Annotated in this window: 39 protein-coding genes (1 of these 39 running past the window's edge); 20 read left to right on the top strand and 19 right to left on the bottom strand. The window is 56.4% G+C overall.

Features of this window, described 5'->3' with window-relative positions; genetic code table 11:
- Positions 1-206: 206 nt before the first annotated feature.
- Positions 207-1,547: a 3-keto-disaccharide hydrolase gene (locus RE6C_RS24865; protein ID WP_008661078.1), complete on the bottom strand. Its 1,341-nt coding sequence runs from the start codon at positions 1,545-1,547 to the stop codon at positions 207-209.
- Between the two features lie 153 nt (positions 1,548-1,700).
- Between RE6C_RS24865 and RE6C_RS24870 the strand changes: the two genes are divergently transcribed.
- Both RE6C_RS24870 and RE6C_RS24875 read left to right on the top strand, forming a co-directional pair.
- On the top strand, positions 1,701-2,159 hold the full coding sequence (locus RE6C_RS24870) for a hypothetical protein (RefSeq protein ID WP_008661079.1): 459 nt from the start codon (positions 1,701-1,703) through the stop codon (positions 2,157-2,159).
- A 20-nt stretch (positions 2,160-2,179) separates the two neighbouring features.
- Entirely contained in the window at positions 2,180-3,553 is a 1,374-nt protein-coding gene (locus RE6C_RS24875) for a sulfatase family protein (RefSeq protein ID WP_039963388.1), read from the top strand.
- Positions 3,554-3,739: 186 nt separating this feature from the next.
- Here the strand turns inward: RE6C_RS24875 and RE6C_RS24880 are convergent, their stop codons facing one another.
- The 4 genes from RE6C_RS24880 to RE6C_RS24895 form a co-directional block, all read right to left on the bottom strand.
- Positions 3,740-4,102: a 2Fe-2S iron-sulfur cluster-binding protein gene (locus RE6C_RS24880; RefSeq protein WP_008661084.1), complete on the bottom strand. Its 363-nt coding sequence runs from the start codon at positions 4,100-4,102 to the stop codon at positions 3,740-3,742.
- A 71-nt stretch (positions 4,103-4,173) separates the two neighbouring features.
- Positions 4,174-5,457, bottom strand: coding sequence for a diaminopimelate decarboxylase (locus RE6C_RS24885; protein WP_008661086.1), 1,284 nt, complete (start codon positions 5,455-5,457; stop codon positions 4,174-4,176).
- Between the two features lie 81 nt (positions 5,458-5,538).
- Entirely contained in the window at positions 5,539-7,788 is a 2,250-nt protein-coding gene (locus RE6C_RS24890; protein WP_008661087.1) for a polysaccharide biosynthesis/export family protein, read from the bottom strand.
- Between the two features lie 35 nt (positions 7,789-7,823).
- A complete protein-coding gene (locus RE6C_RS24895) occupies positions 7,824-9,296 on the bottom strand; it encodes a tetratricopeptide repeat protein (RefSeq protein WP_236618510.1) in 1,473 nt (490 codons plus the stop codon).
- A gap of 447 nt (positions 9,297-9,743) precedes the next feature.
- Between RE6C_RS24895 and RE6C_RS24905 the strand changes: the two genes are divergently transcribed.
- The gene (locus RE6C_RS24905) at positions 9,744-10,694 is read left to right on the top strand and encodes a DUF1559 family PulG-like putative transporter (protein ID WP_008661092.1); all 951 of its coding nucleotides are present in this window, start codon (positions 9,744-9,746) and stop codon (positions 10,692-10,694) included.
- Between the two features lie 185 nt (positions 10,695-10,879).
- A complete protein-coding gene (locus RE6C_RS24915) occupies positions 10,880-12,307 on the top strand; it encodes a hypothetical protein (protein ID WP_008661097.1) in 1,428 nt (475 codons plus the stop codon).
- Positions 12,308-12,310: 3 nt separating this feature from the next.
- Here RE6C_RS24915 and wecB read toward each other — a convergent pair whose 3' ends face one another.
- The gene (wecB, locus tag RE6C_RS24920) at positions 12,311-13,453 is read right to left on the bottom strand and encodes a non-hydrolyzing UDP-N-acetylglucosamine 2-epimerase (protein ID WP_008661099.1); all 1,143 of its coding nucleotides are present in this window, start codon (positions 13,451-13,453) and stop codon (positions 12,311-12,313) included.
- Positions 13,454-13,564: 111 nt separating this feature from the next.
- Here wecB and RE6C_RS24925 point away from each other — a divergent pair, with 111 nt between their 5' ends.
- The 3 genes from RE6C_RS24925 (at position 13,565) to RE6C_RS24935 (ending at position 17,341) form a co-directional block, all read left to right on the top strand.
- Positions 13,565-14,557, top strand: a complete 993-nt coding sequence (locus RE6C_RS24925) for an SDR family NAD(P)-dependent oxidoreductase (protein ID WP_008661100.1) — start codon at positions 13,565-13,567, stop codon at positions 14,555-14,557.
- Positions 14,558-14,775: 218 nt separating this feature from the next.
- Complete coding sequence (locus RE6C_RS24930; RefSeq protein WP_008661101.1) at positions 14,776-16,530, top strand: redoxin domain-containing protein; 1,755 nt, start codon at positions 14,776-14,778, stop codon at positions 16,528-16,530.
- Between the two features lie 37 nt (positions 16,531-16,567).
- Positions 16,568-17,341: a M90 metallopeptidase family protein gene (locus RE6C_RS24935; protein WP_008661103.1), complete on the top strand. Its 774-nt coding sequence runs from the start codon at positions 16,568-16,570 to the stop codon at positions 17,339-17,341.
- Positions 17,342-17,581: 240 nt separating this feature from the next.
- Here the strand turns inward: RE6C_RS24935 and RE6C_RS24945 are convergent, their stop codons facing one another.
- The 6 genes from RE6C_RS24945 to RE6C_RS24970 form a co-directional block, all read right to left on the bottom strand.
- Positions 17,582-20,479, bottom strand: coding sequence for an FG-GAP-like repeat-containing protein (locus RE6C_RS24945; RefSeq protein WP_236618511.1), 2,898 nt, complete (start codon positions 20,477-20,479; stop codon positions 17,582-17,584).
- Between the two features lie 653 nt (positions 20,480-21,132).
- Positions 21,133-22,173: a class I SAM-dependent methyltransferase gene (locus RE6C_RS24950; RefSeq protein ID WP_008661110.1), complete on the bottom strand. Its 1,041-nt coding sequence runs from the start codon at positions 22,171-22,173 to the stop codon at positions 21,133-21,135.
- Positions 22,166-23,953, bottom strand: a complete 1,788-nt coding sequence (locus RE6C_RS24955; protein ID WP_008661111.1) for an endo-1,4-beta-xylanase — start codon at positions 23,951-23,953, stop codon at positions 22,166-22,168. The genes RE6C_RS24950 and RE6C_RS24955 overlap by 8 nt, the downstream gene beginning before the upstream one ends.
- A gap of 8 nt (positions 23,954-23,961) precedes the next feature.
- On the bottom strand, positions 23,962-25,260 hold the full coding sequence (gene tyrS / locus RE6C_RS24960) for a tyrosine--tRNA ligase (protein WP_008661113.1): 1,299 nt from the start codon (positions 25,258-25,260) through the stop codon (positions 23,962-23,964).
- The gene (gene ispD, locus RE6C_RS24965) at positions 25,257-25,988 is read right to left on the bottom strand and encodes a 2-C-methyl-D-erythritol 4-phosphate cytidylyltransferase (protein WP_236618512.1); all 732 of its coding nucleotides are present in this window, start codon (positions 25,986-25,988) and stop codon (positions 25,257-25,259) included. Before ispD ends, tyrS begins: the two co-directional genes overlap by 4 nt.
- 16 nt (positions 25,989-26,004) lie before the next feature.
- Entirely contained in the window at positions 26,005-27,282 is a 1,278-nt protein-coding gene (locus RE6C_RS24970; protein ID WP_008661116.1) for a Gfo/Idh/MocA family protein, read from the bottom strand.
- Positions 27,283-27,340: 58 nt separating this feature from the next.
- On the opposite strand from RE6C_RS24970, the gene RE6C_RS24975 reads away from it, so the two are divergent.
- The 3 genes from RE6C_RS24975 (at position 27,341) to RE6C_RS24985 (ending at position 32,527) form a co-directional block, all read left to right on the top strand.
- Positions 27,341-27,991 carry a hypothetical protein gene (locus tag RE6C_RS24975; RefSeq protein WP_008661118.1) on the top strand — a complete coding sequence of 217 codons (651 nt, stop codon included), beginning with the start codon at positions 27,341-27,343 and terminating at the stop codon, positions 27,989-27,991.
- 16 nt (positions 27,992-28,007) lie between these two features.
- Entirely contained in the window at positions 28,008-28,613 is a 606-nt protein-coding gene (locus RE6C_RS24980; protein ID WP_008661120.1) for a DUF2585 family protein, read from the top strand.
- Between the two features lie 122 nt (positions 28,614-28,735).
- Entirely contained in the window at positions 28,736-32,527 is a 3,792-nt protein-coding gene (locus tag RE6C_RS24985) for a DUF7133 domain-containing protein (protein WP_008661121.1), read from the top strand.
- 54 nt (positions 32,528-32,581) lie between these two features.
- Here RE6C_RS24985 and mgtE read toward each other — a convergent pair whose 3' ends face one another.
- On the bottom strand, positions 32,582-33,997 hold the full coding sequence (mgtE, locus tag RE6C_RS24990) for a magnesium transporter (RefSeq protein ID WP_008661123.1): 1,416 nt from the start codon (positions 33,995-33,997) through the stop codon (positions 32,582-32,584).
- Between the two features lie 74 nt (positions 33,998-34,071).
- Here mgtE and RE6C_RS24995 point away from each other — a divergent pair, with 74 nt between their 5' ends.
- Positions 34,072-35,292, top strand: a complete 1,221-nt coding sequence (locus RE6C_RS24995; protein WP_236618513.1) for a M20 family metallopeptidase — start codon at positions 34,072-34,074, stop codon at positions 35,290-35,292.
- Positions 35,293-35,323: 31 nt separating this feature from the next.
- Here the strand turns inward: RE6C_RS24995 and RE6C_RS25000 are convergent, their stop codons facing one another.
- From RE6C_RS25000 to RE6C_RS25010, 3 genes are read right to left on the bottom strand one after another with little or no spacing between them, the layout of a single operon-like run.
- Positions 35,324-35,827, bottom strand: a complete 504-nt coding sequence (locus RE6C_RS25000) for a YraN family protein (RefSeq protein ID WP_008661126.1) — start codon at positions 35,825-35,827, stop codon at positions 35,324-35,326.
- A 9-nt stretch (positions 35,828-35,836) separates the two neighbouring features.
- Complete coding sequence (locus RE6C_RS25005) at positions 35,837-37,393, bottom strand: hypothetical protein (protein WP_008661127.1); 1,557 nt, start codon at positions 37,391-37,393, stop codon at positions 35,837-35,839.
- Complete coding sequence (locus tag RE6C_RS25010; RefSeq protein WP_008661128.1) at positions 37,393-37,965, bottom strand: DJ-1/PfpI family protein; 573 nt, start codon at positions 37,963-37,965, stop codon at positions 37,393-37,395. Before RE6C_RS25010 ends, RE6C_RS25005 begins: the two co-directional genes overlap by 1 nt.
- 257 nt (positions 37,966-38,222) lie before the next feature.
- Here RE6C_RS25010 and RE6C_RS33115 point away from each other — a divergent pair, with 257 nt between their 5' ends.
- From RE6C_RS33115 to RE6C_RS25025, 4 genes are all read left to right on the top strand, one after another.
- Complete coding sequence (locus RE6C_RS33115; RefSeq protein WP_236618514.1) at positions 38,223-39,353, top strand: PQQ-binding-like beta-propeller repeat protein; 1,131 nt, start codon at positions 38,223-38,225, stop codon at positions 39,351-39,353.
- A 5-nt stretch (positions 39,354-39,358) separates the two neighbouring features.
- Positions 39,359-39,817, top strand: coding sequence for a PQQ-like beta-propeller repeat protein (locus tag RE6C_RS33120; RefSeq protein WP_008661131.1), 459 nt, complete (start codon positions 39,359-39,361; stop codon positions 39,815-39,817).
- A gap of 198 nt (positions 39,818-40,015) precedes the next feature.
- Positions 40,016-42,625 carry a DNA gyrase subunit B gene (locus RE6C_RS25020; RefSeq protein WP_008661132.1) on the top strand — a complete coding sequence of 870 codons (2,610 nt, stop codon included), beginning with the start codon at positions 40,016-40,018 and terminating at the stop codon, positions 42,623-42,625.
- Positions 42,626-42,629: 4 nt separating this feature from the next.
- Positions 42,630-43,664: an AAA family ATPase gene (locus RE6C_RS25025; RefSeq protein ID WP_008661133.1), complete on the top strand. Its 1,035-nt coding sequence runs from the start codon at positions 42,630-42,632 to the stop codon at positions 43,662-43,664.
- An 81-nt stretch (positions 43,665-43,745) separates the two neighbouring features.
- Here the strand turns inward: RE6C_RS25025 and pheA are convergent, their stop codons facing one another.
- Positions 43,746-44,837: a prephenate dehydratase gene (gene pheA / locus RE6C_RS25030; protein ID WP_008661134.1), complete on the bottom strand. Its 1,092-nt coding sequence runs from the start codon at positions 44,835-44,837 to the stop codon at positions 43,746-43,748.
- A gap of 339 nt (positions 44,838-45,176) precedes the next feature.
- Between pheA and dnaK the strand changes: the two genes are divergently transcribed.
- The 4 genes from dnaK to RE6C_RS25050 all read left to right on the top strand — a co-directional run bounded on the left by dnaK (position 45,177) and on the right by RE6C_RS25050 (position 51,612).
- Positions 45,177-47,114, top strand: a complete 1,938-nt coding sequence (dnaK, locus tag RE6C_RS25035) for a molecular chaperone DnaK (RefSeq protein ID WP_008661135.1) — start codon at positions 45,177-45,179, stop codon at positions 47,112-47,114.
- A 223-nt stretch (positions 47,115-47,337) separates the two neighbouring features.
- Complete coding sequence (gene clpB / locus RE6C_RS25040) at positions 47,338-49,983, top strand: ATP-dependent chaperone ClpB (RefSeq protein WP_008661136.1); 2,646 nt, start codon at positions 47,338-47,340, stop codon at positions 49,981-49,983.
- Positions 49,984-50,150: 167 nt separating this feature from the next.
- Complete coding sequence (locus tag RE6C_RS25045; protein ID WP_008661137.1) at positions 50,151-50,702, top strand: YceI family protein; 552 nt, start codon at positions 50,151-50,153, stop codon at positions 50,700-50,702.
- A gap of 4 nt (positions 50,703-50,706) precedes the next feature.
- On the top strand, positions 50,707-51,612 hold the full coding sequence (locus RE6C_RS25050) for a hypothetical protein (protein ID WP_008661138.1): 906 nt from the start codon (positions 50,707-50,709) through the stop codon (positions 51,610-51,612).
- A gap of 49 nt (positions 51,613-51,661) precedes the next feature.
- On the opposite strand, the gene RE6C_RS25055 is transcribed toward RE6C_RS25050, so the two are convergent.
- Together RE6C_RS25055 and RE6C_RS25060 are read right to left on the bottom strand one after the other, a co-directional pair.
- Entirely contained in the window at positions 51,662-55,030 is a 3,369-nt protein-coding gene (locus tag RE6C_RS25055) for a UTP--glucose-1-phosphate uridylyltransferase (RefSeq protein ID WP_008661139.1), read from the bottom strand.
- Positions 55,030-55,932: a sugar phosphate nucleotidyltransferase gene (locus tag RE6C_RS25060; protein ID WP_173401830.1), complete on the bottom strand. Its 903-nt coding sequence runs from the start codon at positions 55,930-55,932 to the stop codon at positions 55,030-55,032. The genes RE6C_RS25055 and RE6C_RS25060 overlap by 1 nt, the downstream gene beginning before the upstream one ends.
- A 227-nt stretch (positions 55,933-56,159) precedes the next feature.
- On the opposite strand from RE6C_RS25060, the gene RE6C_RS25065 reads away from it, so the two are divergent.
- A protein-coding gene (locus RE6C_RS25065; RefSeq protein WP_008661141.1) for an arylsulfatase crosses the window boundary here: on the top strand, positions 56,160-57,671 show its 5' portion. The gene runs 318 nt beyond the window's last position; only the first 1,512 of its 1,830 coding nucleotides appear in the window; it begins with the start codon at positions 56,160-56,162; its stop codon lies off the right edge, out of view.

The raw sequence follows: 57,671 nt of genomic DNA on the forward strand, positions 1-57,671 counted from the left end.
TCGGTGGCTGGAACGAGCGACAGGATATCTCATCGCTCATTCGGTTCGGCAACGTAGGCCAGGTCTCACCTGGCATCCGCGCCGATGCTTCGGCAGAAGCGAGGTGTGATCGCCATTCAGGCTTCTTTTGACGGGGCAGATCCAACGGCCAATCACCATCGCCAGGTGGAACCTGGCCTACTTCACCTGTCGTCGTGGACGGAGCTCTACTCTTCGCTGGTTGGGACCAGCATTTCGACTTTGCGGAAGTCGACTTCGAGGTCTTGGTTGCCGTGCAGTTGCAAGGCGATCACTCCGGAGTCAGCCAAGTCTTCCACGACATGGTCGACGGCCAAACAATCGTTCAAGTGAACGACGATGCGTTTGCCATGAACGCTGACGGTCATCATGTTCCAAGGCGTTTCATCGTCGTCCGAGACCACTGGTTTCTTGTCGAGTTGCAAACCTTCACGGGCTTGTTTCCAGTGTCGATTGACGACGGCATGCCGGTCTTTGGGGAATCCCGTTTCGAGGTAATGCAGAGGACGCACCAACCAACCCGCTCCGCCAGTTTGGTACAGGCCGCCAACTTCATCGGAGGTGTCGATCTCGCACTGAACACCTTTGACGAACGGTTTGTTCTCAGTGATCTCGCTGCGAACAAAGAAGCCGCTGTCGCCCTTTTTGAATCGATACTCGATGCGATAGGTTCCATCGGTCATCGGGTGCTTGCTGTACAGCATGCCGTTGGGTTCGTTGGCTTCGCTGCTGGCGCGGCCTTGCAGAATGCCGTCGACCACGGTCCACGTGCCGCCGCCAACGGTTTCCCAACCGTCCAATGACTTGCCGTCGAACAAAGGTTTCCACTCATGGCTGCCCAGGTTGCGGACCTTCAAGTTTCGGAACCGATAGGTCTGGCCTTTTTCACCGTGGTGTTGCAGTCCGACTCGGCCGCTCAGATCAACGGGGTCAAAGTAGTCGGTGGTCGGCACATCGTTGATGAAGAACTGCAAGTGATTGCCGACGCAGCGAATTCGATAGCGGTTCCAGCGATCGCGATCGAACGCCGCTTGGGCCTCGGGTTGTTCCCACAATGGATTGAGCCATTGCCGGCGACCTTCGTCGTACAAACCGCCCGACCATCGACGGTCGGTCGGATCCGCTTCAGCTTGATAACCAAAGACCTTGTTCGGTGAGACTTGGCCACGAGCCATGAAGCCGCTGTTGGACTTGCCTTCGGGGAGTTTGACTTCGCCCTCAAACTCGTAGTCATGAAAGATCTCCTCGGTCACCAGGAAGAACTTTTTGTCGGCGGTCAGATGGATTTCGCCGTCGACCACTTCGGTCTTTCCCCATTCGTAGGGGTTGGTCCAACCGCTGAGCGATTTGCCGTCGAAGAGCGATTGCAGTTCGTTCGCGGGTGTTTGTGATTCCGGACTTGCGGGTTTCGGCGTGTCATCGCCGGTCGCGACAGATCCGGTGCAGATGCCGACGCAGAGGAGCGAGGCAACGGCCCATGATTGGGAACGATTGCGACAGAGGGACGTGAGCCAGGATGGTTTCATCATTCGATGGATTGAGTTTTGTGGGAGGTGGGGAGCTGTTTCAGGTTGGTCGTTGGCGACGCCGAGATGCCAACAACGAATTGCCGGGGCACCTGCAGCGGATTGTCAGTATACTCCAGGAATTGCTTTCCTCCGAGAATCCTGACCAGGGTGGCCATGCCAAACTATTCACGCATTGCACTGAAGATGCTCGCAGCCGCGGTAGAAACTTCGCGTGAAGAGAGCGGGAAAAAGCGTGAACCGGTGGACACTTCCGCTTCGACACCCGAGCGATCGTGGCGGCGAAATGTCATCGGAATCCTCTCGGTCGCCATGCTTGGTCTGGGCGGAGTCTTCTATTTCGCGGGCATCGGCGAAGAAACACTGGGATCGGCGTCGACCCATGCCTTCGTGACCGCGGCGCTGCTGCGTGTCGGATTGGTGCTGGGAGCGTTGTGGTTGGCCTGGGATTCTCTCAAGCGTCCCGCGCGGTGGCTGCCACCTGGATTGGCGGTCGCCGGCGTGATCGGCATCGTCGTGGTCGCCGCTCAACCTCGGCTGATTCTGGCCATTGCACCGGCACTTGGTGGACTGGCAGTTTTGACGGGTGTGATGCGAATCTTTCGAAGCAAGTGATCTCCAACCGAGCGGAACCGATGAGCCCCAATACTGATCCACGCGACACGCAACTCAAGCAAACCTGGCGAGCCATGCTTGCTATCTGGGCCTGTTCCCTGATCTTCGCCGCGACCACCACTTCGGCCCAAGAACCCGGCGAGCAACGATCGAGCGACCGTCCCAACATCGTGCTGATCATGGCCGATGACATGGGGTTTGAATGCATCGGTGCCAACGGTTCGCTCGACTATCAAACGCCCAACATCGACCGGATCGCCAGTGAGGGTTTGCGGTTCGAACATTGTTACTCGCAGCCCATTTGCACGCCGTCGCGAGTCAAGCTGATGACCGGCATGACCAACAAGCGGAATTATGTGAAGTTTGGGATGCTCGACCGCAAGCAAACCACTTTCGCTCATCTGTTGAAGTCCGCCGGGTACCGAACCTGCATCGCGGGTAAATGGCAACTCGGAAACGAACTGGATTCGCCACAGCACTTTGGGTTCGAAGAGTCATTGTTGTGGCAACACACTCGCGGACGAATGGACAACAAGAAACGAGACACCCGCTATCCCAACCCGCGACTCGAACGAAATGGAACGGAAGAGAACTACGACCAAGGCGAGTTCTCGTCCGACCTATTCGCGGACTTCCTCTGCGACTTCATGGAAACGAATCGAGACCAGCCGTTCCTCGCCTACTACCCGATGACGTTGGTTCATTGCCCGTTTTGTCCCACGCCGGATTCGGAAGATTGGGATCCCAATTCACATGGCTCAAAGACTTACAAAGGCCGACCGGAGTACTTCGGCGACATGGTGGCTTACGTGGACAAGATCGTTGGCCGAATCGATCAGAAACTGGGCGAACTCGGCATTCGTGAGAACACGTTGCTGATCTTCACGGGGGACAACGGCACCGACAAACCGATCGTCACCCAGACTCGGTTTGGTGAGGTCGTGGGTGCAAAAGGCGAGATGGTCGACGCGGGTAACCATGTGACCTGCATCGCCAAGTGGCCGGGTGCGGTTCCGCCGGGACGCGTGACATCCCAAATCATCGACTTCAGTGATTTCCTACCGACGATGTGCGACGTCGCAGACGCCGACGTTCCCGCCAAACTGACAATCGATGGTCAGAGCTTTTTGCCGGTGCTGCGTGGCAACGAGGGCCAGGGTCGCGAATCGATCTTCATGTGGTACGAACGAAACGGGCGTCCCAACAAGGCTCGCGAATTTGCTCGCAACCAACGCTACAAACTGTATGGCGACGGATCGTTCTTCGACGTTGAGATGGACCGCAACGAAAAGTCTCCGCTGCAATCCTTGACCGACGATCAAAAAGAAATTCGAAGCAAGCTTCAGGCCAAGATCGACTCGTTTGCAGACATTATTCCACCTCTAGCTCGCTAACGCCTGTGGTACAAGCTTCTAGCTTGTGATCTTGTACCCCACAGGCCTATCGGGCTGTTGATTTAATGAGCCGTACCGCGTTAGCGGCGGTTAGTCAGACGCCAACCGGGGCTAACGCCCATCGGCTAATTGTTGTCATTTGGTATACGACTAAATCAACAGACTGTTATGCCACTTTTGAGTGAACTACTTGGTGGTCCAATCGGGAGCCGGCTGAATCTCATCAGCGACCGCGCCGCCTTGGTCTTTCCGACCACTGCCTTCGAGTCGGCTGATCACACGAACGGTCATGTCGTGGTCGCAGTTGATCTGGCAACTGAGTCGAACGCCGGGCTCGGTCACTTCGCGAACGCGGAGGGTTTCTTTCTCGGCGGCAGTGATCTGCTCCGGTTCGCCTTCCACAAACTCCACTCGGCAAGTCGTGCACTTGGAAACGCCACCGCAGGCGTGCAGTTGATCTGTGCCAGCCTCTTCGACCAACGCTTTGACCAAACGTTTGCCAGCGGGAACTTCAAAGGTACCAACGTTTTCGACGGTGAGCTTAGGCATGGAGACTCGATTGGAAGTGGTGGTGAAGACAACAATCGCCGGGCTCGGGAGCCCGGCGGACGAACGGTTGGTTAGCCAACCGTGGCTGATTGCTTGCGATCGACTTTGACGGAATCGAAGTCGACGGTGCAGAAGTAATCGTCGAAGGTTTCGGCGCGGCGAATCGCTCGGAACTCACCCGCGTCGTTGAACACGATCTCGGCGGAACGAAGACGACCGTTGTACTGGAATCCCATGCTGTGGCCGTGAGCACCAGCATCGTGGATGACAGCGATGTCACCGACTTCTGTCGCGGGCATCTTGCGATCGATCGCGAATTTGTCGTTGTTCTCGCAAAGCGATCCGACGATGTCGACGGTGCGATCCGCGGGCTGGTCCTCTTTCCCCATCACGGTGATGTGGTGGTAGGCTCCGTACATGCCCGGACGCATCAAATTGCTCATGCAAGCGTCCACGCCGACGTAGTCTTTGTAGGACGATTTCTGATTGATGACTTTGGTGATCAAGTAGCCAAACGGTCCGGTCATCGCACGACCGTTTTCCATCAGGATTCGCACCGGAGCGATTCCGGCGGGCACCAAGATTGACTCGTACAGTTTACGAACACCATCGCCAAAGGCGGGCAAGTCAACAGGTTCTTGGCCGGGCTGGTAGGGCACGCCGATTCCGCCACCGAGGTTGATGCACTCGACCGAGATCCCCGTTTCACGATGAATCTCAGCGGCGAGTTCAAACAGCATCTCTGCCGTTTGCAACAACGCTTCGATGTTCAGTTCGTTGCTGACCACCATCGCGTGCAGACCGAATCGCGAAATGCCGAGTTCGGCACAGCGGCGGTAGCCATCGATGAGTTGCTCGCGAGTGCTGCCAAACTTGGCTTCCTTGGGGTCGCCGATGATCACATTGCCTTGGCGTTCTGGGCCCGGATTGAACCGGAACGAAACCATTTCTGGCAACGGGCTCAATTGAGCGATTTGGTCGACATGATGCGGAGTATCGAGGTTGATGATCGCGCCGAGCTTGTTGGCGATCTCGAACTCTTCCATCGTGGTGTTGTTGGACGTGAACATCACATCTTGGCCGGTGATGCCCAATCGTTCGCAGGTGATCAGTTCAGCCACGCTGCTGCAATCCGCCCCGCCACCTTCCTCGGCCATCATCGCGACGATGTGCGGGTTCGGGGTGGCTTTGACAGCGAAGTACTGCTGAAAACCTTCGTTCCAAGCAAACGCATCCGTCAATTCACGAGCCCGCGCACGGATCCCGTCTTCGTGATACAGGACAAACGGCGTGGGGTGATCTTCGATGATTCGGTCGATCAGGTCGCGATCGAACGGCAATGGTTGATAGTGCATCAGTGGGCTCAGGAATCGGTTGAAAGTGTTCCGAGTGGAGTACCCGAAAGAATAGTCGCCGGAGCAACTTTCGAAAACCGATCAGTTGTCGTCACCAAACGAGAACCCAAAGCCGGTGAATGGCACGATTCCGTAGACACCCTCGGTGAAGACCTGGCTGACAAAACGGTCAAACAACCGAATGGGGCTGGGGGGGACGATGACCACGTCGCCGTCCTGCAGCCAGATTTCGTCGACCGGGCGAGAATCCTTGCCCATGATCGCACCACGCAGATCCAGCATCGTGGACAGCAATTCCCAGTTCGGACCGCGACGGAAAATCACGACCTGACGCAGGTTCGCCCCGGGCACATAGCCGCCGCCCAGTGCGATTCCGCCCAGCACGGTTGTCGGTGCGTCGATTTCAAATCGGCCCGGCGTGGTGACTTCGCCCAGAACATACACGTAGTGAGGAGCCTGTTGCTCGAGGACGACCTCCACATCCAAACCCGCTGACATCGAATCGTAACGCAGAATGATTTCGCGTTTGAGTTCGCTCAGTGTCAAACCTTGTGCCGGAACGGCACCAAGTCGAGGAAGTCGAAGCGTGCCCTCGGGCGTGATTGTTTGCACGGTTTGTTGAGGGTTGAAGCCTTCGGAACCGCTGATGGCTTCGCGAATTTGTCGGGCGATGTTTCCGGTTGCGACGGGAGTCACATCGATCGACGGATCAGGGTAGTACTCCTTGTAGCGTTCGTTGAGCAAATCCCGAAGTTGATCGATGGTTTGTCCTGCTGCATGAATCTGACCGATGAATCGCAGCGTGATCGTTCCGTCGGGTTGGATTTCCAAGCCGCGTTCAAGTGTTCCGCGAGTCAGCTTTTCATCCGCTTCGGATTCGATCAGCAGTTCATCACCGACGACCAAACGATAAGCACCGACCGAGCGAACAGTCTTGATCAGGAACGTCAACTGAACTTGGTCGCCGCCACGCAATCGGTATTCGTGCATCGGTGCGCTACGTGCCGGTCCGACGTAGTTGCCCGGGCCGTAGATGTTGAACGGCATGCTTTGAGGACAACGCCAGCACTGGCAGGCCGGGCGAGTGCCGGTGCAAACGCCGAGCGTCTTGCTCAATCGTTCCACCCCGACGCCACTGCGATCCACGCATCCGCCACAAGTCGAGCATGTGACCGAGCTTGGATGGCCTGACAGCGGGCCTCCACCGTGAGACGCGAACGTGGCGGGCAACGGCCAACGCGTGACTTCGTCCTGCATCAAGTCCGGCCACGTAGGCGTGCCCATGTTTTGACTGGAAGCGGATCCACCGCGGTTGGAGTTCGTCGAGTGTTGTCGCGAATCCATCGTTTCGGTGTCGATTACCGATCGCGAACGAGACGCTGATGAATCGTCCTCTGTCTTCTTGGGCTCCGGTTCACGATTTGGTTGATCGTTTTTGTCGGAACGTTTCGCGGGAGGAGTTGGCGGTGCGGTTGGCCGAGTCGAACGGGCTTTCGGTGAAGGCGATGTGCGCGGTGCTTCCAGATCGCTGGCCGACTCGACCGCGGAGTCTTCATCCCTCAACGCATCAAGACGTTTGGATTGTTCGCTCGGTTTGGATGGTTGTGCTCGTTCGCGATTTGGAACCGGTCGAAACTCTGGCAACTCTTGGCTGTTCGTGGCCGGTGCGTTGCCGCCCAAGCGTTGTGGACGCGCGGGTGTTGTTCGGTCCGTTCGCGGTTGGCGAGGCCGAAGCGGTGGTGGCAGTTCCAACAGCTTCTCTTCATCCGCAGCCTTTTCATTGACAGCAGGCTGGGCCGCGCGAGGCGGGGAAGCAGGCGGCGTCAATTTGGGTGGAACCGGCGGCGGAGTGGATGGTTTGGCTGGTGCCGGAGTTGGAATCGATTCGGGCAACGTGTTGTTGCGAGGCGCAGTTGGCTCGGCCGGTGCGGCGTTGGATGGCAGGCCAGGGATCAAGTCGCGAGAACGTGATTCGAAGCGTGCGCGAGCTTCCAGTTTGGCTTGTTCGGCACGCAAGTTGTGCTCTTCCAACCGCTGGCGATAGTTCCGCAGTGAGTTGACCTCAAGCAGTTCGTCTTCGTTGACCGGTGGGTTGTCCGGCAGGTCATCCATGGCGAACGATGGCGCGGGCAACTTGGCCGTGTTGCCACCCAAAACCGTGGGCCGCGCGGTGGTTTCAGGAGTCGCTTGTCCCGGCGCAACCAATTCTTGCGCGTGCACTGACGCCACGGGCAAAACGCCCACGCTGATCATTGGCAGCAACAAACCGGTTGCCAAACAAACGTGACGAAACGCCGATCGAAGACGAGTTGGTTTCATGGGACGATCCATCGAAGACAGTTGGTCGGTGGGGGCGTTGATTTGGATTACCAAAACAGACCGCCGCGGGGCGTTGTCGCACGGGCAGGAGCGGAGGGCATCGACGGATCAACGATTCGTGATTGAGTCGGACGCCCGTTTTGTGCCGGAACGATTAGCTGGCCTTGGTCGATCGAGTTCCGCGGCATTGGACGAGTCGCTGTCTGCGGATATGCGTGCGATGGCGCTTGTCTGGTCGCAACGTTTGGCTGGGTGAAGTTTGGCTGGGCAGCCTGTTGGCTCGGCGCGGCAAACTGCTGATGCGTTTTCGCGAATTGCGCTGGCGACATCACTTGAACCGGCAGTTCGCTGGGTAAGTTTGCCGAGGCGAGTTGTTGTTGACATTCAGCCGCCAATTGATCGTCGCCTGATTGGCTGGCCGCTCGCATCAAATCTTCAACACTTTGTCGCGTTGGTTTCTGCTCCACGCTCAGCAGCAACAACTCCTTCGCGATCGCGGGCATCGATCGGCTGAGCAAGTTGCGTCCCAGCTCGGCCGTGGCTTGGGGGTTGTCCGGTCCGATCTCGACCGCCGCACGCCGATACATCAACGCCAATTCAGATGCGTGCAATCGAGAACGCGATTCGGTCAAATTCGAATTGGATTGTGGCGTCAGGGTGGCTGATTCCAGGTCCGCCAAAATCATGGTGGCTTCGGCTGCGAGCGGTCCACCAATGGTGGCTTCAACCCAACGCTGGCGTGCATAGTTGAGGTAAGCCTCGATCGCACGTTCAGCGGTCAACGAGGATGTGTCCACACCATGAAGCGCCGGTGTTTGGTGCACTTCCACCAACCGGTTCAATGCGGCTTGATCAACCGGGCCATAGCGACCGGTGAAGTCCGTTGATTCCTGAATCGCGGTGATGGCTTCGTTGAGCTGGGAAGTGTGCAGGTTGCCTCCGGTTTGCGAGTCTCGGAGGGAGGCGATGATACGAAGCGTTTGCGTCGCGGATTCTTTTGCCGAATGAAATGCGCCGCGGCGTGCAGCGAAGTGGGCGCTGCGAAGTTGGTCGACCGCTGACTGAGCCAAGTCGGCCGTGCGAGCGTGGTGATTGATCGGATCGGATGCTGGCATCGGACGTGAGAACGTTTGCTGCGACCGTCCGAGCGATGCGGTGGCGCTATCGCTCGAATCCAGCTTGCGCCGCCGCGTGATCGTTGGTGGTTCTTCCGCCGGCACCGGCGTGTTCATGATGATGGTGACCGGAGGGAGAGCCGGGGCAACCAAAGCGGGTTGGGCTGCGGGCGGTTTCCAGGCCGGTGCGGTTTCAGACGTGGGTGGAAGGGCCAGTGGTCGCGGTTGCCAAACTCGGCTGGGTTGCGCACGTGCACTTGTCGGCGAATCACCGGCATGGGCCGATGCGGAGATCGATGCAATCAAGACCGCCAACGAGACACGTCGGACCAGCAAGCCGCGACGAGACCGTTCCTTGGCGGTTCGATCTGTGCGGTCTCGACCAGTCAGATGTCGTGGCTTCATATTGCGATCCATCGCATTCCCAGCGTGTTTCGGAGGGGAGTTCATCCTTGAAGTCCCAGGTCCATGAGGACCATGCTGAAGATTCGCGGGGATATTCGTTCGGCGTCCGATCCGAGCGAAATTCAGGCGACATCGTCCAGCTATCCGGCGTATCGACGAACCCGCAGGAATTTCTGTACACGGAGCCGCCACCGATGGGTGGAATCAAAGCTTCGAACGCGCGTGACCGTTATCCAGGTGCAAATTCGCACAACCGGAATATCCGGACCGCGGGTGCAATGGACATGCATCAATTCGATGCAGATGCCCGCCAAATCGTGGCTCATTCGCACTCAGGATGATTTTTGAAGCCTTTGAACTTGCGCTCGGGTCCTCAAAGCTGTCATTCAATTAGTTGACGAACGACTCACAAACCATCCATTTGATTGAGGTTTGACCGTGAGGACTGTGCAAGACCGAGTGAACCGTCGCGGATTCACATTGGTGGAATTGTTGGTGGTGATCACCATCATTGGCATTCTGATCGCGATGCTTTTGCCGGCGCTCCAGAGCGTTCGTGAGGCGGCTCGTCAGACCAAGTGTCGCAATCGAATTCGACAAATCGCGTTGGCCTGTCAGAACTACGAATCGATGTTTCGCGATCTGCCGGGCTATTCCGGCGAAGTCCCACCGTTCCTGGTCGATTTTGACAGCCGCCGCTCGTACGACGCTCGGTTCAACGGCGGCAACTGGATTGTCCAGGCGATGGCATTGATGGAACAAGCTGACTTGGCACCGCCACTGGCAAAAATCGGAGCTGCTCCCAGCATCGCGCCGACGGACCGCGTGCAACAACACGTTCAGTCGGCTGTCTCCACATTTCATTGCCCAACCCGGCGTGACGCGGATGCCTATCCATTGCTGGAACCCTATCTCAGTCGGTACGGAGCGACCGGCGGACGGACGGATTACGCGATGTGCGGTGGTCCTGCGTCGGTCAACGAAGCGGACCACCGAGTCATCGAAAGCGAGTACGACGGGGTTTGGAGACTCGGCGGCCGAACGACCTTGTCGCGTGTGTTCGACGGTTTGAGCCACACGTATTTGGTCGGCGAAAAGGCGATGGATTCCCTGAAATACACCACCGGAGACTGCTTTGGCGACCGTGCTCCACTGGCCGGTTACACGGGAATCGGGACCACCACGCACTCGTATGTCCGGTTCGCGGCTCGGCAACCGGCGCTGGACACCCCCGACAATTGTTTGTCGTGTCACGACTTTGGAAGTGCCCACCCGCATGGTTGGAATGCGGCGATGGTGGATGGATCGGTGAAAATGTTGACGTACACTCAAGACATCAACATTCACCGCGCGGCCGCCTCCATCGATGGTCGCGAAATTCCAACTTACGAACACTGATCTCAGTTTGACTCAATCGAAACTCCCCAAAAAGTCGATTTGCAAATGGGACAAATCCACTCTTGCAGATGCTTTGCCGTTGCTAGCCGAACAAGTTCAATCGGCAGAATTCATCTGTCGAAAGTGCGGCCGGGTGGCGGCGGAGAAACGGTTGCTGTGCAAAGCAGCTCGAATGGATTCACTGAGTGAAAAGAAAGCGTGACGGTTTGATTCAACAGTTCGCGAAATGGATCTTTGCGTGCGGCATCGTCGCGGGAGTCTCTGCATGGACCACCGGATGCTCGCCTTCGTCGTCCACGACGGAAGAAGCCGCGACGACACCGCAGCAGTTTGTGATCGCACGGGGCGAGCCTCGCGACCGACTACGACAAATCTTCGCTCGCTATCGCGGCAGTTCGTACTACCAAGACACCAGCGAAGTCGTGCTGCGAGTGGTCCCGATGGCGGACGCATCATCGGAGTTGTTCTCGGGCGGCAAGCAAGAACAGCGAGCCCCGTTTCGAGTGCGCTGGACTGGCCGACAACTCGACGTCCAAGCCTACGTGGTGCGACTGCGAGCCAGTTCCTCGCCACAATCCAACCAAGTCGAATTGAATGCCTGGTTCGATGAACCTGAAACTCGACACTTCGATTCTCAGATGCTGGTTGATGTATGGCAAAAACCGGAGAACCAACGATTGGACCTCGATCGCGTGCTCGCGGATGAAGTCCTGCGGTCCAAGTTGTCCGCCGGGCTGGCTGGTCCGCCACCGCAATTGGAATGGTTGTTCGCGGGCGACCCCATGTCGGGCATCTTCGAACCCACTGCGAAACTGAAGTGGTTGCCCGACGCGAATTTTGCCGGGCAAAAGATGCGACGCATCGCGGCGGAAACCGAAGGCAAGTCTTATGTTTTTTGGATCGATCCCACGGTCAGTGTGATTCGTCGAGTTGAGTTGCCGCTTCCACTGATCGAAGGTTTGGATACCAAGCAAAGTTCGCTGACGCTTGAATTTCGACGCGCTGAGTTTGCACCCCAGTCCGGTGATGAGGACTCGACTCGATTTGATTTCCAACCGCCTTTCACACCGCAACGTGTTTCGCGTTTTGTCCCCGTTCCACCGCCACCACCATCCAGCATTCTGGGGCGACGATTGCCCAACGATGCGATGCGGACGATTCGTGCAGATAGCAATCCGACCGAAGTGGTTTTGTTTCGTCTGTCAGAAGAAGAGGACGTCTCGGCGACGGAGCCTCGTTGGATCGCGGCAGCAATCACTCAATCACGACAATCCAACTTGTCTCACGTTCATTGGGTCGTCGCGACCGAAGAGGATGGATTCCGTCGCGAGTTGTCGGCGGCCTGGTCGGGCGCGGTCACGGTACTCGATTCATCATCGCTCGATGATGTATTTGGTTTGCTGCGTTTGAAACCTGGTAGCGCAGCGGTGATCGATGCGGATCAAACTGTGCTCTTGACGGAGCAACAAATCAATACAAGCTCAGTCGGTAACGTGCTCGCGGCGCTGGCCGATGACGCCGCAGGGGTGGATGTGCCCGCGAAGATTCAAGCGGACTACAAACAACTCAATCGGGCTTATGAGTCCGAACTTTCGAAGGCACTTCAGCAATAGTCTTCAGCAATAGTGCTGTGCGATCGCGTCCAAGATTTTTTCCGATGCGGTGCCGTCGCCATAAGGATTGGAAGCTCTCGCCATCTTGTCATAGGCTTCGCGGTCGCTGAGCAATTCACTGACGCCGTCCACGATGTTCTTGCGAACTGGGCCGACCAAGCGAACGGTGCCCGCGTCCACGCCTTCGGGACGTTCAGTCGTGTCACGCATCACCAGCACAGGCTTGCCCAATCCGGGAGCCTCTTCTTGCACGCCGCCTGAATCGGTCAGCACCAATTCACAAGCCTGCATGAGCGCCACAAACGGACGATACGACTGCGGCGGCAACAGCAACACGTTATCGAATTGGCCCAATGCCTTTTGAACAGGTCCGGACACATTCGGGTTCAAGTGCACCGGGTACACAAATCGAACGTCCGGGAATCGCTCAGCCAGTTCCGAGATGGCACCGCAGATCTCATCAAAGCCACCGCCAAAGTTTTCACGGCGGTGCCCCGTGATCAAAACAAAACGTCGCTCTCGCCAATCGCTTGGAAGAACCGACCCGAGTTCTTCGTCGATCTTCGCTGCCACCGCGGGATCGGATTGTTGCTGGACCTCCAAGTGCAAGGCATCGATCACGGTGTTACCCGTGACGAAGACCTTGGCCGGATCGATGCGTTCGTTCAACAGGTTCGTTTGGCTGACCGAGGTCGGTGCAAAGTGCAGTGTGCTGATGGGACTGGCCAACACCCGATTGGCTTCTTCGGGAAAGGGACTGGCCAGATTCCCCGTCCGCAGACCCGCCTCAATGTGACCGGTCGGAATGCGGCGATAGAAACATGCCAGCGAGGCCATCAGAACCGTCGTCGTGTCGCCTTGAACGAGAGCGAAATCAGGTTGTTCGGCTTCGAGAATTTGATCGATCGACGCGATCAGTTTGGAAGAAAGGCCTGCTAGGGTTTGCCCCGGCGTCATCACGCCCAAATCGTGATGCACCGGCAAATCGAAGATGTCGATCACTTGATCCAGCATTTCGCGGTGCTGTCCCGTCGAAACCGACAGCAATTCGAATCGGTCGTCCGTGGCAAGTCGCTTGATCACGGGGGCGACCTTGATGGCCTCGGGACGGGTTCCGAAGAAGACGGCTATTTTGGGACGTTTCATTGACTAGACTGCGTGGCAAAATCGGAGGGTGCAACTGGCGGCCCACTATAGTTTGAACCTCGTCAAACCCCAGTGCATCTTCTTAAACCCCGAATCAAGAGTCCCGAACCGATGCCCGATTCGTCGTCCAAAACGTACCTGGTCACAGGCTGCGCTGGTTTCATCGCCAATGAAGTCGCCTCGCAATTGCTGGCGGCGGGTCATCGCGTGGTCGGAATCGACAACGTCAACGACTACTACGATGTGCGGCTGAAAGAACATCGTTTGGAGAAACTGACCTCCCAGGGTGAGGCGTTCACGTTCGTTCGAGGCGACATCGAAGACTCATCGACGCTGCAAAAAATCTTCGATGAAAATTCATTCGATGCGGTGCTGAACTTGGCCGCTCGTGCAGGGGTGCGATACAGCATGGAAAACCCGCACGTCTACATGACAACCAACGTGATGGGCAGCCTCAACCTGCTCGACCAAATGCGACGTGTCGGCGTGAAAAAGTACGTGCTCGCGTCGACCTCGTCTTTGTACGCCGGCCAACCGATGCCGTTTGTGGAAACGCTGTCCGTCAACACGCCGATCTCACCATACGCGGCCAGCAAGAAAGCCGCCGAGGCAATGGCGTACTCGTATCATCATCTGTACGACATCGACGTCTCGGTTTGCCGTTACTTCACCGTGTACGGTCCCGCGGGACGTCCCGACATGTGCATCTTCCGATTCATCAAATGGATTGATGAAGGCACGCCGATCGAATTGTTCGGCGACGGCGAACAAGCTCGTGATTTCACGTATGTGTCTGACATCGCTGCGGGAACCATCGCGGCGCTGCAGCCCGTTGGATACGAAGTCATCAACTTGGGCGGCGGCGGAACCCCGGTCTCCTTGAACGACATCATTGGTCGACTCGAAAACTTGCTGGGCAAAAAAGCCAAGGTCGAACACAAGACGTTCCACAAAGCGGATATTAAAATTACTTCGGCTGACATTAGCAAAGCCAACGACTTGATCGGCTGGACGCCCGAGATCGACCTAGACCAAGGATTGGCGGCGTCGGTGGACTGGTATCGCGACAACCAACCTTGGTCCGGCGAACTCGAACTGCCATAGAATTCCGCTGCGTCTTGAGCATTGGGTTGTGCAATACCCGTCGCCGGACTCGCCCGAATTCGTATCCCAGGGAGTTCCACCCGAAGGCATCCAAACCGGCCTTTTCGGCAGGACGATGAATCGCCGCGTACAATTCGACACGGAACTGCGGGTGACACGGCCCTCGCATTTCAGCGAAACTGATGTTTCCCGTTGATTCTCTTCGCCCGAGGCCTCTGATGCATCGTCGTTTGGTTTGCTTGGCAGTCGCATGCTTGATTCTTGGAAACACGTGGATCCCGGCCAACGCCGCGACGGGCATCCAGTCCGAAGGTGCAGAAACTTCTCCGGTCGGAGAACAGATTGCGACGTTCACGTTGCCCAACGCCTACGGCAAACCCGTATCGCTGAGTGATTTCAAGGGCAAGAAGTGCGCGGCGATCGTCTTTTTGGGGACCGAGTGCCCACTGGCAAAGTTGTATGGCCCACGGCTGAATGATCTGCAGGAGAAATTTGGAGATCGCGGTCTCCAGGTCATCGGGATCAACTCCAACAAACAAGACAGCTTGACCGAAGTGGCCGCCTACGTGCATCGTCACGACATCGCCTTTCCGATGCTGAAGGACAAAGGCAATGTTGTCGCCGATGCGATGAAAGCCGAACGAACGCCCGAGGTGTTCCTAATCGATGCCGATCGCGTCATCCGTTACCACGGCCGCATCGATGACCAATACGGAGTTGGCTACGCTCGCGACAAGAAAACTCGTTCCGATCTGGCCATCGCGGTCGAAGAACTGCAGGCCGGAAAATCGATCTCCCAACCGAAAACGGAGGCCGTTGGTTGCCACATCGGACGCACCAAAGAAGTCGCTGAACTCGGCGAGATCACCTACACCAAACACATCGCTCCGATTTTCAATTCACGATGCGTGACTTGCCATCGCGAAGGCGAGATCGCGCCGTTTACGCTGATCAGCTACGAAGACACGCAGGGATGGGAGGACACGATCCTCGAAGTGATCGGCAACAACCGTATGCCGCCTTGGTCAGCCAACCCGGCACACGGCGAGTTCGCCAATGACGCCAGGCTGTCTGAGGAAGAAAAGGAATTGATTGAACAGTGGGTCGATGGCGGGATGCCCGAGGGCGATCCGTCGGAACTGCCCGAGCCGCCCGTGTTCACGACCGGATGGCAGATCGACGAACCTGATCAAGTCATCCAGATGAGAGACAAACCGTTTGATGTGCCCGCCGAAGGTGTGGTCGACTACCAACGTTTTGTGATCGATCCGGGTTGGGACGAAGACAAGTACGTCGTCGCCTGCGAAGCACGTCCTCAGAACCGAGCCGTCGTTCACCACATCTTGGTCTATGTGATCCCACCGGGCGGCAGAAATGCCGATCTCCGGAAGGTGTTGGTCGGCTACGCTCCCGGCAGCACCCCGGTCGATCTGGATGACGGTGTCGCGATTCATGCGGAAGCCGGCAGCAAACTGTTGTTCGAGATGCACTACACACCCAACGGCACCGCCCAAAGCGATCTGTCGTACATCGGGGTCAAATTCACTGACAAAGCCAACGTTGAGAAAGAGCTGGAAGGTGCGATCGCGGTCAACACGAAATTCAGGATCCCGCCCGGCGAAGCCAATCATGTGGTGACGGCGAAGCACACCATCCGAAAGGACATCGAGCTGCTCGGCATGACCCCGCACATGCACCTGCGTGGCAAAGCGTTCCGCTACACGGCTGAGTTCCCCAGTGGCGAAGAAGAAATCTTGCTGGATGTTCCCGCCTACGATTTCAACTGGCAGATGAAGTATATCCTGAAGGAACCTCGGAAATTGCCTCGGGGGACCGTCGTCCACTGCCGTGCGGTCTTTGACAACTCGGAATACAATCTGAGCAACCCTGATCCTTCCAAGACTGTTGGATGGGGCGACCAAAGTTGGAACGAAATGATGATCGGCTTCATGGACGTGGTGAAGGCCGACTGACTTTCGCAGTCAAACCTCTCCATGCGACCCAGAGCCGATGATGAACCAAGCCCAGCGGATGATTTCCCCCGGAAGACTACTTGGTCTTTCGTTCCTTTGGCTGGCGTTCCTGACTCCCTCATTGGCAAACGACAAACCAGCCAAATCGGTCCCGCGATTCGATCCGGTGGTCCGTGAGATCGAAGGCTGGAAGGTGCACATCGAACCTGTTCTTCTGGGTGAAGCCGTGTCGGGCGACGGCGTTTCCGAGAGCGATCACCGCTCGCTGACGTTGCTTGCCAATCATCTCCAGCGCATCCAGATTTTGATCCCATCCGAAACACTTGCGAAGCTGCAACAAGTCGAGATTTGGATCGAAGAAGAACATCCGAGCCTGGGAACGATGCAGTATCATCCCAGCCGCGGTTGGTTGCTGGCCAACGGTCACGATGAGCGACTGACGAAGAAGGTTCACCTTCCACGAGCGAACCAGTTGCTATCGAAGGAGCAGATGCTCAAGCATCCCGCCATGATTCTGCATGAACTGGCGCATGCCTACCACGATCAGTTCTTGAGCTTTGATCAACCGGAAATCATCGCCGCGTTTGAAGAAGCGAAGACGGGCAAGCGGTACGAAAACGTGTTGCTGTACACCGGCCAAACCGTCCGCCACTACGGGCTGAGCAACCACAAGGAGTACTTCGCTGAAGGCACCGAAGCTTACTTCTATCGCAACGACTTCTTCCCATTCGTGCGAGCCGAACTCAAGCAACACGACCCAACGCTGCACAACCTCCTCGGCCGCCTATGGGGCGAACGTCCACGCAAGTAGTTCGGACTAAGCAAAACGCAGGCCCTGTAAACCGCTGCCTCCGTTTGCTGATGCGTCGTGGCGATCTGCCACCGAAAAAACAGAACCCACTGATAGCAAGGTGGAGTTTAACCGCGATCGCAAGAACGACTCAAAGACTTCTCCGTACTCTCGGTGGCGAGCAAAATCGATTGGAACGAGGGGTGTGGCAACGCTGATGTTGAGGGAGTCATGATCTTTGTCACGACGCGATGATGGCAATCATTGTTGCCTTTGGATCTCGAAGGCCGCGGGTTCTGATTCGAGGAACATCCAGGACGTATCGATGCCCACGTCGTTCCAACGTTGGAGGTCTCCGTTTGGCCATCTAACTTCGACATCGACATTGTCTTGTTGGTCGCCCAAACCGATCGTCATTTCCGGTTGGTCACGGCAAAGGAAGCCGTCACCAGCGGTCACACGGTGCGTGTAGACGCGATCCTCTCCGATCACCTTGATAGCCGCACCGATGGCGTTCCGAGTTGATGTCTTGCCGACCAAAGAAACGCGAATCCAATGGTGAGCGGTCTCTGTACGGTTGAGCAGGATCGCGGAATTCTCGTTCAAGTTGGTGATGGCAACGTCGTCGCGGCCGTCTCCATCGAAGTCCAACCGAGCCATCGCCCGACCCACATGTGGTCTCGCCCAATAGCCGCTGGGATCTGCCACCGATTGAAGCTGATATTTCTTGTTGTGTCGTACAAGCAACTGCATCGGTTGCTCATACGACGGAGTCTGCTCGGCTGGATCATCGATGTATCCGTTGGTCACCATCAAATCAGGCAGACCATTGAGGTCAAAGTCCAACGCCGCGGTGCCAAAGCCCAGCACATTGAAACTATGCCGATGAAGTCCGCTCCCAATGGAGTGATCCCGAAATCCAGAACGACAGCCATAGAAAAGAGAAGCCGGTTCGTCTTGGAAATTGGTGATGTGCAAATCCTCCTGCCCATCCTGATTGAAATCAGCGGCCGCGATTCCCATTGATGCCGAGGGATTTCCAAAGCTGCCGAACGCACAACCATGAACCATCGCCGTTTCGTCCCATCCGTGTTTGGCGTCGCCGGAGTGCGTCCACAGACGATCGTTTTGCTGGTCGTTGCCAATGAAGATCGAGTTGGTTTGAGCGTCCGTGGCATTCTTCTCAGCAGCCATTTTTCCGACTTCCAATCCGACAATGATGCCCAAAGAAGTGTCCGTTACAGTTTCTTCGGACGCACGGATTTCATCAAAACCATCTTCCCAACCAGTTGCTGTCCCCTGTAGTGCGAGGTTGGCCGCTCCAGCAAAACTAGCCGGTCCGATCAAATAAGTTGGCCGTCCGTCCTCGTTGACTGGTGGCTTCCTCCAAATATCTTCGCTATCGGCGTACGCCAAGGCGATCAGATCTTGCATGCCGTCCGCGTTGACATCCGAGATGACGATCGATGAAGGTAGCCAAGTGGTTGGCTTTTGAAGCAGGACATCCCTTTGAAATGTGCCATCGCCACAGTTGGTTAATAGGACAACGGATCCGAATTGGTTCACAGCTAGGTCGTCGAACCCATCCTGATTCCAGTCGCCCGCCGTGACACCTAGCGTGTACATGGTTTCGCCAGTTCCCGCCCATTGACTGACGTCTTTCACTTTCTTGTCAATGTTTCGGTACAGCGGATTGGGCTCGTCCGATTCGAAGGCAGGCGGGTCTGCGGCTCCTTGCGCGCAATAGAGATCACAGCGGCCATCCAGGTCAAAATCGATCGCCGCAATACCACCGCCGAGCGATTGGTAGATCGCAAACGCTTTGGACTGTGGCTCCTTTGCAACACGAAATTGGTGATCCAGACCGACATCCGCGGCGATGTTCTGCCACACCGCAGTTTCAGGCGGTGGGGGCCAGTCGTGTGATCGAGAGCCTGATGCGATCCGTGGCCGATCGGATCGATTGGGTGGCGTAACGGAGTCCGGCAACACGACGTTCCGCTTTGCCTCTGGAAGTGTTGATGGCGGGAAGGCGTTGTCTGATTTGGCGATGCTGGAGAATTGATCCACCAACGAACGTACTTGGTCAGCCGAATCGTTTTGGCGACTCGCCGCGATGGTCCTCCACAAAACGGCTTCCAACGGTCGGTCCAGTGAGTCCAACGCATCCGCTAGTTCCTGCATTGTGTCCTCGGACGGACTCTCGGCGATTTGGTTGCTCAGCCGAATGGTCTTGAGTACCCGACGGAACTGTTGATGATGTTGGTCAGCTAACTGAATGTCGCCCGACGTTCGGTAGGCCTGGCTGAGTCTCTGGATGGAACTGGCGTCGGTAGGGTCGATCGTGATGGCATTGGAGAATGCTGAGATGGCAGCATCGATGTCCTTTCGCCGAAGCGAATGAATGCCCAACGCGGCCCAGTAGTCCGAATAGGCTTGTTGGTCGACGCGACCCTGAGCCAGTCGCTCCGCCACCGTTTTGTCTTGTTGAAGCTCGGCCATCATACGAGTGTGAAAGGCCTCCACATCCGGTGTCTGATATTCCGTTTGCGGACGGGATGCCAGTTGATCTGCTGCACCTTGATAGTCATGTTCCTTGGCCAGTTGACGTGCTTTGGCAACCGGACCGATCGGTCGACTGCTGTCGACCTGAGAGATCGAGATCAAGGCGGCGAGTTCCGGTCGCCGAACATCACCGCTTCGGCACAGCTGCCTCAAGGAGGCTTGGGCGAGTTGTGGACGGCCCATTCGAATCATCAGACCTGCTAGGCGACGGTGAATCATCACTGCATCGGGGGCAACGCGAAGCATTTGCCGGTAGCAGTCCGCGGCTTCTTCTGGACGTCCAAGTTGGACGAGCCAATCGGCCGTTGTCCCCAAGGCTGGCAATGCCGCATCGGATTCTTGGATGGCCGGATTTCTGAGTGTTTTGATGGCTGTTTCGAGGTCGTCTGACGCCGCATGGAGTTGAGCCAGTGTGAACAGGGCAACCGGATCGTTCGGGCTGGCAACCAAATACGGATGCAAAATCTGTTCGGCACCGCGGAGGTCACCCGCCTGGATCAACGACTGAACCTGTTCGGCCGGAAACGGTGTTGCCCCCGGGCTTGAGCTCGGATCCTGGCGCTGTTTCTTGGGCAAGTTGGCCGCAACAGGCATTGGTTCCGAATCAGCGGGCCCCGATTCCGAATCCACTTTTGCGTGTTCCGATAGCGTGCTTGAAGAGTCCCGCGTGCTCGCCTGTCGCCTTTCACTTCGTGTAGAAGAAGATCGATCTGGATTGCAGCCGAACAACAACGGCAAAATCATCAACGTCGTAAGAACCTTCCGTCCAGTCCATCTTGAATCAATCAATCGTCCATTCCACGGTCGAGGCAGGTGGTTATTTTGATGTTGGGTCAAATGCTCTCGACTCATTTACAGACCTTTGATGCAGGCTGATAAAAGACGGTTTCGCGTTGCGGCAAAGCAGTTATGTTTTCGCCGCTGCAAATGAACGAAACCATGAAGTAGCAACACAAAGTGTCAGTCGTATGGAGCTTCCCGGTAAATGCGAACTCTGAGCGTTTTGCATTTTGGTGAGCGATTGTCGCTATGTCGCCGCTCGCAATGGTACCTGGGCGGCGAACGTATCGGGATCGTGATCCGAAAATCGGAAAGGTCATGGCGGAGGGAAAGTTTCAGAAAAAAATCCACCCAAGCCAAGAAAGGCCTATTTGGTGAGCCTCGCCGGCTGGTGTTCACGGCGGACTGAAGTGTCAGTGGTCGGCGATAGAGATGTGCCGCAACTCACTTCGTGCGGCCTGCTGCTGTCACTCGCGGGTGAAACGCAGCAGGTCGTAGGACTGGGCGGTCTTTCGATCGGTCATTTCCAGCGGCCACCAGTCGTATTCGAGGTAGCGATCGGTTTGCTTGGTGATGACATAAGCCTCTCCGCCCGACCGCAGTTTCTTCGCGGCGGTGACCATGAAATGCTCGGCGATTCGGAAGTCGCCGTAGTAGGGCGGGTTGAGCAACGCGATGTCGCAAGCTGGCACGTTCGGTAGCTCTCCATCGTGATTCACGATGGCGGTGAGGTTCTTGATCTGGTTTCGAGCCGCCGCTCGCTCGGTGCACTGGACGGCTCGCGAATTGCAATCGACAGCGTATGCGTGACCGGTTTGTGATCGCACGGCGGCCGCCATCGCGACGGCTCCATTTCCGCACCCCAGTTCCAGGACCGTGGAGCCTTCGGGAATGGGCGCGTGCCGGATCATTGCCGCGGCGGCTCGGTCGACCGACCGATGAGAGAACACCGATGGACGAGAATGCACGGTCAGGATGCGATCGTCGACTCGGTGAGTGAATTCGGCGTCGAAGGTTTTGGGTTTGAATGTCTCGGATGATTTTCGCACGACATAAACTCGCCCGGCCGGATCGTCGTGGCATCGGACTTTGGGACCGAGAGCCTGCAATTGATTCAGCAGCCACGTGTCTTTGGGAGCGTTGACCGCGGCGATCAGTTCACCACCGATCGTAAGGCGCTGCCATGATTGATGAATCAGGTCCCGATTCATCTCCGCTTCGCCGGTTTTCAAGATCGGCAACAAAGCGAGATCCCACGAGGTGTCAGGAAGATCGGGTTGGCAGATCACATGAACGTCTTCGGAGGTCACCTCGCGCGCACGTTCGGCGCGGTGCAAATCCACGAACCAGCTTGTGACCTTGCTGTTTGGAAATGCGGCAATCAGTGCATTGGCGGCTTGTCCACGGCCCGGTGACATCACGATCGCGGAGGCGAGCGATGAACGCGTGGAAGAAGCCAGGTGATCGATCAGCAATTGTTCCGACGGAAGCGGTGGCAGGTCACTCACCGCCAACTCCAATTTGCAAGGTGATGGTTTCATCCTCGAGTAGATTCACGGTTCGAATCCGTGCCCAATCCTGGGCTTCGGCTTGAACGCGATGGATGCCACGAAAGGCTCGGACGGTGGCAATGCCTTCGGCATCCGTTTGAACGGTTTGGTCGGTCCACCAGTCTTGGAAGATCAGCTCTTCCCAGACTTGGCCGTTGGGTTTGGTCGACCAATCTTCGCGAATCATGGCGCCGTGGGGACGCCACATGTCGCCTTCCCAAAAACCCCAGGTCGTGAAACCGGTGGTCGCGGGATGGGCGAACACCAGCGTGAGAAAATCGCGAGTGAATTGGGCTTGGGTGGCTTCGTCACGTGTGTCGACGTCAAACTCGGTGATTTCGACCGGCAACTGGAATCGTGACAGCTCGTTGAGGACTTTCCAGGCTTCCGGCATCGTGATCAGGTTGGCTTGGAAGTGCCCTTGGATGCCGATGCCTTCGACGGCCCCGCCGCTTTCCAAGATTTGTTCGATCTGCTGGATGTAAGTCGTGAGATGTTTTGAGCGTTCGCTGCCGCCGGTCATCAATCCGTATTCGTTGATGAACCAACGAGCATTTGGTTGTGAACGTTGGCCGCGGTTGAACACGTCGGCGTAGTAGTCACGTCCCAGGACGTCGCCGACCAGTGATACATCGCGAAGTTCGTTGATCGCATCCCAGACCGCGATTGGCATGTCACGTGTTCGCTCCAGAGCGGCGTCCATGGCCGTTTCGATTTCGGTTTGGAACCGCGACGGTTGATCGGCCAATTGTTTGACTCGATCGGGAATGAACTGCGGGTACAGCAGCAAGTGGTTCTTGATTTCGAATCCCGCGTCGATGGCCCATTCGGCGGTCGCATCGGCTTTAACGACACCGGCTGGACGATCCGTTCCCCAGTCCGCCCAGTAGCGAGGCAGGGTGACACGGTTGAACCAACGCTTGGTTTGTTCGCGAAATTTGGCCGCGTTTTCGCCGGCGTGGATCGGCGTGTTGCCGACGAATGTTCCGAATGCGTAGTCGTGCTTTTGTTGCTGAACTTGAACCGTTGCACCAGCCAGCGGTTGACCAGCGGCATCGACGACTCGGATGGTGAGGTTGCGTTTACGATGGCGATCGATGCTGCGCTGAGCTTCCGCTCGCCAGGCATCGTTGTCCGCGCCTGGGTAGAACAACCGCGTGAACGGGAGGCTCGCGTCGGGAACGTTTCCCAACCCGATCAATTTCAGATCGCGAATTTCGAGTCGTTGCTTTTTCTCGGCGCACTGGATCGAGGCGTAGACACGATTGGCGTCGTAGTCCTGCTTGGCACGAAAGCAGATTCGAAACGGATGCCACTGATTGGGAACGTCGAAGGAGCGAAACCCGTTGGGTTCTTCGATTGGTTCCCAGGGATCGTTGGTCGCCATCGAGACATGAATGCTTCCCAGTCCATCCGTGCTGGATGCGATGGCTCGTGCATCGAAGGAGACGCAGAACACGTCGGATGTCGACACCGAGTTTGAGATCGGCTCGCACTGAACCTGCAGCGCCCAGGCTTCTTCTTGCGGGGCAGGGCAGTTGACCGTGATCAGGTTGTTTTGTCGGTCGATCGAACCGGTGCCGGGGCGGGCATCGAGTCGAAATTCGGCGGTGGGAACGAGCGTGGTTCCCTCCGCCGAAGTTTGCGATTCTTGTGCGAACGCATGGATGAGCGTGGCCGGTGCTCCGAGTGAACTCAGGAGCAAAGCGATTGCCAAAGAGGCCTGCCACCGACGCATGATCGAGCTCAATCTTGGATCTTGAGCAGGGCGTATTTGCGTTTGCCGCGGCGAAGCACCAAGACAGATCGGCCGTCTAAGTCATCGACGGTCAGGCGTTTTTGAACGTCTTCCACGCGAGTGTTGTTGACGTACACGCCGCCTTCGGACAAAGCCCGTCGAGCGTCGCCGCCGCTGTTGCACAGTTTCGCGGTTTGCAATGCTTCGACGATCCACAGGCCTTCGCCTTCAAGAGCCGATTTTGGAACGTCGCACGAAGGAACGTCGGCAAAGATCTCACGCAGTTGTGAATCCGTGGTGTCACCGAGTTCACCACCGAACAGAATCTGTGTGGCTCGTTGAGCCGATTGGACTCCGGCTTCGCCGTGAACCAATTCGGTCAGCCACTGGGCCAGTCGTTTCTGTGCGGTGCGTTGTCCGGGATCGTTCTTGGTCTTGTCTTCGAGTTCGTCGTATTCGGCTCGCTCGATTTCGGTCAGGTACGCCAAGCATCGCATCACGTCTTCATCGGCGACGTTGATCCAGTACTGGTAAAACGCGTACGGGCTGGTTCGCTCGGGATCCAGCCACACGGCGCCCGATTCGGTCTTGCCCATTTTGCGACCGTCGCTGGTTGTCAGCAGCGGCGCGGTGATGCCGAACAATTGCTTGCCCAGCATGCGACGACCCAGGTCGATTCCAGCGGTGATGTTGCCCCACTGGTCACTGCCTCCGGCTTGGATGCGACAATCATGAGTCTTGGCGAGGTTCACGAAGTCGTAAGCCTGCAACAGCATGTAGCTGAATTCGGTGTAGCTCAGGCCGGCTTCGCTTTCCAATCGACTGCGGACAGATTCTTTGCCCATCATCGCACCGACGGGAAAGTTCTTGCCGACGTCGCGAAGGAATTCGAGGTAGGAGTAATCCTTCATCCAGTCGAAGTTGTTCAGCAGCTTGGCTGCGTTTTCACCTTCGAAGTCGAGGAAGTGACGCATTTGAGCCGCGACGCCATCGACATTCTTTTGCAGTTGATCCGCTGACAACAGATTGCGTTCTTCGCTTTTGCCGCTGGGGTCTCCGATCATCCCGGTGGCACCGCCGACCAAGGCAATCGGATTGTGACCGGCGCGTTGGAAGCGACGCAGCATCATCAACTGCATCATGCCGCCGACGTGCAGCGAGGTCGCCGTTGGGTCAAACCCGATGTAGATCGTTTGAGGACCGGAGTTGAGAAGCTCAGCGATTCCGTTTTCGTCGGTGGTTTGATTCAGCAAACCACGCCAACGGAGATCTTCGATCAGTGAATTGGTGGCGTTGGAAGTGGTCATACGAATTCGCTTCGGCACTCGTTCAGGATCGCCTCCGCGATGCGGAGATCTTCGGGGAAGGTGATTTTCAGATTGTCAGCGGAACCAGGGACAAGCAGAACCGGGTGAGAGGTTCGCTCCACCAGTTGAGCGTCGTCGGTGGCCAGTCGGCCTCGATCGCGTGCGTAAGCTTGACAAATGACGTCGATCGCGAACACCTGGGGAGTCAACGCGACAAAAGCGTTGCGGCGATCGACGGTTTCCGATCCGTTGCCCGTGGTTCGTTTCAGGGTTCCGGAAACGGGAGCGGCCAGGATGGCGGCGCCGGTTTCAGCGGCCTTGGCGAAGACTCGGTCCAGGTCAGCTTGCCGGACCAAGGGGCGTGCGGCGTCGTGGATCGCGACCAGCGTTTGCGCGGATGCATTGGCGACAGTGGATTCGGCTGCGAATTTCTTGACCGCGTCCAATGCCGCGCCAACGCTTTCGCTGCGAGTCGCGCCGCCGCGAACGAGGTGAATCGGAGCGGCGGAGGAGATGGCCGCGATTTGTTCACGAAACGTGGACTCGTCTTCTTCGGAAACCGCCAGCACGATTTGCCGGACGTCGCCGCGATGTTGGAATCGATCGACGGTGTGTTGCCACAGCGGTTTGCCATCCAAGATCGCAAACAGCTTGTTGGACTGGCTGCCAAAGCGTTGCCCGCTGCCAGCAGCGGGCATGATCACGGAAACAGAAGCAGCGCGGTTCATAAAGCGGGAACGCCGATCAAACGCGAGCGACGGGGTGCTTCAGTGGCAACCAAGCGGCATTGTCTTGGCTGCTGGCGACGCACTGTTGGATGAAGTACATGCCTTCGACGCCGTCATGAACGCTTGGGTAGAGCGACTTCTCGCGATCGATGGTGGTTCCTTCGGCGCGTTTGGCCATGTCGTCGAACGCGGCGGCGTAGACGTTTGCGAAGGCTTCGAAGAAGGCTTCGGGGTGACCCGATGGCAAACGGCACGATGCCGCGGCGGTTTCGTGCATGTAAGGCGCGTTGGGATCACGTGTGTAGATTTGGTGAGCCTTGCCGTTTTGACGGTAGTGCAATTCGTTCGGGTTTTCTTGACGCCATTTCAGCGAACCCTTGGTGCCATCGATTTCGATTTCCACATCGTTTTCGCGGCCGTGGCTGATTTGCGATGCGGTGACGGTTCCCAGAGCACCGTTTTCGTAGCGGATCACGGCGGTGCCGTAATCGTCCAGCTTGCGGCCTTCGACGAATGATTTCAGGCTGCAACTGACCGTTTCGGGCAACACGCCCGTCATGAAGCGGCCCAGGTTGTAGGCGTGCGTGGCGATGTCGCCGAAAGCACCTGCGGCACCGCTCTTGGACGGGTCGGTTCGCCAGGAGGCTTGCTTTTGGTCGTCGTCTTCCAGTTTGTCGCGAAGCCAGCCTTGGATGTACTGCGAACGGATCGCGTTGATCTCGCCGAGTTCACCACTCAGGATCATTTCGCGAGCTTGGCGAACGAGCGGATAGCCGGTGTAGTTGTGTGTCAGAGCGAAGACGACGTCGGAGTTTTCGACCGTTTTCAGCAATTGTTCGGCTTGATCCAAATCGAACGTCATCGGTTTGTCACAGACGACGTTGAAGCCGGCTTCGACCGCAGCTTTGGCGATTTCGAAGTGCGTGTGGTTGGGCGTGGTGACGCTGACGAAGTCGATCCGTTGGTCTTCTGGCAACCGCGATTCGGCGTCCAGCATGGCTTCGTAACTGCCGTACGCTCGTGATTCGTCGACGCCGTATCCGGGGGCGGAGTTGCGGCTGCGTTCGGGATTGCTGGAGAAGGCTCCGGCGACCAATTCGCTGCGATTGTCCAATCCGGCGGCGACGGTGTGGACGCGACCGATGAACGATCCCAGACCACCGCCAACGATTCCCATGCGGAGTTTTCTGTTCAGGGGAGCATTGAGCGACATGATGATTTTCGCGAGAAACGTGGAAAGAGGCGGTCCAGGACACGAGATTCCAATCGTAAAGTTCTCAGCCGATGCGTACAATCACAGGCTGAATCAACTCCATTGTTCCCTTCCTCTGCCGCTAGCTGAGAAACGATTCATGAAAGACTTTGCTGATCCCGCTCAATTGCCAGTCGTTCCAACCGAATCAACGCGATGCTGTGGGAATCGCGGATGGATGGTCGGTTTAGTCGGTGTGACGGCTGCAGCCATTGGGGCGGCCATCTACTTCGCAGGTGTCGCCTCCGAAGCCCGTCGTTCTGCAGAAACTGCCGCCGTGGGTGCGAACCCATCCGCACTGGCCAATTGGCAGAACCTGCCGATCGCCAACGCGACCGCCGCGGTAAGCAGCGAAACGTTTTCGCTCGCGACGGGTGCCGTCAGTGATCAAGCGGACGGATTGTTCGTCCTGGATCACAATTCGGGTTTGCTTCAGTGTTCCGTGATGTACCCACGAGTCAATCGTTTTGCGGCCACGTTCACCGTCAACATCTCCGATGCGTTGGGGACCGATGGCAAAGGTGGGTCGTACATCATGGCGACCGGGCAAGCTGATTTCCCTCGTAGTAGCAGCAACCCGGTTGGGCGTTCGGTCATTTATGTCTTGGATACCGCAACTGGCAACTACGCTTGCTATGGCGTTCCCTTCAATGCTCAAGCGATGAATGCCAACCGTCCACAACAAGGTTTGTTGGTGTTGATCGGACAAGGAACCGCGAACCCGGTGATCGATCGCGATAACTTGCGTTGATCCAGAAACGGTTCAGTTGAACGCGAGTTCGTCCGAAAAGCTTGAAGTCACCGACGATCGATTCCAAAAGGATCGGTCGTGGACGACTGCGTGGATCGCGGGTTTGATTGTCGTCGGCATGGTCTTGGTGCTGGCGGGGATGGGCCGTCGATTCTGGTGCGACTGCGGGTCGTGGGTGCCATGGTCTTGGGACATTTGGACCGCCCATAATTCTCAGCACCTGATCGATCCCTATTTCTTTTCGCACGTTTTGCACGGCGTGCTGTTTTTCTGGGTACTCCGCTGGGTGCCTCGCCTGAATCGGACGCAATGCCTGTTGATCGCGTTGGGGCTGGAGGCAAGCTGGGAGATCTTGGAGAACTCGCCGTTGATCATCAAACGCTACCGCGAAGCGACGATGGCGGTGGGGTACACCGGTGATTCGATCGCGAATTCGGTCACGGATTTGGCGGCCTGCACGTTGGGATACTGGTTCTCATCCAGATTTCCTTGGCGTTGGTCGGTCGCGTTGTTTGTGGCCAGCGAGATCTTGATGTTGATCATGATTCGCGACAATTTGCTGCTGAACGTGTTGATGCTGGTCAGCCCAATTCCTGCGATCCAAGAGTGGCAGAGCGGCTGATTCGATCTTGCAGGCACCCTCCGCCGGATGGTATTGCGGAGTGTGAATGTTTGAAAATCGGCGTGTTGGACGCCCTTTTCATTGAAAATGACTGACTCCACGCCATGGAAGGCTGAATCAGGATGTCTGCTGGACGATTCCATTTGATCGCGTTGACGCTCGCCGTCGGTGCTTTGTGTTTAGGTTGGGACACTCGAACCTTCGCGGCGGAAGCGGAGTGGATTTGGGCGTCAGGAACAACCGCTGAGCAAGCGATCCCGCACGGCGAAACGTGCTGGTTCCGCAAATCTTTGAATTTGCGTCACCGTGGCGAAGCGATCGTCGAAGTTGCCGCTGATGATGCCTACGAAGTGCACGTCAACGGGCGCAAAGTCGGTGAGGGCGAGTCCTACCGGCAGATGCAAGAATTCGACATCAGCGACTACATCGAACCGGGACGCAATGTCGTCGCGGTTCAAGTTCAGAACACCCGTGGAAACACCGCTGCTCTGGTCGCACGCGTGTCGATTCGACCTGAAACGGGTGAGAAGTGGTTCACGTTCAGTTCCGATCGAACATGGAAAACCAATCTGCAAGAAGTCCCGTTGTGGAACACCGCTGCGTACAACGACGGAGCTTGGCTGCCAGCGTCGACGTTTGGTCCGCTTGGCGAAACCGCTCCGTGGGATCGCGAACCCAGTGTCGAAGTTGAAGTCGCCAAAGAGAATTCCGAACGCTTTCAAATCCAACGCGGCTTCGGTGTTCAACGTCTGATCAACGACGACCAAGTCGGATCAGTCATTGCGATGGCGTTTGACGAGTTCGGCCACGTTTTGCTTTCGCAAGAAGGCGGGCCATTGTTGATTGTCACCGACCGCGACGACGATGGTGTCCCCGAAGACGTCCAAACGTATTGCGACAAAGTCGAATCCATTCAAGGCATTTTGCCGCTCAATGGCGAGGTGTTCGTGACCGCCGATGGGCCAGACGGATCGGCTCTTTATCGATTGATCGACAAGGATCGAAACGGCGAACTTGAAACGGTCAAGACAATCGTCAAGTTCAGCGGCAGCGGTGGCGAGCACGGTCCTCACGGATTGCGTTTAGGCCCTGACGGAATGATCTATGTTTCGGTTGGAAGTTACGTCAAGCCGATCGGAAAGACTGGTAGCGGTGAGACATTGAAAGACACTTACGAAGGCGATTTGTTGCCTCGTTACGAAGATCCGGGCGGGCACGGTCGAGGCGTGAAGGCTCCCGGTGGAACGATCATTCGAACCGATATCGAAGGCAAGGTCATCGAGCGAATCGCCGGTGGACTGCGAAACGCATACGACTTGGCATTCCACCCCGAAGGCAACTTGTTCGTGCATGACGCGGACATGGAAGCCGACGTTGAAACACCTTGGTATCGGCCCACGGCTCTGGTGGATGTTACCGAAGCGGGTGAGTTTGGTTGGCGAACTGGTTGGGCGAAATGGCCTGAGTATTACATCGATCGATTGCCAAACGTGCTGGACACTGGACGCGGCAGCCCGACCGGAATTGAGTGCTATGAGCACCACATGTTCCCGGTTCGATATCACAACAGTTTGTTCATGGCCGATTGGTCCGAAGGTCGGATCCTGAACGTCCGTCTGAAACCCAATGGCAGTGGATTCCAAGCTGACAGCGAAGTGTTCCTGAAAGGGCAGCCGCTCAACGTCACGGACTTGGCCGTCGGTCCCGATGGAGCGTTGTATTTCTGCACGGGCGGTCGCGGGACTGCTGGTGGCGTTTATCGAGTTGTCTATCAAGGCAAAATTCCAGAAGCGATGAAGCAACTCGGCAGCGGGATCGCCGCCGCGGTTCGCCAGCCTCAATTGGACGCTGCTTGGTCGCGTCAACGAATCGCCGCGATTCGACGCGAGTTGGGTAGCGATTGGGACCAGCAATTGGCCGGTGTTGCATATAGCGATGAGAATCCGCCGTCCTATCGCATTCGAGCGATGAACCTGATGCAAATGTACGGGCCCGTTCCAAGCGACGATTTGCTGATCGAATTGTCCAAGGCCGAAAGCGAATTGGTTCGACGTCGCGCCGCGATTCAGCTGGGGCTGAACCCGTCAGCACGTGCGAAGGACCGTTTGAATGACATGCTGACCGACAGTGACTTGCGAGTCCGTCGTGCGGTTTGCGAAGCCATGCTTCGTAGCAATCAAATTCCGAGCGACCCGCAGCCATTGATTGATTTGTTGGCTCACGAGGATCGGGTTCTCTCTTATGTGGCTCGCCAAGTTTTGCAACGCATTCCAGCGGCAAAATGGAAAGAGACCGTCATTCTGCACAAAGACACACGGACCGCTTTGGTTGGCATGTTGGCATTGGTTGCCGCTGATACCAACAAGGCGACCGGATTGTTGGTTCTGAAGCGAACCAGCAACATGATGAAAGAATTCTTGAGCGACAAAGACTTTGTCGACACGCTACGCCTTTGCCAGGTCACGCTGCATCGTTGCAACATCAAGGCCGGCGAAGTTCAGTGGTTGTCCAAACAAATCGCGGATGAATTCCCCGCTGGCGATTCTCGCATGAATCACGAATTGATTCGCTTGGCGAGCTATCTGCAAGCTGAGTCTTTGGTTCCTCGGGCGATGGAGTATTTGGAATCCGATGCACCGGAGTTGGATCGCGTTTTAGCTGCGATGTGTTTGCAACGCATCGATCGTCAATGGTCGGCTCGTGAGCGATTCGCGTTGTTAAAGTTCTACGAAGGTATCGCCGGACGAGACAGCGAGGGTTCGTTGCCAATGTACATGGTGGGTGTGACGCGAGATTTCGCTCGACATCTTTCGGAAGACGACATCCAAGCGATCTTGGACGAAGGCAGCCGTTGGCGTAATTCCGCCCTTGGTGCTTTGTTCCAGTTGAAGCGTCCAATTGACGAAGCGACCGCCGAAAAGCTGCGGACACTGGACGATGAGCTCACCAACGAAGCCAAGGTGGACGATGTTCACCGGCGTTTGCGAACCGGAATCATCGCGATGTTGGCTTCGGCTCCTGACGACGCGTCGGCGGCGCACCTGCGAAAAATTTGGCGAACCGAACCTCAGCGTCGAGCAGTTGTGGCAATGGCATTGGCACAAAACCCTGACGGTGAAAACTGGGACTACTTGGTTCGCAGTTTGAATGTCCTGGATGGACCGGCCGCGAATGAAGTTGTCACTCGGCTCCGTTCGGTGCCAATCGCCACCGATGATCCGATGGCTCTTCGGTCGTTGGTCCTGATGGGGCTGCGTGCGGAGAAAGAAGGCACCACCTTTGAAAGTGTGGAGCAATTGCTCGAGCACTGGACTGGTATGCAACGTCCCGAAGGCGTGAAGCTGTCGATGACTCCATGGCAACGTTGGTACGCCAAGACGTTCCCGGATCGTCCAGCGGCAGAATTGCCACGAGAAGATGAATCGAAATGGGATTTCGAACAGTTGATTTCTCACCTGGAAAGTGATGAAGGGCAGGGCGGTGACGCTCTGGCAGGTGCGGAGGTTTATGCCCGAGCCCAATGTGCGAATTGTCACCGTGCCGGGAATCAAGGCACCGTCATCGGTCCTGATCTGACCAGCGTGGCTCGTCGATTCACACGTCGCGAGATCCTAGAATCCGTTTTGTATCCATCACATGTTGTGAGCGATCAATACGCCAGCAAGAAGGTGCTGACGTTGGACGGTGAGGTCTACGTCGGAATGGTCAGCAAAGCTGGCGGCGATTTGCAAATTCGCGATTCGAACAACAACGTGACCACGTTGGCGGAGTCGGAAGTGGATCTGATCCAGCCCAGCCGATCGAGCATCATGCCGAGTGGTTTGCTGGACGATTTGTCGCTGCAGGACATCACTGACTTGATGGCATACCTCAACGACGCTCGCCGAGTTGAGATCGCAACCCGACCGAAGTGATTCGGGCTGCGAGGCGTTGTTCAAAAAGGGTGAGAACCCTTTGACGGGCGAGGGCTAGATCAAGCGTTCGAGCATTGCGGTGGCCAGTCCAAGGACGAGGAAGAAGCCGCACATGTCGGTCACGGTTGTTAGCAACGGGCCACTGGCGACTGCGGGGTCAAACCCGAGTCGTTTCAGTAGCAATGGCACGGTGCCTCCGATGGAAACGGCGATCAAAGTGTTGGCACACAACGCCACGCCCACCACGAGTCCCAGGTAAGGGTTGCCGTCCCAGACAACAGCAACGATTGCGACCAGCAATCCCAGGACCGATCCATTGATCAGTCCGACGCTGATTTCTTTCAGCCACACGCGAATCATTTCGGTGGGGCGAACCAAGCCGAGTGAAAGTTCTCGCATGCTCACCGCGACGGCTTGGTTGCCGCTGCAACCGCTCATGTCACTGATGATAGGCAAGAACACCGCCAGAGCGATCACCTTGGACAACGTGTCTTGATAAACGGCGATCACGCCGGCGGCACCGATGTTGAGCAAGATGTTGATGCTGAGCCAACTGAGCCGTCGTTTTGCACGTTGCCAAAGCGGCATCGTTCGCAGTTCTTCACCGCCGATGATCCCTTGGCTTTTTAGAAAATCGTTCTCGGCTGCGCGAGTCGATTCGTAGTCCACGGCATTTCGGTGGACGACGCCCAGCAGTTTGTGGTTGTCGTCGACGACGGGCACGCCAAGGAAATGGTGGGCGTCGAAGAAGTCACGTAGTTCATCCAGCGGCATGCTGGCGGTGATCGACAACGGGTCGAGGATCATGATGTCCGCAACCGGGTCGGTGCGTTTGGCGAACAACAGGTTTCGCATTGGCAACACGCCAACCAGCTTTTCGTCGTCATCGGTCAGGTAGGCATACTGAACGTCGTAGTCGCGGAATTCCTCTGCATTTTCAGAGAGTGTCGTGATGACTTCGTGAACCAAGCTCTTCTGATTGAAACGCAGAATCTCACGAACCAGCAGACCACCGGCTTGGTCATCGCTGTACGCGGCCAATTCCCGAACCGAGGCGGCGTCTTCGGGAGGCAACGCGCGCAGAATGGATTCGGCTTGATCGTCGTCCAAGTCACCCAGCAAGTCAGCCTGTTCGTCGCTGGTCATCTCCTGGACGATGGCGGCGGCGTCCGAAACTTCGAGCGAGTCGACCAATTCGGCGGCTTGCGTTTCGCTGAGGTGACGCAGGATTTCGGCCGCTTCCTCGGCGGGAAGCAAGGTCAAGACGGCGCAGTAATGTTCCTCGTCCAAACGGTTCAGCGCCAACGCTTGGTCATTGGGGCCTAGTTTGGAGAGGAAGTTTTCGACGCCGATCGCGTCGCCTGCTTCGGCCAGTTCGCCCAATCGCTCCCATGGTCGCCAATCCGATTGCTGGGCGGATTCGTCGAGATCAGAAGTCGTGGGTTGTTCGGGGGAGGCGGGGACATTCACTGGTGCAGGGGGCCGCTTGAAGGTGTAGATTGTCGGATTTGAGTTGCCACGGCTGTTCCTACCGAGACCTCGTTTTGTCACTTGCTGTTCGTCTACTGTCCGAATTGATCGCTTATCCAACGGTCAGTCATACCAGCAACGGAGCGATCACGGAGTGGGTGGCAGTTCGTTTGCGAGCGCAAGGGTTCGAATGTGAGCAAACGCGGTACCTGGATGGTGAAGGTGTCCCAAAATTCAATTTAATTGCCAAGCGTTTGCCACCGGATTCCAGTTTGGAATCGGGCAATTTGTCGACGCAATCCATCGATCGGCTTGAGTTGGATCGACCCGAAAACGAGATCGGGTTGGCGTATTTCTGTCACACCGATGTCGTCCCCGCGGATCGTTGGGGAGGACCGGGCGGAAACCCATTTGAGGCCGTGGTCGAAGACAACCGTCTGTATGGTCGTGGTGCTTGTGACATGAAGGGATCGCTGGCAGCGATGCTGGCGGCGATCGACGGTTTGGATGCCTCAAAACAATCCGCACCGCTATGGATCGTTTGCACCGCCGACGAAGAAGTCGGGCTTCGTGGTGCCAAGGAATTGGCCCAAAGCAGTCCGGCGTATCGCGAAATCGTTTCTCGCAATCCGGTTGCGTTGATCGGTGAGCCAACGGAACTTCGAATTGTCCACGCTCATAAAGGCATGGGCGGGTTCCGAGTGATCTCGCATGGCAAAGCCGCCCACAGCAGTACCGCGAAAGGCATCAACGCGAACGTCGCGATGATACCGTTGTTGCAGACGATCCTTGAGTTGCACGAACGGGTTCAGACTGACCCTATGTTGCGGGACGACCGATTCGACCCTCCGACGTTGACCTTCAATTTTGGAATCAGTGACCACGCCGACGCGACCAACATCGTGCCCGACCGAAGTGAAGTTTGGGCCAATTGGCGAACCATGCCCAACGTCGACGGTGAGTGTTTGATGGAGGACGCGAAGGTTGCCGCTGAGCAACTCGGATTGCAATTTCGCGGTTACAAATCGGTCGCTCCGCTGGAAACATCAATTGACGATCCCACGCTCGTTCGGATGTGCGAGCTGGCCAGTTCTTACTGCGGACGTGATAAACCGGAGACGGTTTGTTATGCGACTGACGGTGCGGTGTTGGGAGAACTTCAGCATCGAATTGTTTGCGGACCGGGCAGCATCGAACAGGCGCACACGATTGATGAGTTCATCGAACTGGAATCGCTCGAGAATGGAGTCGCACTGTTTCGAGATGCGATTCAGGCCTTCTCAATGCGGTCTTGATTGACTTGCGTGATTGATGGACCAGTTCTGTTCAGCCGTAAAAGGAATCGATCCCGACCGCGTCGAATGCCGACTCGTAGTGTTCGACACGAGTTGGACGCGGTTCATCTCGCGGCCACCAAACCGCAACGACGTCAAAGCGACACGCGATGCCGAGTAACTTCTTGCGTTTCAAGTAGCGTAGGGCGGCTCGTGTGATACGTGCCTGTTTGTTTTCATCGACGCGGTCTGCGGGGTGTCCTGGCCGCGTGGTCGATAGCGTTTTGACTTCGACAAAGACAATCAGACGTGGCCGCTTGCGAAGAGCGATCAAGTCGATTTCACCGGCGCGATCGGATTCACTCTCGGCGATGACGTTCAGGCCTTTGCGCCTCAGCAATTGAGCGGCCGCTTGTTCACCGCGGCGGCCAAGTTGAGCGTTCTCGTCGATCGAACCAAAGCGATAGTCGACGTACCAGTTTTTGAATCGCTTGCCGCGGGAGTTGATCCAGGCAAGCGTCTGACGAGTGCGATTGGCAAGGCGGTTGGTTGCCAAACGTCGGCCTCAGGGTTTGGGGACGTGACGGTATTGACCGAAGTTCTTTTCCGCGATCCGACGCATCCGGCTTTCGCCTTCGCGGCTGTGGTAGCTGATCGTGTGAACAATGCTGATGGGGTTTGTGTCGCCAAACAAATTGGTCGATCGGTTTTCTTCGGACAGCAGGTCCTCGATGCCCTGTGGGAACTCGCCATCGCTGAGCAGGAAGATCACATCGGGTTTGAGTCCCAAGGCGAAACGCAGTGGTTCATAGGGAGCTTTACCGCGATCCATGGAAACTCGCATGGCCCAATTGCGAAGTTGTTGCTTGTTTTTCGCGGTGGCGTAGGCACTGCGTGTTTCTGGTTCGGGGGATCCCGACAACTGCATGTAGTCGCATTCGGCGTCAAAGAAAACAACGTAAAACCGCTGCTTCTCCGTCAGCATGTCAATTGATTGCAGTAGCGCCGATCGAGCGGATGTGAAGGCATCGCCCATGCTGCCGGAGCTGTCGACGAGGTACACAAAGTGGTTGCCGCCACCTTCTACGCCGCAAAACTCCATTTGCGATTTGGAGTCAGACTTCAGCTTTTGCATCGCTTGAGAAGCGGCGGACGACGAGCTGGAAAGCGATGACAAATTCGATGCCGCCGCGGCAACGGAATCCATTGCTGTCGAGGTGATGTCCACCATTGGCATTTCGCCAATTTCACTGACGTCGTACTGGACTTCGTCTGGTTGCGATTGAGTTGGTTCGGTGATGGGTTCGCTGCTTTCAATGGCAAACGTTTCCATCGCCGTCTCTTCACTTTCGCTGGATGCGGAAGCGGAGAATGCCATTTGATCCTTTGGTCGAGCGTTGCTGAGCGTGAATGCGGCAAGGATGAAAAGCAGAACCACATGCACGACCGTGCTGACGATCAACGCGGCTGGTTTTGCACGTCGTCCATTCGTATTGGTCTCTTCATCATCTTCCACAACGCTGGGAAGCGGTTCGCTGAAAGAGGATGGCGCGTCTTCCGTTGTGAGAAACGAGTCGTCTTGTGGTTCGAGATCAGACGTCGTGGTTTCAGAAGCCGTGGATTCGTCGAGCAGATCTGTGTCGGTGGCAACCTCGGGTTCGAGTGGTTCCGTCGGCGAGGTTGGAGCGAGATCCGGCAACGCGGTTTCACTGAGGCGTCTCATCTTCGGCGCTCGCACCGATGCGCCGTGTCCGGAATCGTGCCGGGTGGTGACCTTGGTGAACGAGTCGAAAGCCTCGCGAACTTCGTTCCATGATGAGAAGCGACCGGAGCTTTGGAAGCTCGACGGGTTCAGGTTGTTTTGAGATGCACTCGGTGCTGGCTCGGCAATGTGAGGCAGGTCAATGGGCTGCCCGGTTTCGATCGATTCCAGTTCCGCTTCGATTTGCGACGCGGTTGCTTCGAGTCGGGCCGCGTTGGCCTCGAGTCTTGCCGCATGGGCTTCGCGGCGGACGCGAAGCAATTCAGCATGCAGTTCCGCTTTCCGAGCACGCAACGCGTCGGCATGATTCGGTGAAAGACCGGAGGCGGGGTCGACGCGATCGGAATCAGGAGCGTTCATCAATCCGTTGGAAGCAGTCGGCAGAATTCACGCATCCAAGCGGGGTGAGCAGGCCAGGCTGGTGCCGTGACCAGATTGCCATCGACGTGGGCAGTGTCCATGCCTTTGCCGGGAGTCATGTAGGTTCCGCCGCCGATTTGAACTTCGGGAGCGACGGCTGGATAGCAGCTGCATTCACGGTCCTTGAGCACACCTGCGGCGGCCAGGATTTGTGGGCCGTGACAAACCGCAGCGATGGGTTTGTTCTGATCCGCGAAATGGCGAACGATGTCGAGGACTTTTTCGTTGAGCCGCAGATACTCGGGGGCTCGGCCGCCCGGGATGACCAGGGCGTCGAAGGTTTCAGGCTGCAATCCTTCGAAGTCAGCCGTGATCGCGAATCGGTGTCCCGGTTTTTCGCTGTAGGTCTGGTGGCCTTCGAAGTCGTGGATCGCGGTGGCCACGGAGTCTCCGGCGGATTTGCCGGGGCAGACGGTGGCCACTTCGTGTTCCAGCATCAGCAACATCTGATAGGGAACCATGGCTTCGTAATCTTCGACGAAGTCGCCGACGAGCATCAAAATTTTGGCCATTCTGCCTGGGAGCGGATACGAGGGAATGGAAAAGCGGCGGTCAGAAACTGCCCGTGAGAGGGGCGGATGCTGGCGGCCTGAAAGAAGAACGCGAAAAACGGGTGCCGATCACGACGTTTGAATCGATCTTTCGGGCTTTTTTTTGCGAGGCGAGTGTACCCAAATTCGTTCAGATTGGGAAATTCGCCGTCGGGGCGATCGTGGATTATGCTGAACGGTCTTCCGGATGGCTCCCGTTCTTTTCTGGTATCGCTGCAATGCACCGCTCTTTTCACTCCCGTCTCATCCTTTCACTGACGCTGGTCGCTGCCTACGCGATTGGATTGTCCGCGTCCGCACTCGCTGATCACGAGTTGCTGGGCCCCAACGAGACTCGCCAGCTTGGATTGGAAGAAGTTTGGCGACGCAATCTGAGCGTTCCTGCGGGACGTCAATCGATCGTTGATCAAAAGATGATCGTCCACCAAACGCAAAGCCACGTGTTTGTGGAAATTGTGGAAAAGTCGGGCGAGCCAAAGCCAGCAGAATCCAAGCCGGTCGCTGAGGGAGAAAACGCGGCTCCGGAGATCGACGAGGAGGTCGTCGTCTACGCACGTTTTCAAGTCGACAGTGACTTGTCCCGACGAGGTGCAATCGATCAGAAAGAAGCGGAGCGATTGGCGAACAACGAAATCCGCCGCATGAAACGTCGAGGCATCGACGCTGAGTTGCGAAATCGGACAATTCCAACGATTCGGTTCTACACGCTTTCAGACGATGGCACCGTCGAGTGCCGAGATGCTGAGTCAGGTGATTTGATTTGGTTGCAACGTGTTGGTTCCAACATGCGTGGCTACGGTGGTTTGGGAGTGGACGAGGAGTTCGTTTCTGTTGTCAACGGTGGCGAGCTGATCAAGTTGGACGTCAAGAACGGACAAGTGTTTGGCGCAACTTCGTTGGAATACGTTCCGCTGCAAGGCGTCGTGCACTGCAACGGATTCGCACTGGTGCCATCGATTGGTGACCGAATCGCGGGTTATGGATTGGTGGACCCAACGATCGATCCATTCGCTGAGATTGTTGCCGGATCGGCATTGGCGATGCCGACGCATGCCGCGGACTCCAACAAAGTGGGTTGGGGAACCAGCCAAGGGTTTGTTTACGTGATGGAAATGGAAGGCGAACCGAACGTTCAGTTTCGCTTGAACACAGACGGGATCGTCAGCGGAGCTCTTGCCGCGGCTCCCGGAGAACGTTTCTTCTTCGGTTCAGAGTCTGGGCAAATCTACGGGATCAAAGCCACCCGCGAAGGCGAAGTGTTGTGGAGCCGACCGACCGGCGAGCCGATCTACGAGAGTCCGATCTTCTTCAACGAAAAGGTTTTCATCCGACGACCTACGGCAATTTGATGTGCGTGTCGGCGAGCGATGGCTATTCCGTATGGCCACAAACGGTGCCCGGCGTTCAGGAATTGCTCGGTGCGATCGACGGCAAAATCTACGCACGAAGCATGTCGGGATCGCTGTTGGTGATGTCCATGGAAGATGGCTCATTGCTCGGCCGTTTTCCTCGTATTCAACCCGAGGCGTTGGTGGTCAATCGTTCCACCGACCGTCTGTATCTTGTCAACAAACGGGGCACCATGCAGTGCTTGCGAAGTCCCGGTTCGGTGATTCCGAAGGTGGTTAAATCATCGGCCCCTGTCAAAACCGAAGAGGAAGCTGATACGGAACTGGAGAAGCAGGAACCAGAATCGACGACCCCAAAGGTTGTCGACCCATTTGGTGGTGGCGGAGGAGCAGATCCGTTCGGTGACACCATGGAAGATCCATTTGCTCCCGCGGGGGGGCAAGATCCATTCGGCGACTTCTGATTCACCCGGCAATCGGACATCTGGGCTCTCCTCGGAAGCGGAAACGATTCCGGGAGAGGGTACGCACGTGATCTAGCGCAAAGTCGTTCTTTTTGGTAGACTACTGCCTGCTATTTGACGCTTTTTTTTGACGTGGGGGCGAGTCCGCCTTCAGCGTCAAAAACCCCGCATTTGACGGCCTCCACGGGCCGCCCATTCATGAGCGATTCCTCCTCGACTGACCCTGCTTCGAACGACCCATCCGAGGATCCAAACGTTGTGCCCGCTGGCGCGGCAGCCGGCGACGGAAATTCAGCCGAGGCGAACGCTGGTCCACAACGACCTGTGGAACGTGTTTCGACGGGGCCGTCGGCAAATTCGGAGTACACCGACAAGGATTTGCTGCACCTGTCGGACCTCGAGCACGTTCGCGAACGTCCCGGGATGTACATCGGTGACACGACCGTTCGCGGTCTGCACCACCTGGTCTACGAAGTCGTCGACAACTCGATCGACGAAGCGATGGCCGGATTCGCGAAATCGGTCAGTGTGATCGTTCACACCGACGGCAGTGTCACGGTCGAGGACGATGGACGTGGGGTTCCTGTCACCCGTCACGATCAATTGTCAGAAGAACTTGATCGTGAAGTCAGCACGCTCGAGGGCGTGATGACGGTGCTGAAGTTCGGCGGCAAGTTCGAGAAAGGGGCCTACCAGACTTCGGGCGGTTTGCACGGCGTCGGTGTGACGGTTGTGAACTTCCTGAGCCAATGGGCCGAGGTGGAAGTCAGCCGTGATGGTTCAACTTGGACTCAAGGCTACGAACGCGGGATTCCCACCGGTCCGATTCAAAAAGGTCGGCCGACAAAGAAGACAGGCACGAAGACCACGTTCAAAGCGGACGGGCAAATCTTCAGCGTCACCAAATACAACTTCGACACACTTCAAAAACGTCTTCAGGAACTCGCGTTCCTCAACAGTGGCGTTCGCATCAAGTTTCTTGACGAGCGAAACGGCGAAGGCGGCGACTACCAGTATGACCGCGGGATCGTTGAGTTCGTCGAACACCTCAACCGCGCCAGCGATGTGTTGCACGGAGACGTGATTCAGTTTGTCGGTGAGAAGGACGGAGTCGAGTATGACATGGCGCTGCAGTACAGCACCGAGTTCACCGAAACCGTTCAGTCTTACGTCAACAACATTCATACGATCGAAGGCGGGACGCACGTGTCCGGTTTCCGTTCGGCGTTGACGCGGACGCTGAACAACTATGGCAAAAAAGAAGGCCTGTTCAAGAACACCACGCCGACCGGCGACGATTTTCGCGAGGGTCTGACGGCGGTGATCAGCGTGCGGGTTCCTCACCCGCAGTTCGAAGGTCAAACGAAGACCAAGCTTGGTAACGGTGAAGTCGACGGCATCATCACCAGTGGTGTTGGCGAAGCGCTGAACAAGTACCTCGAAGAGAATCCTCGAACGGCCAAAGCGATTGTTCGCAAGGGTTTGCTCGCCGCCGAGGCTCGCGAAGCGGCTCGCAAAGCCAAGGATCAACTTCGCAAACGAAAAGACGCCCTCGGTGGCGGTGGTTTGCCCGGCAAGCTTCGCGATTGCATCTCCAAGAACATGGAAGAGTGCGAAGTCTACCTGGTCGAAGGTGATTCGGCCGGTGGATCGGCCGAAGGCGGGCGGATGCGTGAGTACCAAGCGATTCTGCCGCTTCGCGGTAAGATCATCAACGCTTACAAGAGCCGCGAAGACAAGGTGCTGGCCAATGAGGAAGTTCAGTCGATGATTCAAGCGATCGGTACCGGAATCGGTGCTGATCAGGATCTTTCGCGACGTCGGTACAACAAAGTCATCATCATGACTGACGCCGACGTCGATGGCAGCCACATTCGTACGTTGCTGCTTTGTTTCTTCTATCGGCAGATGTATCAACTGGTTGCCGCCGGTCACGTTTATGTGGCTCAGCCGCCGTTGTTCCGGGTCTCGCAGGGCAAGAACCGGTACTACATCCAGTCCGAAGAAGAGATGAAGGGCCAGTTGCTCGAACGTGGTTTGAATGACACACGATTCGAGACCGAAGACGGACGCAGTGCAGAAGGGGACACAATGCGTGCACTTTGCGTCGCGCTTGCATCGATGGAAGATGCAATTCTTGCGTTGGAACGTCGTGGCGTCAGCTTGCGAGTTCACAGCGAACGCTTCGATCCCGTTACCGGCAAGCTGCCTCCGTTCTTGTTGACGATTTTGGGTGGAGAGCATTGGTTCATGAAGCAATCGGATGTCGAGGCATTCCTTGCTGAAAACGATGCCACGTTGGATATCGATCAAGCTGAAGAAGAACTGAACGTCGACGGTGAAGAGGTCGTCAAAAGCGATGAGCCCGAAAAGGTGGTCGCTCACTTGGCCGAGCTTCACGAAGTCCGGACGATCAACAGCGGCTTGAAGGATTTGGAACCACTCGGTTTCGGATTGCAGGATTTGATTCCCGCCGACCGTACCGGTTCCACCACCGCCAGGTTCGAACTGGTTCGCGGCGAGGACATGCGTCGTCCGCTGGAAGACTTGCGAGAGCTGTTGCCTGAGGTGCGAGCCGCCGGTGAAAAAGGTTTGCAAGTGACTCGCTTTAAAGGGCTGGGCGAAATGAACGCGGAAGAGCTCCGCGAAACAACGCTCGATCCCGCCAACCGGACGCTGGTGAAGGTCAACCTGACCGACGCGGGTGCGGCCGACGAAATGTTCCGTTTGTTGATGGGCGACAAAGTCGAACCCCGTCGCGAATTCATCGAAACCCATGCACTTGATGTGCGAAACCTGGACGTCTAGCACGATGGTCACACCGCCTCCCAGAGACAATAGCGAAGGTTCGGACATCGAAACTGCGGAGGCGTTGATCCAAAGCGTTGCCCAGGTCAAAGAGCAGGTCGGCCGAATCGTGGTCGGGCAGAGCGATGTGATCGAGCAATTGCTGATCGCGATCTTGGCTCGCGGCCATTGCTTGTTGGAAGGCGTGCCCGGACTGGCGAAAACGTTGATGGTTCGGACGTTGGCCAGTTCAATGAGTCTGGATTTTCGTCGGATTCAGTTCACACCTGATCTGATGCCCGGCGACATCACGGGCACGGACATCATCCAAGAAGATCACGAAACCGGACGTCGCGAGATGTTGTTTCGTCCGGGCCCCGTGTTCACGCAAATGCTGTTGGCCGACGAGATCAACCGGACGCCACCCAAGACGCAGGCAGCGCTGCTGGAAGCGATGCAGGAACATGAGGTCACCGCGGGTGGCAAGACCTACGCTTTGAAGGAACCGTTCTTTGTTCTTGCGACGCAGAACCCGATCGAGCAAGAAGGGACCTATCCGCTTCCCGAGGCTCAACGCGATCGGTTCTTGTTCCACGTCGTCGTTGGCTATCCGTCACGCGATCAAGAAGCCGAAATTGTTGAGCGAACCACTTCCGGCGATTTGGCGGATGTTCAGCCCGTCGTCAGTGGCGAAGACATTTGCAAGTTTCAGTCCGTGGTTCGTCGGGTCCCATTGCCTGAGCACGTGAAGAACTGGGTGATCGATGCCGTGCGCGCTGCGCGGCCGAACGAACCCGATGCGAAGGATTGGGTTAAAGAGTGGATCCAATGGGGGCCCGGCCCGCGAGCGAGTCAACAATTGGTGTTGGCATCCAAGGCCCGTGCGTTATTGCACGGTCGCACACACGTGACGCTCGAGGACGCACAGGCGTTGGCACTGCCGGTGCTTCGTCACCGAATCGTGCCAACATTTTCTGCCGAGGCGGATGGCATCGCGGTCGAGGATTTGATCTCGCGATTGGTAGCCGAGCAAAGTGTCGGCACCGCGTCGGTGCTATAGAGTTAGATCGGTTCGCCTCGTGGTCTGTCGCAGCTAAAAGTGAGGGCGTCCGCTACCCTGAAAACAAGTCGTGACCGGCCACTAGCTTTCTACTCGTGCCGCGCGGCCGTAGCTTCCTAGCACATGAGTGTGATGGGTCGCTGTTTGAAGGTCTTCGATTGCTTTCGCGATCGCGACGTCTTGGCAGTGTCCTGGGAACTCAACGACGAAGAAGTATTCGTTCTTGGTGCCGGGTTGAGGGAACGACTCGATCCAAGTCAGGTTCAGCTCGTGTCGTTTGAAGATGCCCATCACATCGGCCAATGCGCCGGGTTGGTGGGCAACTTGAAACAGTAGCGTCGTTTTGTCTTGGCCGGTGGAGGCCGGTTGTTCGTGGCCGAGTACCGCGAATCGGGTCACGTTGTCGCGGTTGTCTTCGATGTTGGCGCCGATGACACGAAGTCCATGGCGCCGGCCGGCGGCCTCGCTGGCGATCGCGGCGATGCCAGTTTGGGTCGCGGCCAGTTTCGCGGCGGCCGCGGTCGAACTGCATTCGATCAGTTTCGCGTGAGGCAGATTGTTGGCCAGCCAGACGCGGCACTGAGAGATCGCTTGCGGTTTGCTGTGGACTTCGGTGATGGAGTCGCGATCACACATCGCGAGCAACTGGTGATGGATTGCGAGTTGCACTTCACCGGTGATCGAGACTTCGCCTTTGGATAGTCTGCCGAAGGTATCGACGACACGGCCGTCAGTGCTGTTCTCGATTGGTACGATTCCGCCGGCGCAGTCACCTCTGCCAACGGCGTCGAAGACAGCCCCGATCGACGACACTGGCAGCAGGTTGGCGGCGTCGCCGAAATATGCCAACGCGGCCAAGTGGCTGTAGCTGTCCGGTGGGCCAAGGAACGCATACGTGCCCGGACGAGTGGCTCGCCAGCAAGCCGACGCAACGTGTCGCAGTATGTTCCGCTGAACTTCGCTGTCTGGCACGGCGGCGTTTGAGTCTTCGTTTCCGGAGCCTGATTGCACCGATCGGTCCACTACGTGATCGATCGATGCCAGAGTGCTGGCCCAGTCCGGGTTGGGATTCGACACCGTGTTTTCCATCATCGCTCGGCAGCGTTCGCGCAGCAGATCGAGGATTTGGGTGTCGATCGATGCGATCGTATCGCGTGGGTCAGTTGAACTCATGGGAGTGAATTTTCGGGCGTGAGCGAAAGGTGACTGCCGTTTTGGCAAGGCAGCATTGTGGCATGGAGCGAAGTTTTGGGTGGGCTGCCAAAACGGTTTTGAAGGATTTTTTTAAAACGCGTGGCTGTGTTTTTAGTCGGCGAAACACGTGTTTTTTGATGGTCGTCTTTTTGGCAAGCACGCTGTGAGAGGGGCTCTGGCACAGATCTTGCCATATCTGTGGATCCAACCAAAAGGCTGACGAAATGGACCGCTCAGGGGCCGCGGTCGGCCCGGCGAAATCCAAATTCATATCATTTGACACCCACCATCCCGTTCGGACACAGGAGCTCACGCATCATGGCACAAGGCGAAAAAATCATCGGTATCGACCTCGGGACCACCAACAGCGTGGTCGCGATCATGGAAGGTAGCGAGCCAAAAGTTATCCCAAACCCTGAAGGCAACCGGCTGACTCCCAGCGTGGTCGCTTTCACAGACAAGCAAGAAACCATCGTCGGCGAACCCGCTCGACGTCAAGCCGTCACCAACCCGAAGCGTACCGTGTACTCGGCAAAACGTTTCATGGGACGTCGTCACAACGAAGTTCAATCGGAAGAAAAAATGGTGCCCTATGGCATCACCGGTGGAGCTGGCGATTACGTCAAGATTCAAGTTGGCGACAGCGAGTACACGCCACAAGAAATCTCCGCCAAGGTTCTTCGCAAGTTGAAGGAATCGGCTGAGTCGTACTTGGGGCACAAAGTCAACAAGGCGGTCATCACCGTTCCCGCATACTTCAACGATGCACAGCGTCAAGCAACCAAAGACGCCGGCCAAATCGCCGGTTTGGAAGTTGCTCGGATCATCAACGAACCAACCGCGGCTGCACTGGCTTACGGTTTGGACAAGAAGAAGGACGAAAGCATCATCGTCTTCGACTTGGGTGGTGGTACGTTTGACGTTTCGGTTCTGGAAGTTGCTGATAGTGGCGACGAAGAACAAGAGAGCCGCGTGTTCCAAGTTGTCAGTACCTCGGGTGACACGCACCTTGGTGGTGATGACTTCGACGAAGCGTTGATCAACCACGTTGCCAGCGAATTCCAAAAAGAAAACGGCATCGATCTTCGCAACGACGCGATGGCGTTGCAACGTTTGCAAGAAGCTTGCGAGAAGGCGAAGAAAGAACTCAGTACTTTGCCAGAAACCGACATCAACTTGCCTTTTATCACGATGGATGCTTCGGGGCCGAAGCACCTGACGATGAAGATCACTCGATCCAAGTTCGAAGAGCTGATCGATGCATTGGTGGAGCGTTGCCGTGGGCCAGTCTTGCAAGCATTGAAAGACGCTGGCATGGACCCCAAGGACATCGACGAAGTTGTCTTGGTCGGTGGTAGCACCCGGGTGCCAAAGGTTCGCGAAGTTGTCAAAAGCATCTTCGGCAAAGACCCTCACCAAGGTGTGAACCCCGACGAAGTGGTTGCTGTTGGTGCCGCGATCCAAGGCAGTGTCTTGGCTGGTGACCGCAACGATGTGTTGCTGCTCGACGTGACTCCACTGACGCTCGGAATCGAAACCGAAGGTGGCGTGATGACCGCATTGGTCGAACGCAACACCACGATTCCTGCCGAGAAGAAGAACGTCTTCAGTACCGCCGCGGACAACCAAACCGCCGTGACCGTTCGAGTGTTCCAAGGGGAACGCAAGATGGCCAACGCGAACCGATTGCTTGCTGAATTCAACCTGGAAGACATTCCTGCTTCACCGCGTGGTGTGCCACAGATCGAAGTCAAGTTTGACATCGACCAAAACGGCATTCTGAGTGTTTCGGCGAAGGAACTGAAAACCGGGAAAGAAGCCAACGTCGAGATCAAAGACAGCGGCGCGTTGTCCGACAGTGACATCGAGCAAATGCAGAAAGACGCGGAAGCCAACGCGGAAGAAGACAAGCGACAATTTGAATTGGTCGAGGCTCGCAACAAGGTCAACCAACAGGTTTACCAACTTGAGAAGTTGATGGGCGAGAACGACGACAAGTTGTCCGATGACGACAAGGCTCCGATGAACGCTGCGATTGAAAAGGTCAAGAAAGCCGCGGAAGGCGATGACTTGGCTGAGATCAAAGCTGCATCGGACGAATTGGAAGCCGCCTCGCAAGCGTTTAGCAAGGTCTTGTACGAGAAGACTGATGCAGCTGGCGAAGCCGGTGCTGACGCGGCAGGTGCCGCCGGTGCAACCGCGGGCGGCGGAGACGATGACGACGCGATCGACGCGGAGTTTGAAGTCAAAGAGTGACCCAACCGATGTGAGTCGGACGGTTGATTCCTTTCGGCTCGCACGTTTTTGATAACGGCGAGTCTCGCTCGGCTGCAGTGCAGCCAAGCGGGCGCTCGCTTTTTTTATGCCCGTTCATTTTGTCTCGGCAATTCCATTCGGCGCGGGAATTGTATTGCTGATCCTCCAGATTGATTCCGCGTCCCACCTCCTTATCCCACCCCTTCTCTGTCTGGAGATTCTGATGGCCTTTCGAATCGACAAACTCACAACTCAAGCCCAAAACGTGGTCGCTGAAGCGCAAGCTCAAGCCACTTCCGCCGGCAACGCCGAGATCGATCCGTTGCATGTTCTTGCCGCCGCGGTGAACCAGCGAGATGGCATCGCGACGCCGTTGCTCGAAAAAATCAACGTGGATGTTCCCAAGCTGAAGTCATTGCTGGCGAGTGAACTGGATAAGCTCCCCAATGCATCCGGCATGGGCCAGGCTCGCGTCTCCGCAAAGCTGCAAGCGGCACTCGAGGCATCGGCGACATCTGCTGAATCATTGAAAGACGAGTACGTCAGCACCGAACATTTGCTGGTTGGTCTAGCACGCACTGACAACAAAGCGAAGAACCTGTTGTCTTTGTTAGGCGTGTCGGACAACGATCTGCTGACGGCAATGAGTCAAATTCGAGGTTCGGCTCGCGTCACCGATCCCAATGCAGAATCGACTTACCAAGCCCTTGAAAAGTTCGGTATCGACCTGACCCAGTTGGCTCAAAGTGGCAAGCTGGATCCTGTGATTGGACGTGACAACGAGATCCGTCGCGTGATTCAGGTTCTTTCGCGTCGGACGAAGAACAATCCGGTTCTGATCGGCCAGCCTGGTGTCGGTAAAACAGCGATCGCGGAAGGGTTGGCACTTCGTATCTTTGAAGGTGACGTTCCACAAAGCCTCAAAGGCAAGAAGGTCGTCTCGCTCGACATGGGAGCACTCGTCGCGGGAGCCAAGTTCCGCGGTGACTTCGAAGAGCGTTTGAAATCGGTGCTACGCGAAGTCAAGGATTCCGATGGCAAGGTGATTTTGTTCATCGATGAATTGCACCTCGTTGTCGGCGCGGGCAATGCCGAGGGGTCGGCGGACGCGGCAAACTTGCTCAAACCCGAGTTGGCTCGCGGTGCCTTGCGTTGCATCGGTGCGACGACGCTCGACGAGTATCGTCAACACATCGAGAAAGATGCGGCGCTCGAACGTCGGTTCCAACCAGTGTTCGTGGGTGAACCGAACGCCGAAGACACCATCGCGATTCTGCGAGGGTTGAAGCCTCGATATGAGTCGCATCATGGTGTCCGGATCACCGACAGTGCTTTGGTTGCCGCCGCGAATCTATCGGATCGTTACATCGCAGATCGATTTCTGCCGGATAAAGCGATCGACTTGATCGATGAAGCGGCCAGTCGTTTGGCGATGGAGAAGGAGAGTGTGCCTGAACCGATCGATCGTTTGCAGCGACGTCTTCGCCAATTGGAATTGGTGCACCGTCAGTTGGTGGATGAACAGGAAGCTTCTGCGATCGACAAACGTGTCGAAGTGGAAGAAGAAATGGAGTCTGCCAAGGCGGAGTTGGCCAGTTTGAAGGAGCAATGGGAAGCTGAGAAAATGGGATTGGACGACGTCCAGTCCGTGCGACAAGAAGTCGACCAGCTTCAGCATCGTTTCGCTCAGTTGGACGCGGAAGCCAAGGAGAAGCAACTCCGAGGCGAAAGCCCCGAGGATGCGTACAGCGAAATGCTGCAAGTGCAATCGCGGCTTCGTGAACTGCAGGCCCGTATTGATGATGCTGAAAAACATGACGATTCAGCGGATCAGGCCAAAGAGGAACCGGGTGAGGAGAAACGTCGGCTACTTCGCAAAGAAGTCACCGAGGAAGAAATCGCAGAGGTCGTCAGCACTTGGACCGGAGTTCCCGTCACTCGAATGATGGAAACCGAACGAGCCAAGTTGTTGGTGATGGAAGAACGATTGCATCAACGGGTTGTTGGCCAGGATGAAGCGGTCACCGCCGTTTCGGACGCGGTTCGTCGAAGTCGCAGCGGGTTGCAAGATCCCAATCGTCCGATCGGTTCGTTCCTATTCTTGGGGCCAACCGGTGTTGGGAAAACGGAGCTTTGCAAGGCACTCGCTGAGGTCATGTTTGACGACGAATCCGCAATGGTTCGTATCGACATGAGCGAGTTCATGGAACGGCACAGCGTGTCGCGACTGATCGGTGCTCCTCCCGGCTATGTCGGCTACGAAGAGGGCGGCAAGCTCACCGAGGCTGTTCGCCGGCGACCCTACGCTGTGATTTTGCTCGATGAAATGGAGAAGGCGCATCCGGATGTGTTCAATGTTTTGTTGCAGGTGCTCGACGATGGGCGTTTGACTGACGGGCAAGGACGAACGGTGAACTTCACCAACACGGTCGTTGTGATGACCAGCAATGTCGGTAGCCAAGTGATTCAGCGAGTGACGGAGGAAGGCGGTGGCGAAGATGAAATGCGTCAGGCGGTGGAGGAAGCTTTGAAGGCGAGGTTCTTGCCAGAGTTTCTCAACCGGATCGATGACACAGTGATCTTTCATCCACTGCAGCAAACTCAGATTCGCAGGATCGTTCAATTGCAACTCGAAGAGCTTCATTCACGATTGGCAGCCAATGGCCTGTCATTTGAGATCTCGGACGCAGCGATCGATCAAATTGCGGAAGTGGGTTACGACCCAGCGTATGGTGCACGACCTCTGAAACGTGTTATCCAGCGTGAGGTGCAGAATCCGCTCGCTTCAGCGATTTTGAAGAACAGCTATCCCGAGGGCACGGTGATCAAGATCGATCACGATGGCGATCAATTCGTGTTCTCTGGGTGAGTTGTTTGTCGCTGAACCGCATGCGACAATTGTGGCCTGAGTGCCAACTGAAGTTCCGGCCAAAGCATTCGCCCGTTTGCGGCGGATGCCGGCTTTGTTCGGACATTGTGGGTTGAGACTCGATTTAATGAGATTGTTTTGTCCCCCATTTTTCGAAGGTTTCGTACATGATGATGCAACGTGTTGCCTTGATGTTGACGTTGGTTTGCGTTTCTTCCGTGGTCGCTTCAGCCGAGGAGAAGCCAACCTTTGATTCGGAACGATCAAAGATCACTTTCATCGGTGCAAAACCTGATGGAAAGCACGAGGGTGGATTCAAGAAATTCACCGCCGAGGCGACTTTGAATGTGGAAGATCCCAGCAAGGGATCATTGAAGATTGAAATTGATGCCACAAGCCTTTGGTCGGATGCTGATAAACTGACCAACCATCTGAAAAACCCTGACTTTTTCGACGTTCGCAAACACCCGAAGATCACATTTGAATCGACCAAAATCGAACATGATGCGTCGCAAGACAAAGTGAACATCGTTGGTCATTTGACGATGCTTGGTAAGAAGGTGGAGGTCACGATCCCATCGATGCCAAAGCTGACCGAAGACATGTTGGTCTTGGCGGCGAACTTTGACATTGACCGAACCAAGTGGGGCATGACCTACGGCAAAGGCAAGATCAACGACGAGGTTGCCATCCGCGCGTTGCTCGTTTTCAAACGGTAAGACCGTGGAAACTCAAATCCTAATTTGGTGCGTGATAACGCCAGCGATCTTGTCGCTGGCGTTTGTCTTTGGAGCTTGGGCAATTCAGCGGTCCGAGCCGAATGCTTGGTCACGACCCCTGCCAGCAGTGCTCGCTGTGATTGGTTGGTGGGTCGCGGTCAGTGCCTGTATGTACGCGAGGCAAGATTTGGATTGGTCCGCGCTGGAGGCCTGGCAAATTGTATTGGCCCCCATTGGGATCGCGTCGCTGTTGTTGGCTGCGTGTCCGTGCGAAGTGGATTCGTTGCAAACGGCGAGCCCGCGAACGAGCTTTGGTTTTTGGTGGGTGGTTGCTGGTCTGGGATCCGTGGCGATTGCGATGTGGACCATGCCAACCGGTGATGGATGGACCGATATGTTGCCGCTTCATCGTCCTTGGATGGCATCCGTGGCGGCGGCATCGCTGATCAACATTTGGTCGTTGGGTCGGATGCGAAGAAGTGGCGCCGCAGCTTGGATCCTTTGGGTTGGATTGGCTGGTTTGGTGGCACCCACTTTGTTGGCGGCCAGTGCTTACGGTGGTTTGGCGGAATGGATGGTGAGTGCACTGGTTTCGACATTTGTTTTTGCGGTCGCCGCAGCGCTGATGCCCAACTCAACTATCGGAAGATTGTTTCCGGCCGTGCTTTTTTTGGCGGCGAGCACCACAGCGACGGGGCGGTTCTACACCTATGAAGATCATCCGACTTGGTTGTACGGATTGATCCTGTTGATGCCAACTTGCATCTCGATCCCGGATGCGTGGCTTCGAGAAAGATCGACGTTGATTCGAGTCTCCACGGCGGTCGTTGTCGCGACCCTTTTACTCGCCGTCATCGGATGGTTCTTGCTCGGTGATTCAATGTTTGGTGAACCGACCGAGGAATGGTGATGGGGAGTGGGAAGTGGTTCAGGGCCACAGGGCCACAGGGACTCAGGACTCAGGACTTGTTCCACTTGCAGAGGGCGTTGACGTAGGCGGAGCCTCCGTCTCGGTTCCAACCGTCGAGTTGGCTCGGTTCTTTCAGTTGTTGACCGCGACGCATGGGCGTCACAATGAAGCGACTATCGATGTCCGAAAGCGTTGTCATGTCGCCCCATAGTTTTTCAAATTGGGCGACTGGGAACACATCTTCCTGAGCGTGGCCCCAGCGTTTCTTGACCTCTTTGAGTGTGATGTAGGTTGGCAAGCGAGCGGCCATTTGGCGGACCGCTGAGTCGACTGCCGACGCATCGTTCAACGAATCACGATTCAAGCCGAACGAATCAAGCAATGCATCGATGTCGATCCAGGTTGTCATCGAGTTGTAGAACTTTAGACCAAATTCGATGCGTTCGTCCGGCATCGCGAGGCCTTCGACCAGTCGTGGACGACCCGCAACCAGGGCCAGTCCACCACCGCGGTCTTCCAGGCGGCGCGGGATGACTTCGTAGCTGAGAGTGGCTCCTGACTCGATGTGCAAACCAAACAGGCCTGGGGCAACATTGGCACCAAGGGTGTCGATGTTGTGCAGCATCAAATACCGGAGAGACGGTTGGTCTCGCAACATCTGCGAGAGCACGCCATTGCGGAAAAGGTTGGGGACTTCATACCAGTGACCGACTGGATGCACACACTGCGCCGCGACATTGTCGGTGTAGTCGGAACCTTCTCCCGTTTGTTGGGCCCAATTCGCGATCGCGGATCGAGCACTTTCTCGCATCTTTTGTTGTTGCTGGTCGAGAACCTGTTGAGCGGTTTCTTCCCACAGGAAATGAAGGTCGCGAACCATCGGGACCATTCGTAACCCGACGCTTCGTCCGCTGGACACGTACACTGGGCCTTCGTGGCCATAGTTCTCAGTGCGATCCAAGACGGTCCGGATTGCTTCGTCGGTCATCCAGCTGGTTGTGATGACGTGCGGAATGGTGCCGCCGTTTTGGGACGTTGCAGCACGGTTCTTTGCCAAGTGAATTTCGAGGAAGCTTCGATGCTTTCCGGCGAACCGATGAAACGGGTGCAGAGCTTTGCAAACGCCTGCACCTTGCGTCCAGCGACTGCCAACGCCCGCCGCTAACGTGACGACGCCGATCTCTCCATTGGCGATGGCTTTGGAACCAATGTCGGCCAAACGGTCGTCTAGGCCGTCGCGAGTGTCAGTGACATGTTCTTTGGAGACGTCGGTGATTTTAAGGTCACGGGAAAGTCGGTTGGCTGCCAAGCCAAATTTGCCGGCTCGCATGTCGGCCCGGATCTGCTCATGTTGAGATCGATCAAAGCCGCTTCGTTTCAAAATCGCCGCGAGTGAGTCATCGCTCGTTTGCGAATCGTCTTTCTTGTCGCTGCTGGCTTTGTCATCCGATGGTAAAACGCTTCGGAGTAGCAATGCCGCGTTCGCTTCTCGATCATTTGGGTCGCTGCAACGCCGTGAGATGCCCGCCAATTCTTCGCGGGTTTGAGGCGACAACTCTCGCAGGGGCTTGCGAAGCCATTTCGGCATCATCAACGCGTAGTACTTCTGCGGTAACACGGCGGACTGAGCCGGTATCAATTCAGCAAACGTTCCGTCGTCATTGATTTGGAAGTCATAGACAACCGGATCCATCGCGAATGGCAACGCGGTTTCCAGTTCGCGTTTGACCGTCACCATTTCTTGGCTGAGCCAGTCTTGTGCGTCTTGTTTGATGGTCGGATCAAAGATGAATCCCATGCCGCCACCGGACATGCCGCCCAACATCCAAAATCCCCAGAACTGATCGCCGTACTGTTCGCGACAACGCTGGATCATCACGTCCGTGAACCGGTTGGTTGCCCAAGGAATGATCGATTGCAGGGGGCCTTCGAAGTTCTCGGTGGTCAGCGAACCAAGACGGCAGATGTCGCCTTGTTGCAGTGCCTCAACAACCTCGTCGTAGATCCGCATGGCTTCTTGACGGCCGACCCATTGATCACGTCCACGAACGAGATAGTGCTCGGTGACCATCTCCAAGATTGGACCAACGTTTTGGGCCATCCCACCATGTACAACGACCAGCGAATCCTGCAGTTTTTGTCGAGCTTCGGTGCTGACGCGGTTTTCGCCCAAGACTTCGTGGTCGGGCATCAAGCGTCCGCGACTGATTCCGAATTCGGGATCCTCTTCACCGGCAATCTGGCCGCAAATCAGTTTGATGCCGGGCCAGACACCGCCTGAGTCCTGCCACCCGCCTCCGCTGCCGCCGATCCATTCACCCAAGATTGCGCGAGCCGCAATCAGGCGTCGGTCGGGTTCGGTCAGCTCGCCCTGCAGCGACTGGATTTGACCGGTTGCTCGCATCAGGTTGCTGATGAGCGAACCCAGCAAGTTCGTCGAAACGGCCAGGCGAGAACCTTTGGGGATGTCGTTGATTTTGGAAACCAGTTCCAAACCTTTGCCACGACCGACGACGCGTTCGAGCAGTGATGCCATGTCGGAGCCGCAACCTTCCAGTCCCGGTGGGACGACACCGGCGGCGATCACAGCGGCTTTGAGCAACCCGAGGTAGTCCCTCGCAAAGTCAAACATTTCGGCGATGGTGGTCACTTCGACGCTGGCATTGAGGTCAACGCTGACCAACCGAAACACCGGTTTGTCGATCACTCGCAAGTAGGTCTCAATCGGCGGTCGAACTTGGTCGTCTCGTCCTCGGACGCCGAGGTCGACCGAGACGTTGATGACGCGAGCACCCTCAGGGTAGTCCATTCCCAAAAAGAAGATGTCACTCCACGCCGAGTGAGAAACGTCCATGCGAACGGCGGTGGTTTCTTTTAAAACCGGCGAAAGATTCGGGGCGTCTTTGGTTGGCAACAGCTCCTTGCGGATGCGAAGTGGGTGTTCGGCAACATGTCCCAAACGAAACATCCATTGGTTGCCACGAACGGTTCGGACGCTGTGGCGAACTTGATCGGCCAGCGTTTGAAAACCTAGTTCGTGGTACGCCGATGCTAACGCACTGGACAATGAATCGCTGGCACCATCGGTCGACTGGACTTCTAAAAATTCATCGATCGCTTCTTGAAAGCGTCGTCCGAGCAGATGTTCGTAACCTTCAAAGGGGATGCTGCCGGAACTGGATTGATCCAAACGTGGCGGAAGGTGGTACCGATAAATGGCCGACAGAAAAAACAACGCTCGCACACGTTGGTACAAGTTGTCTTCTTGACGCCGAAAGCGATCCAGTTCGGTGATGTGGTCAAGCAACTCGGATAGCGTGGCGTCTTCTACCAACGATTCGAGCGAGCGATCACGTAGGTCGGCTTGGTCGGTGGTGATCGTTTCGATCAATGCGTTCATGGAGCGAACTTCCGGCATCAGTTGGATCCTTCCAAAGGAGACGATTCGGATGGCGGGTCAATGGTTGCCGCGACTGGATGTTCCGCTCGCGTGGCGAGAAGTTCAACCAGTTCGGTCAGCAACAGGTCTCGATCGCGTCCGGACAGTCCGATGGCCAGTTGTGCGATCAGAACTCCGTATTGTTCGCCGATGTTGTAACGACGTCCCCGAAGTTGATAGGCAAGGTATTTGCCGCGATGAGGAAGTTTGGCCATCGCATCGGATAGCGAGGGCCGTTCCATGCTTTCATCGGAGGCAACTTCGTGAAGGCATTCCATCACCGCGGATGTCAGGACGTGCATGCCGAAGTAGCCGAGGTAGTAGCCGCTACGCAGGCCCGGCGTGATCAAGGATTGTTCCGCGAGCGTGGGCGTTGGTTTTTCGACAACCGTTCGCACGTCATACAAACCATCGAATCGAGGCACGCTGGTTCCAGCGACAATGCCAAAGTATGGCAAGCGATGTTCTCGGGTGGACTGGACCGCGGAGACCGGACAGGAGTGATGTTCGGCCATCTCGATCAGTTGTGCCGCGCAACTTTTTGAAGTTGCCGACAGGTACAGGTGATCGCCAACGAGATGCAGAAAGGGATCGTCTCCGCAAAACGATTCCGCTTGCAGGATTGCGTCGGCGTACCCGAGCGGTCGCTCTTGATGGACAAATTGAATGTTGCCGAGCGAGCCACCGGCGGCCTTGCGGTAGTTGTCCTCGTCACCGGGCTGGATCACGACGCAGATCTCTTCCACGCCCGCCGAGAGCGTTTCTTCGACGATCAGCTGTAGAGCTGTTTTTTCCTCGCCCGAACCGTCGACCAGTCGTTGCAGCGGCAGGGTGTTTTGGTTGGGGGCCGCGGCGGTGATAACCGCTTTTCGAACTCGCATGGATCGATCTTTGAGATAAGGAAAAGGCAATGATTAGTTGCATCGACCCACAGAATAGTCGAGGCGTGATCGGTCGCCACCGGATCGCACCAATTGGGGTGCTCGAGTGCGAAATCCCCCACCGCGGATGCGGTCAGCTATCCTGTTGGCGTTCCGCTTGGAAGGACTGTGTCGGTTTTTCCGTTGTTGCGGGATTGATTGAGGGTCTCTGAAATCAAAGGTTGGTAGTGCGCGTCATCTCCGTTTCTCGCGATGTTGTGGTTTGGTCGTTTCTCTTGGCATCCTGGATCGGCATCGGACTCCCTTGCCGAGCCGACTCTGGTTCACGGCCCAATGTGTTGGTTGTTTTGACGGATGATCAGGGGTGGGGCGATCTCAGTCTGCATGGCAATCCCAATTTGCAGACGCCGCACATCGATTCGCTGGCCCGCGATGGAGTTCAAATCAAGAACTTCTACGTGTGTGCGGTTTGCTCGCCGACTCGCGCAGAATTTTTGACCGGTCGGTATCACACACGATCGGGTGTGTTCAGCACTTCGGCGGGTGGCGAACGATTCGACTTGTCCGAGCGGACGATCGAAGACGCTTTTCAAGCAGCGGGTTACCGGACCGCGGCGTTCGGAAAATGGCACTCAGGCATGCAGGCTCCGTATCACCCCAACGCTCGCGGGTTTGATGAGTTCTACGGTTTCTGCAGCGGGCACTGGGGCAACTACTTTTCACCGATGCTGGAACACAACGGCAAGATCGTGAAAGGCGAGGGATTTATCGTCGATGATTTGACTCAGCATGCGATCGACTTCATGGAACAAGATCGCGAAAATCCTTTCTTCGTGTATTTGCCGCTGAACACGCCGCACTCGCCGATGCAGGTTCCCGATGAAGATTGGGAAAAGTTTGAAGGCAAAGAGATCGTGCCTGATCCAAGACCGGAGAATGCAAAGAAGGAAGACGTTCAACACACACGAGCGGCATTGGCTCTTTGTGAGAACATCGACGACAACGTGGGACGCTTGCTCGATGCGTTGGATCGTCTGTCATTGAGTGAGAATACGATTGTCGTGTTCTTCTGTGACAACGGTCCCAATGGTTCTCGGTTCAATGGCGGATTGAGAGGACGCAAAGGTGCGGTTCACGAAGGCGGTTTGCGTTCTCCCTGTTTGATTCGATACCCCGGCAAACTCCCCGCCGGGCAAACGGTCGGCGGAATCGCGGGAGCGATCGATTTGTTTCCGACCTTGGCTGATCTTTGCGACGTCGAGGTTGGTTCCACCGCTGGGCCGCTGGATGGCATTTCGCTGGTCGATGGCTTGCGTGACTCGGAATCCGAACCCGCGGAGCGTTTGATCTTCACCGCATGGGGTGGAAAGTTCAGCGTCCGATCCAATCGGTATCGCTATCACGCCAACGGCGACTTGTTTGACATCGTGGCTGATCCGGGCGAGACACAATCGGTCGCCGAGGAACAGCCCGTCGCAACGGCACGGTTGAAACGGGCTTTGCAGGATTGGGTGAAAGAGACCAAACCTCGTGATCGGAATCATTCGGAGGAGCAGGTCTTTCCGGTTGGATATCCCGATTATCCGTGGACGCAGCTTCCCGCTCGCGATGCACGGGCAACCGGTGAGATTCGTCGCAGCAACCGGTTTCCCAACAGCAGTTACATGACGAATTGGCATTCGACCAAGGATGCCATGACCTGGGACGTCGATGTGTTAGCCGGTGGCCAATTTGACGTG

It is taken from the genome of Rhodopirellula europaea 6C (genome assembly GCF_000338295.1).
GTDB lineage: Bacteria > Planctomycetota > Planctomycetia > Pirellulales > Pirellulaceae > Rhodopirellula > Rhodopirellula europaea.

What these genes read in the sequence shown, in the direction of transcription:
- RE6C_RS24865 (WP_008661078.1), bottom strand. Translation starts at nt 1,547, where the DNA reads ATGATGAAACCATCCTGGCTCACGTCCCTCTGTCGCAATCGTTCCCAA.
- RE6C_RS24870 (WP_008661079.1), top strand. Translation starts at nt 1,701, where the DNA reads ATGCCAAACTATTCACGCATTGCACTGAAGATGCTCGCAGCCGCGGTA.
- RE6C_RS24875 (WP_039963388.1), top strand. Translation starts at nt 2,180, where the DNA reads ATGAGCCCCAATACTGATCCACGCGACACGCAACTCAAGCAAACCTGG.
- RE6C_RS24880 (WP_008661084.1), bottom strand. Translation starts at nt 4,102, where the DNA reads ATGCCTAAGCTCACCGTCGAAAACGTTGGTACCTTTGAAGTTCCCGCT.
- RE6C_RS24885 (WP_008661086.1), bottom strand. Translation starts at nt 5,457, where the DNA reads ATGCACTATCAACCATTGCCGTTCGATCGCGACCTGATCGACCGAATC.
- RE6C_RS24890 (WP_008661087.1), bottom strand. Translation starts at nt 7,788, where the DNA reads ATGGATCGTCCCATGAAACCAACTCGTCTTCGATCGGCGTTTCGTCAC.
- RE6C_RS24895 (WP_236618510.1), bottom strand. Translation starts at nt 9,296, where the DNA reads ATGAAGCCACGACATCTGACTGGTCGAGACCGCACAGATCGAACCGCC.
- wecB (WP_008661099.1), bottom strand. Translation starts at nt 13,453, where the DNA reads ATGAAACGTCCCAAAATAGCCGTCTTCTTCGGAACCCGTCCCGAGGCC.
- RE6C_RS24925 (WP_008661100.1), top strand. Translation starts at nt 13,565, where the DNA reads ATGCCCGATTCGTCGTCCAAAACGTACCTGGTCACAGGCTGCGCTGGT.
- RE6C_RS24930 (WP_008661101.1), top strand. Translation starts at nt 14,776, where the DNA reads ATGCATCGTCGTTTGGTTTGCTTGGCAGTCGCATGCTTGATTCTTGGA.
- RE6C_RS24935 (WP_008661103.1), top strand. Translation starts at nt 16,568, where the DNA reads ATGATGAACCAAGCCCAGCGGATGATTTCCCCCGGAAGACTACTTGGT.
- RE6C_RS24945 (WP_236618511.1), bottom strand. Translation starts at nt 20,479, where the DNA reads ATGCCTGTTGCGGCCAACTTGCCCAAGAAACAGCGCCAGGATCCGAGC.
- RE6C_RS24955 (WP_008661111.1), bottom strand. Translation starts at nt 23,953, where the DNA reads ATGCGTCGGTGGCAGGCCTCTTTGGCAATCGCTTTGCTCCTGAGTTCA.
- tyrS (WP_008661113.1), bottom strand. Translation starts at nt 25,260, where the DNA reads ATGACCACTTCCAACGCCACCAATTCACTGATCGAAGATCTCCGTTGG.
- ispD (WP_236618512.1), bottom strand. Translation starts at nt 25,988, where the DNA reads ATGAACCGCGCTGCTTCTGTTTCCGTGATCATGCCCGCTGCTGGCAGC.
- RE6C_RS24975 (WP_008661118.1), top strand. Translation starts at nt 27,341, where the DNA reads ATGAAAGACTTTGCTGATCCCGCTCAATTGCCAGTCGTTCCAACCGAA.
- RE6C_RS24985 (WP_008661121.1), top strand. Translation starts at nt 28,736, where the DNA reads ATGTCTGCTGGACGATTCCATTTGATCGCGTTGACGCTCGCCGTCGGT.
- RE6C_RS25005 (WP_008661127.1), bottom strand. Translation starts at nt 37,393, where the DNA reads ATGAACGCTCCTGATTCCGATCGCGTCGACCCCGCCTCCGGTCTTTCA.
- RE6C_RS25010 (WP_008661128.1), bottom strand. Translation starts at nt 37,965, where the DNA reads ATGGCCAAAATTTTGATGCTCGTCGGCGACTTCGTCGAAGATTACGAA.
- RE6C_RS33115 (WP_236618514.1), top strand. Translation starts at nt 38,223, where the DNA reads ATGCACCGCTCTTTTCACTCCCGTCTCATCCTTTCACTGACGCTGGTC.
- RE6C_RS25020 (WP_008661132.1), top strand. Translation starts at nt 40,016, where the DNA reads ATGAGCGATTCCTCCTCGACTGACCCTGCTTCGAACGACCCATCCGAG.
- RE6C_RS25025 (WP_008661133.1), top strand. Translation starts at nt 42,630, where the DNA reads ATGGTCACACCGCCTCCCAGAGACAATAGCGAAGGTTCGGACATCGAA.
- pheA (WP_008661134.1), bottom strand. Translation starts at nt 44,837, where the DNA reads ATGAGTTCAACTGACCCACGCGATACGATCGCATCGATCGACACCCAA.
- dnaK (WP_008661135.1), top strand. Translation starts at nt 45,177, where the DNA reads ATGGCACAAGGCGAAAAAATCATCGGTATCGACCTCGGGACCACCAAC.
- clpB (WP_008661136.1), top strand. Translation starts at nt 47,338, where the DNA reads ATGGCCTTTCGAATCGACAAACTCACAACTCAAGCCCAAAACGTGGTC.
- RE6C_RS25045 (WP_008661137.1), top strand. Translation starts at nt 50,151, where the DNA reads ATGATGATGCAACGTGTTGCCTTGATGTTGACGTTGGTTTGCGTTTCT.
- RE6C_RS25055 (WP_008661139.1), bottom strand. Translation starts at nt 55,030, where the DNA reads ATGCCGGAAGTTCGCTCCATGAACGCATTGATCGAAACGATCACCACC.
- RE6C_RS25060 (WP_173401830.1), bottom strand. Translation starts at nt 55,932, where the DNA reads ATGCGAGTTCGAAAAGCGGTTATCACCGCCGCGGCCCCCAACCAAAAC.